The following is a 57,119-nucleotide window of genomic DNA, read 5'->3' on the forward strand; positions in this document are numbered from 1 at the left end:
ACTGCTTGGTTGTTTTTAGATGCAAACAATACAGATTCTTGACGGGCAATCGCTGCTGTAACTACATTTACGAGAACCTGTGACTTGCCAGTACCAGGGGGGCCTGTAACTACAGAAAAAATGTTTTCCATTGCGGAGGTAACGGCTTGATCTTGCGCCATAGTCGATGGAAGAACCGTAGGATGTGGTTTTGGGAAAGGGACGGCAGGTGCAGGAGCTAGCCCTAGCATTACTGCTGCCGGGCCTTTTTCAAGCAACTTTGGATTATTTAATAATTCCTCTAGGTCTTCCAGCAGCATGCGAGTGAATTGCATGGATCGGCTTGAAGCAAAGATAATCCCTGTGTTGTGAATCCCCTCGCTTCCGTCTTGCCCAGTTAGCTCTTGTGGGTTTAGGTTGGCTAATCCATCAACTTCGTTGTGTTGCAGAGTGGATATAATTGCATAGGCACGATCCTCCATAGATTGAGCCTCTTCAACTGCGGGCGTATCTTCAATAAGCTGAGCTAGAGCGTCCCTTTCTTGACGGTCAATACCTAAAAGGTTGAGTGAGTAGGGGTTTAGTTCAACAGTATTACTATCTGGTTGTATTCTCCAAGTTTTGCCAGTTTGTGAGAGTTGTACGGGTACTGTTAAAAGTGGGGAAGCAACCATATCTTTGATGTTTTTGTCCATATCAACCCCAATTACCAAAGGCCATCCTGCTATAATAGATTCGCCTAGGGCCATAGTTCTCTGCTGACACCATGAGCGACTGTGGTCATCCGTAGGTAGATTACGGGGGCCAAGTACTGGGCTTGATCCATTGTTAAGTTGAATATAACTCCGGTGGCTCAGCCGTAGGCTAACTGAACTGGCTGCTTCCGACTCTACACATTCCATGTAGAAACCTATGATTCGTGCAGCTGGATGATTTGGTGGCCCGGTTTCTTTTACATCCCATTCGTTTGCGTGCACTTCCAGTTTGCCGTTGTATTCACGCACTACCCCTTTCAACTTCAGATCCACACCTTCGGCAGGTGCTCGTCCTGAGTCCCACCAGACTACTGCTACCCTGTCTCCATCTTCAGTTAACAGAGTCGCTTTAACAAAAGGCTGGTTGCTTGAAATAGGGTGAATAACTTGACGATTCTTCACCCGGCCAGCTATGACCACTGTTTGACTCTTGATGAGATTCATATTGACCTGTGCTTACTCATCAAAGTTGAGTTCTTCTAGTGGGGGTGATTGCTTGATTATGGGTCAAAGTTCTGCTCGGCGCGTTATCGGCGGCTTCTTGCCGTGATCTCCACCCGGTGGTTGCTTGATTTTGGGCCGAAGTTCTGCTCGATGCTCGCGGGCCAGCCAACAGAAGCAGGCGAACAGCAGTGTCCAGAACAACAAGGCCCCAGCCATGCTACCAAATATCATGGCCAGCTCCTGCGCGTCTTCGGCCTCCGCCTCGCACCGCCGGGAGCGGCACTCGCCTCGCGAGTCGATCGCAAACGCCAATGCTGTGGCAGCCGCTATGGCGGACAGCACGGCGAAAACACGCCACATCCAACGCCAGAGGCGCTTCCACGGGTTGGATCTCCCGATAAGCTCGTAGCCATTAGGCACGGCGACGCAATTCATCTTTATACTGTGGTCGTGAAAGTTGCCGTTTCCATTCCCGATCCTGTGTTTGAGGCCGCTGAAGCATTGGCGGCCCGCCGCAAGTGCTCGCGGTCAAGTCTCTACGCGCAGGCACTGGAGAATCTTCTGGCAGCCGCAGACGATCATGATGACGATGTTACTGCCCGTCTTGATGCAGTGTACACCGATGTGCCTTCAAGGCTTGATGATATCTTGAGCAAAGCGCAAGCTCAGGTGTTGGATGAACCCTGGTGATCTGTAGCTCTTGATTTGGCTCAGGCACGATGACTGAACGTGTTGATACGCTTATCAAGGGCTGGTATGTGGTTACCATGAACCAGCACCGTGATGTTATTCGCCGGGGGGCGGTGGCGGTGCGGGGGAATCTGATAGTGGATGTGGGTAAGGCTTCCGATCTGGAGGCTCGGTACCGGGCGGACGAGACGGTGGGGGGTGATCGGTTCGTGATTACGCCGGGGCTGGTCAATACCCACATCCATATCACCGGCGAACCCCTGACCCGGGGTTATGTGCCCGATGACACGCCGTTCGAGGAGAATGTGTTCCAGTGGTTGTGCCCGCTGTACTCGGTTCACACCGCCGAGGAGGAGAAGCTGTCGGCCCAGTTGGCCGCGGTGGAGATGCTCAAGTCGGGCACCACCTGCTTCTTGGAGGCCGGCACTGTGCGGTTCGTCGACGAGGTGATGGACGGCTTGGACGAAGCCGGTATTCGGGGTCGCATCGGCAGGTGGGTTTGGGACCTGCCGCCCGAGCCCAGCGTTTACCGCCAGGACACCGATGAGGCCATTACCAACCTTCGGGACACCGTGGAGCGGTTCCGGGGTGCGGCAGGGGGGCGGTTGGGAGCGTGGTCGATGGTGGTGGGCCACACCACCTGCTCCGATCCTCTGTGGCAGGCGGCCCGGGCGGCGGCCGACGAGTTCGGGGTGGGGCTCAACTTCCACATGTCGCCCGCCCGGCTCGACCCCGATGGCTTCATCGCCGCCTTCGGCCAGCGGCCCATGGTTCATCTCGCCGAGTTGGGGGTGCTGGGCTCCGACACAGCCATCGCCCACTGCGTGCATGTGGACGATCAGGAGATCGGTCTTTTGGCCGGGGCCGGTTCGTCGGTGGTGCATTGCCCGACCACGGCGCTGAAGGTGAGCTATGGCGTTACCCAGATCGGGCGAATACCGGAGATGGTCACCGCGGGGGTGAACGTGAGCCTGGGTACCGACGGCAACAATGCCTCCAACTATTCCGATTTGATGCGGGCCACATATCTGGTGGCCGGGTTGTTCAAGGATGCCCGCATGGATCCCCAGATGTTCCCGGCCGAGAGGGCCTACGAGATGGCCACGCTGGGTGGGGCACGCACCATGTTGATGGACGACCGGATCGGCTCGCTCGAGCCCGGCAAGCTGGCCGATGTGGTGCTGCACGACACCGACCGCCCCGAATGGCGGCCGCTGCTGAACGTCATCAACCAGTTGGTGTGGTCGGCTGATGGGCGGGGGGTTCACACCGTGTTCGTGGACGGGCGCAAGGTGGTGGAGGCCGGTCGCATGACCACCGTGGACGAGAACCACCTCTATGCCCGGTGCCAGCAAGCCGGGGAAGCAGTGGTCGCCCGCTCCGGCCTCCCCGACAAAGCCAAGTTCCCCATCTGGTGATGCTGGCTGCGCCGGCTGCGCTGGCTGCGCCGGTGACTCAGGAGCTCAGCTCGCGCTTCAGAACCTTGCCGGCGGGGTTTCGGGGGAGGGGGTCGGGGCGGATCTCCCAGAGGGTGGGCACCTTGTAGGGGGCCAGCACCTCCGCACACCACTCGGACAATTCGTCGACCCCCACTGTGGTGCCGGCAACGGGCATCACCACGGCTTTGACCTCCTGGCCCATCTCGGGATGGTCAACCCCGAACACCGCCGACTCGCCAACCGATGGGTGGGCATCCAAGCGGTACTCGATCTCGATCGGGTAGATGTTCTCGGCGTTGCGCAAGATCATGTCCCGCGCCCTGGAGTTGATGTACAGGTAGCCATCCTCGTCGAAGCTGCCGATGTCGCCGGTGTTGAGCCACCGGTTCTCGTCAATGGCCTGCGCAGTGGCCTCGGGGTCGCCCCAGTAGCCCAGCATGGTGTAGGGGCTGCGTACCCATATCTCTCCCTCCGATCCGGTGGGCAATAACCGGCCGTCCAAGCCCCGGATCTCCACCTCGAAACCCACGGCAACCCGCCCGCAGGAGGTGGGCCGATCCAGATACTCCGCCCCGCCGATGCCGGCCACCACCGCCACGGTTTCGGAGGACCCGTAGCCCATACCCACCGCGGCGGCGGCGTTGGGGAAGGCCCGGCGCATGAGCTCCTGGGTGGACGGGCTGGCCGGGGCTCCCCCGAAGCCCACGTTGACAACGCTGGCGGTATCGAAATCACCGAAACGGGGATGATTGGCCAGCCGGGCCCCGATGTTGCCCAGAGCGGCAACCGACGTGATCCTTTCGTCCTGGATGAGTTGGAGCACCGCCTCGGGGTCGAAGCGTCCCCGGCGGTAAACGATCTTGCCTCCGGTGACCATGCTTATGAGCGTGGTGCCGTAAAGGCCCGAAACGTGGAACAGGGGTGAGGTGCCCAAAGTGACCGGTTGCGCCGGCGGAGCGGCGTCCGCACCCTGCCGGTTCGGGGAATCCGGCGGGCCGGGGGGATTGGGCGGACCGGCATCCGCACCCTGCGAGCTGGGGGGATCGGGCTGGCTGGGGGGATTGGCGCGCAGCTCTGACATGGCTCGCACCGCCCCGGTCATGAAGGTGGATTGAACGAAGCCGATCAGCCCGCGATGCGTGGCCACCGCTCCCTTGGGTCGGCCGGTGGTGCCGCTGGTGAACAGGATCACGCCCGGGTCGTCCTCGTCCAGCGGTACCGCGATCTCACCGAGGGTCGCTCCCCGGCCGGAAGCCAGAAAATCTTCCCACTCGTGTTCGATCACCACGAGCGGGGTCTTGGCATCGCCGGTTCCGGAACGCTCGAGGCGGGGGTGGTCGGCGATTATCAGTGCCGGCTTGCTCATGGCGGTGGCGTACTCCACCTCGCCGGCAGTCCACCAGCCGTTGTAGGCCGAGACGATAGCGCCGATGCTGGTGGCGGCGAAGAACGAAACCACCCACTCCGGGCAGTTGGCCGCGAAGATGGCCACCCGGTCGCCGTGGCCCATACCCCTGGCCTGCATCGCCGCTGCCGCCGCGCCCACCTGTGCAACAAAATCCCCGAACGTCAGGCGCTGGGTTTCCAGCACCAGAAACTCCCGGTCGGCGTTGGCGGCGGTGTTCGCAACCATCTCTCGCAGCGATCGCATTCTTGAGGTGAAAACAAGCGCGGGCTGGCCCATCACCTCCTCGGTGGCCATCTCGAACAGGCCCCCCGGTCGGGTCAGCTCCTCTATGACTTCGTTGCGAAGGCTTTGAACCCTAATCACTCGGTCGGGGTGGTGATGACTTCGTAACGGCCCCAATCGCTGATGCCGTTCTGGTTTAGGGCTCGGACTCGCACTGCGTAGATGGTGCCGCTACTGGGATCGGTGATTCTATAGGATTTTGTGTTGGTATTTCTTCTTATGTCTTCGCTCCAGGAGCCGGTGCAACTGTCATATGTACCGTTAGTTTTGGTTGTGGCCCTGTTGCAGTATTGGAGGATGTAACCAGTTACTTTGGTATCACCACCGCCCTGGAATGCGGGCTCTTTCCACCAGGCAAAGATATCATCGCCATCTAGTCTCAGTTTCAGCTTGAGGGGTTCGCTGGGTCTGAGGACGAAGGTAGTTGTTCTACTGGTCTCGCCGCTTTTGCCCATGGCATTTTCAGCCTCAATGTAGAATGTGTAGGTTTGCCCGGTTTCTAGGTCGTCCTCGTTCAGGGTGATAGTGGGTTCCGTGACCACACTAACGAGAGTCCGGCTGCCGCCCACGACGGATCGGTGCACCCAGTAACTCGTGATGGGGGAACCGTTGTCATTGGCTTCCCAACTGACGGTTAGGGTTCCCTTATCATTTTCGTAGCCCGCGACAAATCTGATATCGGTAACGGTGGGGCGGGTTGCCGGGGTGGCTTCTCCCAACTCAACCGGAACGCTGTTGCCCACCCTGTTGGTGGCCTTGACCTGTACCGAGTACGCAACAGCGTTGTTGAGGCCGCTGATGGTCATCGAGGTGCTGGATGTGGTCCTGTAGTCAGCATAGTCGGTGCTTCGGCAGCTTCCGGTTGTCTGGGTGGTGGCGCTTTTGCATTGCACGGTGTATCTGAGGATGGGGGCCCCACCGGTGCCGAAGGCGGGCCATCTCACCGTGATGGAACGGTCACCGCTGGTAAGAGTCCAGCCCGAACCGGGAGCGATGGGAACAGTGGCAGCATTGGTAGTGGCGAATGCGATATCGCTCCAGCTACCACCACCAGCGGCGTTGACGGCCTGGACCCGAACCCCGTACAAGGTACCGGCATTGAGACCGGTGATCTTGTGGCTGGTGGTATCTTTATCGGTCGTGGTGCTGCTACCGCTGGTGGTAACGGTGACCCACGAGCCGCTGCATGATTTCACGTTGTTGTTGGTTCTTGCCGTGCAGCGCTGGACGTTGTAGCCGGTGATGGCCGATTCTCCGGTGTGAGCGGGAGCAGACCAGTTGGCGGTGATCTGGCCGGCTCCTGGAGTTAGGGACGGTTTGGCGGGTTTGCCAGGTCCGGAGGGCAGGAGGGTACTTACTACATGGCTCCATCCGCTGGTGCCTTTGGCGTTGGTGGCCCTGACCCGCACCTCGTAAGTGGTGCCGCGCCTGAGGTTGAGCAGGTCCTTAGTGCGGGCCGAGCCCACATGGGCAAGACTCCAGGAACCGCCGCGGGGCCGGTATTCCAGAGTGTAACTGGTGATGCGGGAACCGTTGCGTTTGGCTCCGGACCATTTGGCAACAAGGGTGGAACCAACGCTGGGGCTCTCGGTGAGGGTGAGCGTGGTTGGGGCGCTGGGCAGAGCTGCCGGGGTGATGTTTTCTATAGTGCTCCAACCGCCGTGGCCCTTGCTGTTGTGGGCCTTGACCCGCACCGAGTACTTCTGGCCGTTGTTGAGGTTGCTGATGGTGATAGAAGTGCCGGAGGTGGTCGTGTGGTCAGTCCAGGGATTATTTCGGCAGTTTCCGGTTGTCTGTGTGCCGCCGGGGCTTCGGCAGCCCACGGTGTAGCGGGTGATGGGGGCTCCTCCGGTGTTGGGGGTGTTCCATTGCATCCTGATAAAGCCGTTACCGGTGGTAGCGGTAAAGTCCGTGGGAGAGGCGGGAGCAGTTATGACAGCGGTTCTGTCAGTGACGACATTGCTCCAGTCGCTGCTCCCGGCGGCGTTGACGGCCTGAACCCGCACGCTGTAGTCAGTCTCACCGCTAAGGCCGGCCATCCTGTAAGTGTTGGTTTGTCCATCGACGGGCGAGATTTCGATGGAACGCCACGAACTGCTGCATGACCACGCGCCACCGCTGCTCCTTCTGGCGGTGCATATCTGGGCGTTGTAACCGGTTGGGGCCGATGTCCCGACGCTGGTGGATGGGGTGAAACTGATGGTGAGCTTGGCTGATGCCGTATTGGTAATTCGTAATTGGGAGGGTTTGCTGGGTGGGGTGGGGGTGGTGGCAGAAGTGGACCTGCTCCAAGCGCTGCTGCCGACGGCGTTGGAAGCCTGGATCCTCACGTTGTAGGTGGAGCTGGTTCTCAAACCGGTTAGGGTTGTGGATGTGGCCGGCGGGTTACCGGAGACAGTCCTGGTGCTCCAGGATGTGCAGCCACCGGTGCAGTAATCAACGGTGTAGGAGGTAACGGGCAGGCCCCCGGAGGCGGGCGCAGACCACGAAACCGCTATACTGCGCCCGCTGGTTACGGCCCGGAGGTTGGTGGGGCTGCTGGGCCTGTCCGATACGGCGGTGTTGACGGTGCTCCAGGGGCTGTTACCCACGCTGTTGGTGGCTCTTACCCGTATCTCATAGGTCTTTCCGTTGTTCAGGGTGGTGATTGTGGTGGATGTTCCGGTAACGATGGTATGGGGAGCCCAGGAATTGTTGTTGCAGTTGCCGGTGGTGGTCCCCCGGTCGGCCAGCCGGCACTGAACGGTGTAGGCGGTGATGGGGGCACCGTTGTCGGCGGGAGCGGTCCACCGTAGTTGGATTTGACGGCTGCTGATGGTGGGGGTCAAACCCGAGGGAGCGTTGGGGGCCTTGGCTATGGTCCTGCCGAGGGTGGTGGCGCTCCAGTTGCCGTCACCGTAGGTATTGGAAGCTCGAATCCTCACTCCGTAGGGGGCACCGTTGGCGAGCTCGGTGATGGTATGGCTCGTGGTGGCCGTGGTGCCGGAGTCAACCCATGGGCCTGCACAGGCACTACCGGATACGGTGCAGTATTGGATGGTGTAGGCGGTGATGGGGGCACCGTTGTCGGGGGCGGCGGTCCAGGTGATGGTGATTTGCTGGTTGCCGGAGGAGATGACGATGTTGGTGGGGGCACCCGGCGCGGCGGATGCGGTGGCGATGGCTGTGGCCCAGGGGCCGTTGCCTTGGCTGTTGGTGGCTCTGAGGCAAACCCGGTAGGGGATGCCGTTGGTCAGGCTGGTGATGGTGAGAGCGTTTTCCGTGGTGGTTTGTTGGGTCCAGGTGTTGTCGAGGGTGGTGGGGCAGGCGGTGGTGTTGGGTTTGCGGGCCACGGTGTAGGCGGTGATGGGGGCACCGTTGTCGGGGGCGGCGGCCCAGGTGATGGTGGCTTGCTGGTTGCCGGGGGTGGTGACGATGTTGGTGGGGGCACCGGGAGCGGCCGATGGGGTGGCGATGGCTGTGGCCCAGGGGCCGTTGCCTTGGCTGTTGGTGGCTCTGAGGCAGAGGCGTTGGATGGTGCCGTTGGTGAGGCCGGTGATGGTGAGGGTGGTTGCGGTGGTGGTTTGTTGGGTCCAGGTGTTGTCGAGGGTGGTGGGGCAGGCGGTGGTGTTGGGTTTGCGGGCCACGGTGTAGGCGGTGATGGGGGCGCCGTTGCTGGCGGCGATGGCCCAGGTGATGGTGATTTGCTGGTTGCCGGGGGTGGTGACGATGTTGGTGGGGGCACCGGGCGCGGCGGCCGGGGGCGGCGGCGGTGCGGAGCAGACATCGTTGTTCAGATCGCGGGGTTTGTCGGCGAACCTCCTACCCTCCAGGTCGGCGCAGGCCGATACCAGGTTGCTCTTGAGGTCCTCGGCGTACTTTCTGGCCAGATTCTCCATGGCCAACTGGCGGGCTACCGCCTCCCGCCGGGTGTAGGGCAGCGAGCAGATGTCGGCCACCCCGTCGCGGTTGCTGTCCAGGGGGAACATCTGCGGCCCGCCCTGGCGCAAACTGAAGTTCGCACAGAACTCGGGACCGTTGACCACCGGCCCGGAGAAGAACCGCTGCGAGTTCGCCGGTGGCCTCGGGAGCGGGGCTATAACCCCGGTGGCACAAGCATCGGCGGCCAGGGCTTGCGGGGTGTCGTCGCCGAATCCCCGACCTTGCAATGACGCGCACGCCGAGGCCAGCGCGGCGGCGAACTCCCGCGCCGGCAGGTTCTCGATCAGCTTTCTCATGGCGAACTGGCGGGCTATCGCCTCTCGCTGGGTGTAGGGCAGCGAGCAGATGTCGGCCACCCCATCACCGGTGCTGTCGAAGGGGAACATCCGGGGCCCGCCCAGGCTGTAGTTGATGCAGAACTCCGTGCTCAAGCCATCGGAACCGTTCGACTGGGCGGCACCTCCGGGGGCGGTGGCCACCAGCAGCCCGGTTGCCCCCAGAGCCACGGCCAGAAGCAAGCCCGTGATGCGGCGAACCCCCATGATGCAACGGAAGTTGTGGAAAGTGGAGCCGTCCGCGAAACGCATGCCCACAACTATACCCGCAGCCAACCTTTAGTGGGTGTCGCCCCTCTGCCCACCCTTCAACCAAGCAGCAACACCGCCGGGAAGCAACACCGCCAAGCAGCAACACCGCCGGATACCGGCCTATCCTGGCTGGGCTATGGATCCCGAACTCGCCGACGAGCTGGTTGGTGCGATCAGAACCTGGGTGGACAGGGAGGTGATCCCTCAAGCCTCCGCCTACGAGCACGCCGACGAGTTCCCCGAGGCAATGTTCGCCCAGATGTGCCGGTTCGGCCTGTTCGGGGCCACCATCGACCCGGCCCATGGCGGGCTGGGCCTGGACATAACCACCTACGCTCGCATCATCGAGGAGCTGTCCCGGGGGTGGATGTCGCTGGCCGGCATCCTCAACACCCACAAGATCGCCGCCACCATGATCGGTCGTTACGGCACCGATGAGCAGCGGGCGGGCTTTCTGCCCCGCATGTGTGATGGGTCGATGCGGTCGGCGTTCTCGCTGTCGGAGCCCGACGCCGGCAGCGATACCCGCAACATCCGCTGCCGGGCGGTGCCCGACGGCGACGAGTGGGTTATCAACGGCACCAAGATGTGGGTCACCAACGGCATGCGGGCCCAGATGGTCATGCTCATGGCCCGCACTCCCGACGACCGCATCACCTGCTTCATCGTGGAGAAGGAGCCGGGGCCGGGTGGCGACGGGCTCAGCGTGGCCCGCTCCATCCCCAAGCTGGGCTACAGGGGGGTGGAGACGGTGGAGATGACCTACACCGACTTCCGGGTGCCCGATGCCAACGTGCTCGGGGGGCCCGAGGGCGTGGGTCACGGTTTGCGCTATGCCTTGTCGGCGCTGGAGTTGGGTCGGATCAACATAGCCGCCCGGTCGGTGGGAGTGGCCCAGGCGGCGTTGGATGCGGCCATGAAGTATGCCCGGGAGCGGGAGACTTTCGGGCGGCCCATTTACGACCACCAGGCCATCGGGTTCAAGCTGGCCGAGATGGCCACCAAGCTCCACGCCGCCCGGTTGATGACCTACGATGCCGCCCGCCGCTACGACTCCGGCGAGCGCATGGATATGGAGGCAGGCATGGCCAAACTTTTCGCCTCCGAGGTTGCCTTCGAGATCGCCTCCGACGCGCTGCGCATCCATGGGGGCAACGGCTACACCCAGGAGTACCCGGTGGAGCGTTACTTCAGGGACACGCCCCTAATGATTATCGGAGAGGGAACCAGCGAGATCCAAAAGATGGTGATCGCTCGCCACCTCCGTGAGCGCTATTCCTGATGGGGGTCTTGTCCTGATGCAGGATGTGGGGTTGCGGTGAGCGAGCAGTTGTTGGACGGGGAGCAATCGGGGGTCGAGCAGTTGTTGGACGGGGAGCAATCGGGGGGTGAGCAGTTGGCGACCGGGGAGCAATCGGGGAGCAAGTGGCCGAAGCGTTTGTTTTGGCTGGTTGCGGTGGGGTTGCTGGTGGGGTGGGGTCTCACTTGGGGTTTGGATTCTCCGTTGCGACCGGTGCTGGCCCAGCGGGAGGGCATTCGCAATGCGGTTGCCCACGTCAGCGGCACGGCCTGCGGCACGTTCATCGAGGGAACCGGGTTCATGGTTGAGCCCGGTCTGGTGATCACCAACGCCCATGTGGTGGCCGGCATCGACCGCATTGAGGTGGGTGCGCCCGGCCGTGGCCCGGTGATCGCCACGCTGGCGGGGTTCGACCCCGGCCGGGACATCGCCGCGCTGTCGGTGCCGGATCTGGGGGCATCCCCGGTTGCGCTGTCCTCGAAGGGCGCGGTGGCCACCGAGATCGGTGATGTCGCCACGGTTGACTCCGATGGCAAGTTGGTGTTCGTGCCCTTCGAGGTGACCGCCCGGAGGCTGGATGTGGGCCGCGACTTCTACGGGCAGCAGACACAAGGCCGCGACGTGCTGGAGATCAGCTCGACATTGGCGGCGGGCGACTCCGGGGCGGCTCTGGTCAACATCTCGGGCGAGGTGGTGGGTATGGCGTTCGGCATCCATCGGGGCCGGCAGAACCCGGGGTACGCCCTGGATGGTGGCGAGATCGCCGATTTCTTGGCGGAGACCGATCGAACCCCCATCCCCACCCCGCCCTGCCGCACGCTGTAGCCGCCCGGTTCGGGGTGGGTAGGCCCGGAGTGGGATCCCCCGTTCAATGCCGCACGCTGTAGCCGCCCGGTTCGGGCGCTGGTATTGGTTCAGGCGCTAGTCTCGGTTGATGCCCATGGACTTGGACGAGCTTTTGTCCCCTTCGCACACCGCCGTGGTCACCATGGAGTGCCAGCGGGGGGTGATTGGCGACATGGCGGCGATGAACGATTTGCGGGATGTGATGCTGGATCGGGGGGCCCTGGATGCCGGGGCCCGGCTGTGCTCCGGAGCCCGGCGGGTGGGGGTGCCGGTGGTGCATTGCCTGGCCCATTTCCGGGCTGACCGGGCGGGCAGCGCCGCCAACTGCCGGATGCTGGCGGCGACGGCCAGGATGAGCGAGCAGGCGGGGGGGTTGCTGATGGGCTCGGAATCGGCCCAGGTTGTCCCCGAGTTCGACCCCCAACCCTCCGACATAGAGATAGCCCGCTGGCACGGCATGTCCCCGTTCATGGGCACCTCGCTCGACCAGACCCTGCGCAACCTGGGGGTGACCACGGTTATCGCCGTCGGGGTGTCGTTGAACGTGGGGGTCATGGGGCTGGTGATCAATGCGGTGGACCTGGGCTATCAGGTGGTGCTGGCCGGAGACGCGGTGGCCGGCATCCCCGCCGACTACGGAGACGCGGTTATGGACAACACCATGGCGTTTCTCACTACCATGCTCACCGTGGACGACATTGTGGCTCGATGGGCATGACGATTTTGAACATCCGTTTGAACTTGAACATCCGTTTGAACATCCGTCCCAAGGGTCAAACGATTAGGAGGCTCAACCATGGCTGACACTTCACCCGTTCCCGACTACGCCGGGCTGATGCGGCTCGACGGCAAGGGTTTCATTGTGCTCGGTGCCGGTCAGGGCATGGGACGGCAGTCCTCGCACGCCCTGGCCCAGATGGGGGCCAAGGTTTTTTGTGTGGACCTCGAGCCCGAGCGGGCCGAGCAGGTGGCCGAGGAGGTGGGGGGCATCGCCTGGACTGCCGACATCACCAAGCGGGCCGATGTGCAGGCATTGGTTGACGAGGCCGGCCGGGCGATGGGATCCATCGACGGGATCGTGGACATCGTGGGCATTTCGGGGTGGAGCGGGGTGCTGGAGATCGACGATGCCGAGTGGGACTGGCAGTTCGACATGGTGTTGCGCCACGCCTACCTCATCTCCCAGATCGCCGGGCGGGCCATGAAGGAGACCGGCGGGGGCACGATGGTGTTCATAGCCTCGGTGAGCGGCCTTACCGCCGCCCCCAATCACGCCCACTACGGGGCGGCCAAGGCCGGGCTGATGTCGTGGATGCAATCGGTGGCCATCGAGTTGGCCCCCTACGGTATTCGGGCCAACTGTGTGGCCCCGGGCACGATTCTGACCCCTCGCATGGAAGCCCTGTTCGACGAGGAACGGGCCGCGGCCAATGCGGCCACCGTGCCGCTGGGTCACATGGGGGTACCCTCGGACATTGCCGGGGCGGTGCTGTTCCTTTCGGCTCCCATCTCCGGTTTCGTGTCGGGCCGGACCCTGGTGGTGGACGGGGGAGTGGATGCCAACTTCCCCTACCATCCCATGTAGCTACACTTGATGCCCATGGGGGAGATGGCCAGTAACCCGCAGAGTGGGGTGCCGCAGGGTGGGGCACCCCAGAGTGGGAAACCGCGGAGCCGGATAGTTGTCGGGGTTGAGGGATCGGGCGGGGCCCGGGCTGCGCTCCGCTGGGCCATCAAGGAGGCTCGTTATCGTAATGCCTGCATTGATGTGGTGACGGCCTATTCCACTACTTATGTTCCGGCCTCGCCGGATTTCAACTATGTGCCGTTGGATCCCATCGATCTGGAGGTTGAGGTCAAGCGGATGCAGGACAGCGTTGTCGATGAGGTTTTGGCCGAGGTGGATGCCGAGGGGGTGGAGATCAAACGCCGGGTGGTGCGGGGTCGGGCGGCCGACACCCTGGTTGCCGAATCATCCAATGCGGCCATGCTGGTGGTGGGCTCCCGGGGTCGAGGCGGATTCAGGGGCCTGCTCCTCGGATCGGTCAGCCAGCAAATCACCCATCAGGGAAGCTGCCCGGTGGTGATCGTCCGCCCCGATTTGCCCACCTAGGGAAGCTGCCCGGTGGTGATCGTCCGCCCCGATTTGCCCACCTAAGCATCGTTTTTCCCGGCCCGCGGCGGTCCACCACCGATTTGATGCTGTCCAGTGCCCGTTGCTTGAACTCCTGTACCGACACCACGTTGCCGGCCAGGAGACTACTTCTTCTGCTTCAGCAGTTTCACAATTTTATTCGATCCCTTTATTTCCGTTGCTTAAAAATTGTGGATCTGGTATTGTCTCGGGTATGCCTTCTCAAAGCGCTGCCGCCCGTGACTGGATACTGGGATTGCCCCCAGGCAGATGGTTCACTCTTGACGACATCCCAGTCAAACCCGAGATCGCTCGTCCCGTGCTGTCCAGGCTCAAGAATGATGAGAGGCATGGCATCTGGAGAGTGGCACCCAGACTTTACTGGAGAGGCTTCCCGGAAGAGCACGAATACTACAAATGTGGGCCTAACATCAACGTAGGAGCGCTGATACATGGAGGGCCGGGAGCGGGACTGAAAGAGTGGAGTGCTTTGAACGCTCTGGGGTGGACGCTGCAATGCTCACCCATGTACAGGGTCGTTGTGGTAGGCCGAACACCTTCGCCCATCCACAAATCTGTGGTCTATTCGTCAAACAGTAATGAGCGGCGTGCCAACCTGACATGGGCCGAAGTCACCGTGCTGGAAGCTCTTGATTATTTCATCTACACCGAGGAGCCTTGGGATGAATGCGTGGAACGGCTGGTATGCGGCGAGTCGGCTGCCAGGCTGCCTGGATGGGGCAACCAGATTCTTGTGCGAGGGGAAGCGTTGCAATGGGCACTGGAAACCGAGAAAAAACAAACCGCTGAAAAAAGCTGGAAGGTTGATGACCTCGCTTACGCTTTAGAGAATTCCGAATCAAAAAAGGTTGCCTAATGCCTAGATGCGGTTCGAGGAACACCTACGACGGTCAACCATGTCGAAACCCAAAAGAGAGCTGCCCGCACAACCACGGAACAGGCAAACCGCGAGCGCTGCCTCCCCCCACATCTCAGGTTGACCTGGAGAAGCGAGAACAAGCAGAAGCTTCAAAGTTAAGCAATTGGGGAGTAGTTGCTGAGGCATCGGGGTTGGCTGCCTCTCCTGCAGAGTTTGAAGCGCTTATGGACAAAGTTCGCTCAGAGATCAGTATAGAGGAGGTCAACTTAGCCCGTGATTATTGGCTGACTTCTTGTCTCTACAGCCTGTTTCGCACAGCCGGTAGGGATGCCATTATCTACAGTGGGCAAGGGAAGACTCGGAAAGAGTCGGCAGTTGTGGCCTTCGCTGGAGGCACATCGTTGGTTTCCGCCTGGGACATAACTAGGAGGTATTCCGAGGACTTGGATTTGATGGCGCTAATGTTTTACCCACAAGCCTCGCAAAGTTCTCGCACCAAAGCGTTGAGCATTGTCACAAAATATGTGGCTACTGGTGTGACCAACCCTGAGGACAGCACCGTGATACATATGGGCGATGTCGGTCACAGGATTACCTATTTCGGGCTGGGCAATAATCCGAAATTCTTGAAAATGGAAACATCGGTTGAGGACTGCGCTCCGACGCTTTACGATACCAGTGAGATTATCTCAATAATGGGCCGGTTTGCTTCGGCGGAGCAGTTGAAGTCGTACCCAGAACTTGGCGGTTTTGAGTTGCCTACCATCACACCAGAGTACACGGCAGCCAACAAGTTCGATGCTTTGCACCGGCGCGCCGAAACCAACAACCTAAGAGGCATCATCGGTCGGGGACGCGACCTTTACGATTTGGCGATGATAGCCCTTTCGGATCGTGCCTATAAGGTTCGCGAGGCTATCCCCGAACTGGCAGAGCAAGCATCCCGAACAACGGGGAACCGCATCACAGTTCCCCGCCCACGCCAAGGCTACAGCGCCAGTATCTTGTTCCGCACCGGCTCTGAATCTCAAGAAGCCTTACGGCATGGTTATGCCGCTGCGACGCGCCTGGTTTGGGAAGCTCCTCCACCGTTCGAGGAAGCCTTGGAGTTGGCTGCCAGCCTGGACTTCCCGTACTGACCGGAAGTAGGAGTCCAATCACCAGACAGCAACTCGTCTAGTTGAGTTCGGCTTATCTTGGCTTTGCGGGCAAACTTCTTTGGGGTGATTGACACACGAGTAGAAATGGTGCTGCCCAAACACAGTGCGGTCAGAATCGCTGCCGAACCCCCTCCGTCTTGCCGTTTAGGGCCTGCGCTGAACTATCGTCGGGGCACGGTTCGGTGGGTGGGTTGGCGAATTCAGGGGCCTGCTCCTCGGATCGGTCAGCCAGCAAATCACCCATCAGGGAAGCTGCCCGGTGGTTATAGTTCGCCCCGATTTGCCGACCTAGGGTAGGTGTAACCCTTATGGAGGGTTGTTGACAGTACTTTCAGATGTAAGCCCCTTTATTTTTGACTGCAATGCCCTGAATGGCCTTGCGGTTTCCCGCACCTGGTTTTAGCCTGAGGATTTCTTATTTTCCATATTTACTATTATGCAGACATGAGTGACAGTTTCTCTGTGGCACGTTTCTCCAGGTCAGCAGTAGTTTGGCTAGTCACGTATATAAGTCCCATCTTCTTTGACAATAGCTTCCTTCAATGCATTCAACACTTTTTCGTCTTTTTTTCTATCAGTATGAAGTTTACTGATGTACACGATTTTAGGATCAGCTATCCAGATTTCATGTTTTGTGTCTTTGGCCAGCCGTGCATTTTTGGCTAACATTTTGAAACCACTGATGATGCCTGCGGTTGGCATCACATCAATCAGGCCACTTTCAGTATGAAATCTCCAATAATCTTTGCTGTCTAGCATCTCTGCTGTTAGGCGTTCTGGTTCGGGTTTTGGTATTTTGCGAATCGTTCTACGAACTTCTAGACTATTTAGGGCGGCAGCTAGCTTTTTATAATTTTCCTTATCCTTCATTACTATGAAATCAATATCCTCGGTTCGATATTGAATTTCAGGATAGGCACAGTCAATTGCCCAACCGCCGATTACAATGAAATCAACTTCATATTCTGCTAGTCGTTCAGCAATGTTTATCAGCTTGAAGTGGATGTGATCCTTCTCGTCATTCATCCAATATCCGCCTCACTGGATATGGTTTTTATGAGACAATGTTTGCTTTTTCTTTTTGCTGCATTTTCCAGAGGTAATGAAGTTCATCGTCATGATATTCATACGGCTCTAAGCGGTAATGAAGTGCGATACCATTTCTGGCGAGCATTTTTTCAAACTGGACGGAAGTAGGAGTCCAATCACCAGACAGCAACTCGTCTAGTTGAGTTTGGCTTATCTTGGCTTTGCGGGCAAACTTCTTTGGGGTGATTGACACACGAGTAGAAATGGTGCTGCCCAAACACAGTGCGGTCAGAATCGCTGCCGAACCCCCTCCGTCTTGCCGTTTAGGGCCTGCGCTGAACTGTCGTCGGGTGACCCCTGGTTGCGGAGGTGAGCGTTGGATGATTGTTTCACCGTCTACTCTGAGGTCTACTTCTCGGTAGTGTTGAATTTTTGTGGCGATCACTCCGGGGGCATGTCGGATGTGACATTTTTCATCCGCAGGGTAAGGATGTATCCGCATTTCTAAGCCAATTGCGTTGAGCGTCAATTCAAGTTCATCAAGGGTGGGGTGCACTGTGCCGTCGAGCACACCTTCGATCCATTTGACTGTCCGTTCCGAGGCTTGAGCGGCTTCCGCTGGGGTGACTTGTTCGATCCATAGGCCGTCGCGCAGCATTCTCGCGGCTTCGGTGAGGCACGGTTCGGTGGGTGGGTTGGCGAATTCAGGGTCGGGGTCGATCATGTTTGTGGCCCAGCGGAAATGCTCTGCTGGAGTCATTTCGATGAAATTGAATTTGCCCACGTGTTTAGCGTACCAGAGTGGTGCGACAGTTGCGGGCAGCGTGGGGAGAACAGCAGGTCAGAGCACACACAACCAATTACGCGGCAACCCTCTGCTGATGCTTGTTCTGCTCAACCCCGCCCACATATGTCTCATCAGCACACAGCATCAGCCACCTCCTATGCCGCCCCCGATTTGCCTACTTAGGTATCGTTTTTTTGGCTGCGGCGGGGCGGTCCACTACTGATTTGATGCTTTGCAGGGCTCGTTGCTTGAACTCTTGTACCGATGCCACGTTGCCGGCCAGGGCTTGGTATTCCGACATGGTGCCTATGGCGTTGCGGGTACCCATGGCCTCCATGCCTCGGTGCACGCTGCGCTTGTTGATTTGCTGAAGGTCGGATGGTACCCGGGCCACCCTTTGGGCCATGTCCAGCACCTTCTGCTCGAGCTCGGCTTCGGGGTAGGCCCGGTTGGCGAACCCCATGGCTGCGGCCTCGGTGCCGGAGTAGGAGTCGCCGGTGAGCATCATCTCCATGGCGTTGCGGAACCCCACCAGCCAGGGGTGGTAGTTGAAGTCGGGCGGGCTCAGCACCCGCACCACCGGGTGGCCGATCTCGGCGTTGTCGGCCACATAGACCAGATCGCAGGCGGCGGCCAGCTCTGAGCCGCCTGCCAGGGCGTAGCCGTGGATCTGGGCGATGACAGGTTTGGCCAGTTCCCAGATGGAGAGCCAGCTACCGGTCACATGGCGGGACCACTGACCGTCCCCGCCTGCGGTGTAGTGGGGGGGATCGTCCATCAGGGGTTCGGACAGGTCGTAACCCGACGAGAAACACGGTCCTGCTCCCTTGATTATCGATACCCGTACATCGTCGTCCCGGTCGGCCTCCTGAAGGGCGGCCAGCAGCTCTTTTCGCATGGGAGTGCTGATGGCGTTGCGCTTCTCGGGCCGGTTCAGGGTGATGCGCCTGACATAGGGGGCCGGATCATCCAAAAGGATCAGTTTGAACGACATGGGTTGACCTTACAACGACCGGTGCCCCGGACCCGAAGGCCCGGGGCACCGAGTGTTCCGATCAGGAAACGGTGTTACTGGGTGCGCAGCCGCCTGCTGAGACCCAGCACCATGGCACCGGCGAGCAGTACCGCAAGGGCAATGATGACCAGCAACGGAGTGTTGACCCCAGTGGCGGCCATTTCGCCTTCGCCCATGCCCTCGGTGTTGTCCATGCCCTCGGTGTCGTCATCGTCGCCGACTTCGTCGTCCATGCCCACGCCTTCGCCATGGTCATCTTTGTCGCCGTCCATGTCGCCCATGTCTTTGTCGTCGCCGCCGTCATCGTCGTGGGTGTCCTCCATGTCGCCGTCGCCGCCCATGTCGCCATCGCCGCCCATGTCGCCGTCGCCGCCCATGTCGCCGTCGCCGCCCATGTCGCCGTCGCCGCCCATGTCGCCATCGCCGCCCATGTCGCCATCGCCGCCCATGTCGCCATCGCCGCCCATGTCGCCATCGCCGCCCATGTCGCCATCGCCGCCCATGTCGCCATCGCCGCCCATGTCGCCATCGCCGCCCATGTCGCCATCGCCGCCCATGTCGCCATCGCCGCCCATGTCGCCATCGCCGCCCATGTCGCCATCGCCGCCCATGTCGCCGTCATCATCGGTGCCGTCATCATCGGTGCCGTCATCATCGGTGCCGTCATCATCGGTGCCGTCATCATCGGTGCCGTCATCATCGGTGCCGTCATCGTCGGTGCCGTCATCGTCGGTGCCGTCATCGTCGGTGCCGTCATCGTCGGTGCCGTCATCGTCGGTGCCGTCATCGTCGGTGCCGTCATCGTCGGTGCCGTCATCATCGGTGCCGTCATCGTCGGTGCCGTCGCCTTCATCTTCGTCCGGCATGCCTACGGTGATGGGAACTGCGAAAACCTGGGTTTGGGCGATGTCGCCAGCGCTGATGACTAGTCCTTCGGCTGGCACATTCAATGTCATCTGGACTGAGAAGCCACCGTTTAGCGGTTGTACCATCTGCACCGTTCCTATGTGTGCCATGCAGCTCGCTTGCGTAACATCGGTTACGTCACCGCTTGCGGGCATATCACACTGAATCACATTCACTGTAGGAAGGGTCCAGCCCGTGCCGGTCACCGTGAAGGTTTGCATGCCGGCTTCCTCGACCGACATCGGGTCAACAGTGAGCGTGTGCCCATCCTGAGCGGAGGCCGTACTCACCCCGGCCCAGGCGACCAGCGCCAGAATCATCCCGATGAACAGCGACTTGGACTTGATCATGATGTCACTCCTTGGGCCGCGTAGGTACCCAACCGACCCCTGTTGGTATTGGTGAGGAAACTATAGCGCGCACTCTGGGGCTTGTCGTCAAATCTGTAGCAAAACATTTTTGATCCCGGGCCGGAAAACGACCGGTGCCCCGGACCCGAGGGCCCGGGGCACCGAGTGTTCCGATCAGGAAGCGGTGTTACAGGGTGCGCAGGCGGCGGCTGAGGCCGAGCACCATCACACCGGCGAGCGCCATGCCCATGCCGATGACCACCAGCAGCGATGTGTTCAAGCCGGTGTTGGCCAGCTCATCGCCCATCCTGTCCTCGTTCATGTCGCCGGTGCCATCGGGCATGCCTACGGTGATGATTACTGCATCAGCCTTGCAACTTTGGCGATCTGCTACGCAAGCGGCTTCACCGGCGCTTATCACGATCCCTCCTTCTGGTACATTCACACTGACATCAACAGTGAAGGAACCACCCGGGAATGGGACATTGAGTGCTGCCATGCCTACGTACTTCGTGCAGTTTGGAGTAGTTATGTCTTCTACGTCACCGCTGGCTGGCACATCACAGGGAATCACATTAACGTCAGTCGCGACTTCCCAGCCCGTACCGGTCACCGTGAAGGTGTGTTCACCAGCGGCATCAACTGATGTGGGGGTCACGGTGATGGACGGCCCGCTCGGCTGGTCCCCATCCTGAGCGGAGGCCGTACTCACCCCGGCCCAGGCGACCAGCGCCAGAATCATCCCGATGAACAGCGACTTGGACTTGATCATGATGTCACTCCTTGGGCCGCGTAGGTACCCAGCCGACCCCTGTTGGTATTGACTGTAGCACGCACTTTGGGGCTTGTCGTCGATTCGGTAGCAAAACATTTTTGATCCCTGGCCAGGAAACGACCGGTGCCCCGGACCCGAGGGCCCGGGGCACCGAGTGTTCCGATCAGGAAGCGGTGTTACAGGGCGCGCAAGCGGCGGCTGAGGCCGAGCACCATCACACCGGCGAGCGCCATGCCCATGCCGATGACCACCAGCAGCGATGTGTTCAAGCCGGTGTTGGCCAGCTCATCGCCCATCATGCCAATGTTCACCGAAGCGCTGGCAGCTTCACCGTCTTGCACTAACTGGAAGAGCAAGAAGGTCACGCCGTCCTCGCCGACTTCAACGCCTTCCACCGTGGTGGTGAAGGTTCCATCAGCCCCTATGCTAACGGTGTCGCCGATACCTCCGCAGTACTGGGTTAGCTCAGCTATACCGAGGAGCAGGGATGCATCGCCGGTGCTGCACGTCGCCAGGTTCGCACTGGGGATAGTGAAACCCGAGGCGCTGAGCGTGAAGTCGTAGGTGCCGGGCTCCGCGACCATCGAGGGATCGACGGTCATCGTCTGCTCATGCCCATCGGCCACCGCAGAGCTGGCCCCCGCCCAAGCCACGATGGCCAAAACGGCTGCAATCAACAAGAACTTGGTCTTGGTCATTTCAATACTCCTTGGGCCGTTTCGCCGGTCGGCCAGCCCCTATTCGAGTGATAGCGCCGCCACTGTAGCCCTATTGCTCGTCGTTGTCACATATTTGTGGGTACAAAGATTGGTGGGGCGAACATCCTGAGTGGCGGGTGGCTAGGGTGCCCCCGTGGAGTCGATCGGTAATTTCCGATGGTTGATCCGGCCGCCGGGCAGGGCCTGCGGGATTTGCTGCTGGAGGACGAAGGAGCGTGAGCATGTTCGATCTATCCGGGCGGGTGGCGCTGGTTACCGGCGCGGGGCAAGGGGTTGGGGCGGGGATTGCCGCCCGGCTGGCGGAGCGGGGGGCGGCGGTGGCGGTCAATGATCGTCACGCCGAGCGGGCCGAGAGCACCGTTGCCGCCGTGCGGGCCGCCGGTGGTACCGCGCTGGCGGTGCCCTTCGACGTGGCCGACCGGGAGGCGGTGACCGAGGCAGTGGCGGCGACCACCTCCGGGTTGGGACCGGTGGACGTTCTGGTCAACAACGCCGGTATCCCCGAATCTATGATGCCGACCCAGTTCGTGGACATGGATCCCGAGCAGTGGTCGCCGTACCTGGACGTGAACCTGCACGGTGTTCTGAACTGCTGCCACGTGGTTGTTCCCAAAATGTGCGAGCGGGGGTTCGGGCGGGTCATCACCATTTCTTCCGGCGCCGGCGTGGTTGGCCTGAACATCGGGGTGTCGCTTTACGCCGCGGGCAAGGGCGGGGCGCTGGGGTTCATGCGCCACCTGGCTTTGGAAACGGCTCGCCGGGGGGTGACGGCCAACTCGCTGGCGCTCGGGCTCATGGGGATGCGTGAGCCCACCGAGGTGACCGATTCGATGGCTCGCCAGGTGCCGGTGGGCCGGTTGGGGCGGCCTGACGACGTTGGCTACATCTGCGTTTACCTGGCCTCCGACGAGGCCTCCTGGATGACCGGCCAGACCATCCATATAAACGGTGGCGCGGTTACGACTTGAGTTCTAGCCAGGTTTGAGCGCGGTTACGACTTGAGGTTCGGTTTGGCGCTTGAAGTTCGCCCGGGCCGAGCAGAATTTGAGCCCGGTTTTAGCTCAGGCTCAGGTTGGGACCGGCAGTGACTTGAGCTCGCCGATGCGGTGAACGGGGGCGAGGGTGTCCTGGAGGTAGTCCGGGCCCTCCAGGGTGTCGACGAACCAGCCGGTGGGGCACATGGTGAGGATCTCCACGAGGCTGAAACCGGTGCCGGCCATCTGGGACTCGAAAGCCCGGGTGATGTAGCGCTTGGTTCGGGCCACGTTGCCGGCGTTGTTGACCGCGCCCCGGGCTACGTAGGCCACCCCGTCCAGGGCGGCGACCAGGTTCGACAATAGGATGGGATGGCCGTGCCGGTGGGGGTCGCGCCCCTCGATTGAGGTCTTGGTGCGCTGGCCCGGGGTGGTGGTTGCTGTCATCTGCCCCCCGGTCTCGCCGAACACCCCGTTGTTCAACAGGAGGCAGGTGATGTTTTCGCCCCGGGCCGCGGCGTGCAGCACCTCTTGAAGTCCCTCGTTGACCATGTCGCCGTCGCCCTGGACGGTGATCACGAACCCTTCGGGCAGCATTCGTTTTATGCCGGTGGCCACCGATGGGGCTCGCCCGTGCAGGGCCTGCACCACCTCCACATCCAGGTTGTGGGCGAAGGCGGTGTAGCAGCCGATGCCGAAAACGGTGATGGTTCGTTCGGTCAGCCCGAGTTCGGCGACCGCCTCGACCGCGGCCCGCATGGCTATGGGCTCCCCGCAGCCGGGGCAGAGATGGTGGTTGGCCTGGGTGATGAGTTCGGGGGTGAAGTCGTCCACCAGCGTGGCGGGCTCGGCGGGGGGCTCGCCGGTGGAAATGAAAACTCGGCCTGTGTTCATGGTTTCCTCAGTACTCATGGCATTGCCTGCGGTGTTCATGGCATCGCCTCCAGTGTTCATGGCATCGCCTCCAGTGCTCATGGCATTGCCTTTAGGATGCGTTCGGAGATGTCGGGCACGTTTATGTCGGGTCCGATCCCGAAACCGGAGTGATCCCAACTCGGGCCCCCTATGAACTCCACCGGCACCGCTCCCATGGTGGCCAGGCGGATGTCGTCAACCATCTGACCCATGTTCTGCTCGTACACCGCCAATTTGGCCGAACCGGAGGTCGCTTCGAGGACCGCTTTCGACGGGAACGGCCACAGCGTGATGGGGCGGACGTAGCCCACCGGGTATCCGGCGTCGCGCAGCCGCAGGCAGGCGTAGCGCACGAACTTGCCCACCGAGCCGTAGGCGGCCACCACCAGCTCGGCATCATCGCAGTGCCCGCATTCGATGAGCGGTTCTACACCGGTGGCCATGGCCCGTATGTGGGCGGCAACGGCTGCGTAGTGGGCACCCAGGTCGAATCCCTCCTCGTCATCGGCCCCGCTGCCCAGGGGGGAGATTATCCTGGCCGCTCCCGAACCCCCGGAGGAGCCGTTCAGCGCCCAGCCACCGATCTCGGGGGCCTTGATGCCGGTTGCAGGCACGGCCACCGCCTGATGAGTGTGGGCCAGGTAGTAGTCGCCCAGCACCATCACCGGGGTACGCCACTGCCCGGCCAGAGCGAACGCCAGCCCGGTCAGCGCCACCGCCTCGGGTACGTCCATCGGCGCCAGCACGATGTGGCGGTAGTCGCCGTGGCCCCCGCCGCGGGTGGCCTGGTAGTAATCACCCTGGCCCCGGGCCATGTTGAACACCACCAGCGGCAGCCGGGCATTGGTGATCTCCGACAACGATTCCTGCATCAGCGACAACCCCTGGCCGGTGGATCCGGTGGCCGCCGGATGCCCGGTGGTGGCCGCCCCCCAGGCCATGCCCACCGCCTCCAGCTCGCTCTCGGCGTTCATGCACACGCCATCGACCTCGGGCAGCAGGCGGGCCATGTGCTCGAGCAACCCGGTGAACGGGGTCATGGGGTATCCAGCGAAGAACCGGCAGCCGGCACCCACCGCGGCCCGAGCCATGGCCTCCGATCCCTCCATCAGCACCCGCTCAGACATTTTGTTCCAGTTCCATTGGGTCCAGTTCTGTTTGTTCCAGTTCCATTGGGGTGGCGTACTTGTACACCTGGAACACGAAGTCGGGGCAGATCTGGGCGCAGGCCCGGCAACCGGTGCAGCCGGCCAGCAATCGGGGATAGCGGTAGCCCCTGTTGTTGACCTGGTGGTCGGTCATCACCAGCACCCGGGGCGGGCAGGCGTCGATGCACAGGTCGCAGCCCTTGCAGGCCTCGACATCGATGACCACCGTTCCCCGAACCGTGACCGTGTTCATGGTGCCGTTGTGCATAATGTCAATGTCGTCGTTCATGGGGTTATCGCTCATAATGTCGTCGTTCATGGGGCCATCTCCCAGCCGGTGGTCAGCGCGACTTCGTTGGCCTCGATCAGGCGGCTGCGGTAGGGAGGCACCGAGCGGCGCATACCTTCCATGAGGCCGTTGAGGCTCACCAGCCCGGATGCGTGTCCGTACACCCCGCACATGACCATTGCCGCCAGGAGCGGGTTGCCCAGATCGGTGGCCACCCCGGTTACCGGCACCTCGACCACCTGGTAACGATCCCGGTCCAGGTCGCCCTCGAACACCGATGAGTTGACCAGCACCAGGCCATGGTCGCGGATGCGCTCCCGCAACGGGGTCCAGTACTGGTGGTGCATCAAGATGGCCGACCAGGTGGCCGATAGCACCGGGGGTGCTTCTATGGGCCGGTCGCTGATCACCACCGTGCTATCGGTGTTACCGCCCCGCATCATCCCGCCGAAGCTGCCGAACACCAGCACCTCCCGGCCCTCAACCGTGGCCGCCTGGGCGATGACCCGGGCGGCCAGTTGCACCCCCTGACCCCCGATACCGGTGAGCATCAGCTCCCTTTCCGACTCCTGGAACTTCTCCCCGATACCGGTGAGCATCAGCTCCCTTTCCGACTCCTGGAACTTCACTGTCCGGTGAGGGTTTGGTCCACGTCTCGCACCTTCAGGAGCTGCTTTCCCTGGTTGGCCCCGCTGAACAGCCGCAGGAACGTGGCCGGGATGTTGTCGAAGCCTTGCTGGATGTCGGTTCTGAAGGCGATCTCCCCGCCGGCCACCCACTGGCCCAGATCCCGGGTGGCCTCCGGTACCCGATCCATGTGGTCGAACATGACGAACCCCTGGAGGGTCAGGCGCTTCTCGATGATCTCGAACATGTTGGCCGGCCCCGGCCGGCGCAAGCCCTGGTTGTAGGTGGAGATGGCCCCGCACACCGCGAGGCGCCCGCCCTGGTTCATGTGACCCATGATCGTTTCCAGCAGGTCGCCGCCCACGTTGTCGAAGTACACGTCAACCCCGTCGGGGCACAGTTCGGCCAGCCGGCCGGCCACGTTCTCGTTCTTGTAGTCGATGGCCGCATCCAGGCGAGCTTCCTCGAGCAGCCACCGGCACTTGTCGCCCCCACCGGCTATGCCCACCGACCGGCATCCCTTGATGCGGGCGATCTGGGCGGCCACCGACCCGGTGGCTCCGGCCGCGCCCGAAGTGAGCACGGTATCGCCGGGCTGGGGGCGACCGATGTCGAGCAGGCCGATGTAGGCGGTCAGGCCGGTACCTCCCATCGGGCCCAGCATCACCGGGATGGGTGTATCCGGGGGCACCAGCCGGGCCTGCTCCCCCACCACCTGGTAGTCCTGCCAGCTCATCATCCCGCTGACCAGGTCGCCCTCGTTCAGCGCCGGGGTGTTGGACACCACCACCTGCGACACCCCGGGGCCCAGCATGGGGGTGCCCAGCGGCACGGGGGGCATGTAGGTGATGAAGTCCTCCATCCAGGTGCGCATGGCCGGCTCGAAGCTGAGGTAGCACAACCGGCCCAGGGCCTGGCCGTCACCGGGTTCGGGGATCGTGGTTTCCCGGTACTCGAAGTTGTCCACGCTGGCCGGCCCGTCGGGTCGTACCGCGTAGATCCACTGGCGGTTCATCCCGCCAAGCTAGCCGGGTGGGCTCTATTTTTCTTGTCCAGTTAATATATTCAAGGTTTTGAGGCACCTATTCAGAGCGTCCACTTTTTGCCTCAACGCACGAGTCTGTGCCGATTCACCATAACGGTGTTCATACCTCTTGATACCGGAAGGCAAAATTTGCATTATCGCGTTATGGTATCTTTCAATATCTTCAACTACTTCTATTGCCGATAACCCCATTTGAGTCCAAGAGGCAATGTATGTGCCAGCTTGCCGCCAATTTGCGACATTTTCCCATTCTCTTTCGGTCAATAAGTCCAGCAATGTATTTGAATCTGTGTAAGACAGTAACCGCATCAATTCTGCTGCTGAATGAGTTCTGGGTACGCTATGTTCTTCTAAAGCTACCAGCAACTTCAGAGACTTTTCAACACATTCTGCTGTCAGTGCAGCCACATTCCGTAGCCGTATTATTCGCTCACCATCCAACTGAACTTGGCGAATATCTTCATCCTCTTCCAACATCGCTTCCAGCTCACTTTCGGTGATTGGCATGGAGTTGCGTAGGTTGCTGATAGTTGTTTTGCAGTCATCCAACCATTTCTCTATTTCTTCTTTATTGTTCATCGGTAATCCTATTGTTGATTTATGAATACATTTGTAGGGAGTGGTCTGTTGGGCTAGAACAATACAGTCATTAAATATGCTGTGTTCAAAACTCAAGGTGACCTCCGTTGACCTCAGCTTCCACTCCGGCCAGTCCGTTACCCACACATCTACGCCTCGACCGGCCATCTCCCTGGCGATCGAACTAAGATCGATTTGAAGCTTGCAGCGCTGGGAGTAGTCCATGTCAGGGTAGATGGCTACCAGGTCGATGTCGCTGTCAGGAGTGGCCTCGCCCCGTGCGACTGATCCGAACACAGCCACCTCGGCCACACCATGCTCGGCTACGAACACATCCGCTATCTGCCGGGCAACGTCCAGGGCGGAAGTGGCTTTTGTAGCTACCACAAGCGTGCTCCCCGTCACGTCTCGTATCCTATCGAACTCGACCACCGCGCTGTGTCGTGGGTAGGTTCAGGCGGTTGTGGTGTCCAGCGCTGTGTCGTGGGTAGGTTTAGGCGGTTGTGGTGTCCAGCACAGTGTCGTGGAAGAAGTCGGGGCGGGCCTCGGTGAAGAAGCGGTGGGCGTTGGTGAGGGTGAAGGCCCGGAATTGGTTCTCGTCCAGCCAGCCGTGTTCAACCTGCTCCCACACCTCGGGCAGCACTCCGGCCATGTCGGGGACATCCCAGTGGCCCACATCGGAGGAGAAGATGGCGTTCAGGGTGGCACCCCCGGGCAGGGCTCCGTCGAAGGCCAGGCGGACGAGGGGGTCGTCGGCCTCGCAGCCGAACCAGTAGGAGCGGTGGATCTGCTCGAGTATGCCCTCGGGTCCGGTGATGCCGGCCGCCTCGAAATCGTGGAAGACATCCTTGGTGAAGGTGAACTGCTGCATCTTCCGGCCGAAACCGGCGGGCAGGTTGATGGGATCGCCGGCTTCGGCCAGCAGGGATTCGAAGCGGTCGGGCTCGAAGCGGGCCGGGTCGTAGGCCTTGAGGCCCTCGGGGCCACGCTTCTCCCAGTGGCCGACCAGGTCGCACAGCATCTGGGCCCCCCAGGTGACACCGCCTTCGAGGAAGCCGAGCCGCAGATCGGGAAAGCGGTGGGTGACCCCGCCGAAGAAGATGGATTTGGCGGTGGCCTCGCCGGCGGCGGCGAAGTTGCCCATGTGGTTGTAGGAGAAGTTGCTGATCGACCGGCGGCCGTGCCAGCCCATCGACCCGGAGTGGAAGCTGGCCGGGGTTTGCAGCTCCACCAGTCGTTGCCACAGGGGGTCGTAGTCGTAGGCCGAGTCCAGGCCCAGGGAGTCGATCCAGGTGGCCATCTCCCCGCCGGCCGGTAGTTGCCGGGGAACGAAGCCGCCGATCATCACCGCCTTGAAGCCCAGCTCGGTGACTGCGAAGTCGAGTTGTTCGAGGGCTTCGGCGGGGGTGTGGGTGGGGATGGCGGCCACCGGGGTGAGGCGGTCCTGAAGGCCCCGGTAGCTGTCGGCCAGGTAGCGGTTGAGCGCTCGGCAAAGCTGGTTGCGCACATCGTCGTCCGGGTAGCTGGGGAAGTTGAGCCCTATGCTGGGGTAGCACACCGCGAAGTCCATCCCCAGCTCTTGGATGCGGTCGTGGAACATCGCCGGCGACACCGCGGTGGCGAAGTCCCGGGTGTTGGCCAGCGGGAGCGCCCACCACGGCCCCCGGAAGGAGCGCCGGGCCAACCGCTCCTCGGGCGCCAAGGTGGCCCAGTTGGGTTCGCCGGAGAATGAGCAGTTGCCCATCTGGGCGTAGAGGCCGCCGGCGAGCCCCTCGTCGAGGCAGTACTCGTGCAGGGCCGGGTAGTGCTCGAACACGTGCCCGTCGGCATCGATGATCGGATGGCCGAGGTCGGCCCGAATGTCGGCGGCGGATCGCGAGCTGCTCATGGTGGGTACGTTATACAACCTCCGCGAATGTTACGGCTAGGGCTTGGGTTGGCAAGGGGGGGATTCCGGGAGAGCGTCGGGGGTGAGCGAGACGATGACTATCGATGTCCGGTGGTTGATCGGGAGCACGTCTTGGACCAGTGACTGTTGGGGTGGATTCTTGATCTCGGTAACCCGTGTTCCGTCGTATAGCTGCCACCGGATCAGGTCGATGGTGGCTTCTATGTCGTTCATGACCTCGCTTACCGGCTTGTTCCGCCATCGCCCGCAGGCGGGGTCGGATTCTGTTGCGCCGAAGACCTCATCACCGGTTGCTTCGCGGCCGATCTCGATGAGGACCTCGCTGCCTACGGCAACGGTGAACAAAACGACGTTCGGCCCGTCATAGCGGACATCCTCGTTTCCGGAAGCCGTTGACACCGCAGTGATGCGTCCGATCAGCCCGTCGGGCACTGGCACCTCGGTGACGGTCGCCGTCACGCCCGCAGCCCTCAACTTTCGGATGGGTAGTGAGGGGTCGGCGATGGGGGAGAGCACCTCGACCCTGACGTTCTGCCCGACGACAGTGACCGCAATCGCCTCCGCGGGGCTCTGGCGGGTGAAGAAAACCGCGCTGAGAAGGCCAATCGCCAACAGAGCAACCAGCGCTATTGCGAAGGATGGGTTGCGTCGTTTCGGCATCCCGGTAGCGGCGGCTCGCTGGAGGTGCGCCCCCAGCCGGTCCAGGAAGGGAGCGTTGAAGTCGTCGGAGGTCACTTGAGCACCTCGCTCAGGCGCTGTAGGCCCCTGAAGACCCGTACCCGTGCGGCACCGGGGCTGCAACCCAACTCGGCGGCGATCTCGGCGTACCCGAGCTGGTCTACCACTCGCAGAACGACGGCCGAACGGAGTTTGTGCGGGAGGGTGTTGAGAGCTTCAACCGCTTCGGCACCGTTGATGAGGTTTTCTGCTTCTCGCAGCTCGGTTGCCGTCGTCTCGTCGATGGGCTCGCGCGGGATGCCGAGGCGACGCCTTGCTCGTTCGCCGGCTTTGTGGCGTCGCCAGAACATGGCAAGTTGGTTCCGGGCGATTCCGTAGAGCCATTGTGCCGGTGTGCCCCGTTGAGGGTTGTACCGGTGTGCGTTCTCAAGCGCAGCGGCAAAGGTTTCTGCGCAGAGATCGGCGGCGACATCAGGATCGGCAGTGCGACGGTAGAAGTAGCGGAGCAAGGCCTCAGCTTGTTGCTCGTAGAAGGCACCGATGCTCAGGTCTTCAAGGTTGGGTGAGGGGTTGTAGTCGCCTGAGAATGATTTGAAGTATGAATCATACGTGTCAGCGAACACCTCGTCGGATTTACTCCCAGAAGCACAACTCACGGCCACAAGGCACACGGCTAACAGCCCGATAAGCCCTGCGAGCAGATCCCACCGGGGCCGTTTCGCAGGGCTGATGTTAAATGTCGTATGGATTTTCATGATGTCTCCACCTTTGGGTGGTGTTCTCATTTTCTCCACAAGTGACATATGCCGCAGGTGGACTCGGCTGACTGGTTGTTGCCCGCCAACCATTTGCCCTGTTCTTTGCCCGACCGCGACAGTTGTTACATAATCACTTCTGAGTAGGGCCGTGATTTGGACAACGCGTACAAGGCCGTGCCGCCGGACGAGCAGGAGATGGTGGCCAACCAGGGTGCTTGTCGTGGTCTCGATCTCGGTTGTTGTCGCAGGCGGGCGTACACTGGGTTGGCATGCGGGGCATCATCAGCTTCGGGGGCTATGTGCCGTACTGGCGTCTGGATCGGTCGACCATTGCGGCGGTTATGGGTCGGGGTGGTGGGCTGGGTACCCGAGCGGTGGCCTCCTACGACGAGGACACCACCACCATGGGGGTGGAGGCAGCCCGGCTGGCTCTGCGCTCCAGCGATGTCGAGCCCCGGGCGCTGTGGTTTGCCACCGCCGATCCGGCGTACCTGGAAAAGACCAACGCCACCACCATTCACGCCGCCCTGCGCCTGGACCCGTCGGTGGGTGCGTTGGATTTCGGGGGGGCGGTGCGCTCGGGAATCGGGGCGCTGCGCACCGCTCTGGAGTCGGGGGGACCGACGTTGGTGGTGGCGGCCGACATCCGGGGCGGGCTGCCCACCAGCGCCGACGAGGCCAACGGCGGTGACGGGGCCGCTGCATTCGTGGTGGGTGACGATTCCGATGGGCCGGTGGTGGCCGAACTGCTGGGAGCGGCATCGGCCACCGAGGAGTTCGTGGATCGCTGGCGCCAGCCGGGTTCGGTGACCACCGGCCAGTGGGAGGAGCGGTTCGGGGAGACCCGCTACGGACCGCTGGCCGCCCGGGCCTGGAAGGAGGCGCTGAGCGCGGCCGGGATCGGGGCCGGCGACGTGGATGTGGCCGTTGTCACCGGGGTGCACGGGCGGGCGGTCGGGCGGGTGACCGGTGGGCTGGGGGCGGCCCGGGTGGCCGACGATCTCACCGCGGTGGTGGGCAATGCCGGCACGGCCCATCCCGGTTTGGTGCTGGCCGGCGAGCTCGAGCAGGCCCAGCCGGGCCGGACCATCGCGGTGGTGGTGCTGGCCGACGGGGTGGAGGTGCTGATCCTGCGGGCCACCGGGGCCCTGGCCGACCGTACCTTTGCCCTGCCGGTGGCCGACCAGGTTGCCGCTGGGGAGGAGGTCGGCTACGCCACGTTCCTCAAGTGGAGGGAGATGATCCGGGTGCAGCCCCCCAACCGGCCCGAGCCGACCCGACCGTCGTCGGCCGCTGCGGCCAGGGCTCAGAGCTGGAAGTACGGGTTCGTGGGTAGCCGCGGTACCGAGAGCGGGACGCTGCACCTGCCGCCGGCCCGGGTGTCCATCCGGCCCGAGGACGAGTTGGACGCCATGGACCCGGCACCCATGGCCGACATCGGGGCCACGGTGGTGACCTTCACCATCGACCGGCTGGTCTACTCGGTGAGCCCGCCGGTGGTGTTCGCGGTGGTGGACTTCGACGGGGGTGGCCGCCTGCCGGTGGAGCTGACCGATGTGGATCCCGAGGCGGTGCGCATCGGTCAGCGGGTGGAGATGACCTTTAGGCGGTTGTACCGGGCCGACGGCATCAACAACTATTTCTGGAAGGCTCGACCGGCGAGGTCGGAGCGGTAGGAGGGGATTCATGGCCAGTCATGGCATCAAGGACCGGGTGGCGATCATCGGCATGAGCTGCACACCGTTTCGGGAGCACTGGGACAGGGGAACCGACGACCTTTTGATAGATGCCGCCACCGCAGCGTTTGCCTCCGCCGGGGTGGACAAGGGCGATGTTGATGCCTTCTGGTTGGGCACGGCCTCGAGTGGGATGAGCGGCCTCACGCTGAGCCGGCCGTTGAAGCTGGAGGGCAAGCCCGTCACCCGGGTGGAGAACTTTTGCGCCACCGGTTCCGAGGCGCTGCGCCAGGCGTGCTACGCGGTGGCTAGCGGGGCCTACGACATGGCCATGGCCATCGGGGTGGAGAAGATCAAGGACTCCGGCTACCAGGGGCTGAACGCTGCGCCCGTGCCCCACGACGGCACCGGGCGCAACCTGACCGCGGCGGCCATGTACAGCCTGGTGCTGCCCGCCTACGCCGCTCGCTACGGGGTGGATGAGGACGAGCTGCGGCTGGTGGTGGCCCGCATAGCCGAGAAGAACCACCGCAACGGGGTGCTCAACCCGCTGGCCCAGTTCCGCCGGGAGATGCCGGCCGAGAAGATCTGCCGAATGGCCGCGGTGGCCGGAAGGTTGTCGGTGTTCGACTGCGCCGGGGTGGCCGACGGTGCAGCCGCGGCCATCGTGGTGCGAGCCGCCGATGCCCACCGGTACAGCGAGGACCCGCTGTACATCAAGGCCCTGTCGTTCGTGTCGGGCACCGGTGGGGGGCTCATCGACCCCGACTACGACTACACCACGTTCCCGGAGTGCGAGATGGCCGGGGCGGACGCCTACCGCCAGGCCGGTGTCACCGATCCCCGGTCGGTGCTGGCCATGGCCGAGGTCCATGACTGCTTCACCCCCACCGAGATGGTGCTGATGGAGGATCTGGGGTTCTGCGAGCGGGGTACGGCCTGGAAGGAGGTGCTGGCCGGCACCTTCGAGCGCGACGGCGACATGCCGGTCAACCCCGACGGTGGGCTCAAGGCCTTCGGGCACCCGGTGGGGGCCTCCGGGTTGCGGATGCACTACGAGTGCTGGCTCCAGCTCCGGGGCCGGGCGGGGCCGGATCGCCAGATCGACCTGTCGTCCCGCAACCTCGGCCTCGTCCACAACCTGGGCGGTTACCCCGGAGAGATGGTCTCCTTCGTCTCCGTCCTCGGCCCCGAACCGGGATAGCGCCCCGGTTCAGCGGGGCCAGACCCGGGATAGCGCCTCGGTTCAGCGGGGCCAGACCCGGGGTAGCGCCTCGGTTCAGCGGGGCCAGACCCGGGGGCAGCGGGGGTGATCGACGGGGTCGCCCTCGGTGATCTCGGTGTGGTGGGGCTTCAGGGGGGTTCCGGGCTTGAAGCGGTAGACGGTGCCGTCGCCGCAGTAGCGCACCGAGATGGCCCGGCGCCATTGATCGGTGATGTTGGCGTGGGCCCCGTGCAGGGTCATGGCGTGATGCATGGCCACATCTCCGGGTGCCATGTCGAAGCTGAGCAGGTTCTCGGGGTCGTCCCGGTCGTAGGGGGGAACCTCCTCGCCGCGGGTGCCGGGCATGGGGAGCTGGCTCACGAACCAGTTGGGTCGGAAGTCCCGCTGCCACAGGTGCGAACCTCGCACGTAGACGGTGGCTCCGGTTTTCCTGGAGATGGGGTCGAGGGGGCACCAGATGGTGCATACCTTGTTGCCCTCCAGTTGGAAGTAGGCCATGTCCTGGTGGATGGCGGTGGGTTCCTGGGTGTGGGGCTCCTTCACCAGCACGCTGTCCTCGTAGAACCAGAGTTCCCGGCTCCGCAACAACTCCGCAGCCAGTTGGGGCAGCGGTGATCGGGTGGCGAAGCGTTCGAAATCGGGGTCGTCCCACCAGTGGTCGGTACCGCTGCGGAACTGGCCCCGGGCAGCGCCGGCCTTGGCCGCGGCGGGGTCGTTGAGCATTGTGCCCCCGCTGGACGGCACCACTGCGGAGCCCAACTCGGTCATGTTGGTCATGTTCTGGTGCCCCAGCACCCGCTTGACGGGCTCGGCCATGGAGTCCAGGACCTCGTGTGACAGCACCCCCCGTATCACCACCACGCCGTCGCGCCAGAAGGTCTTGATCTGCTGATCGGTAACCAGGGCAATACTCATGGTCGGAAAGCTAGCAAGGTATAGGGCCGGGGGTGGTCAGGCGATGATCTTGCGGTCGTGGAGGCGGGCGATCTCGGGGGCTGACAGGCCGAGCACATCGGCCATGACCTCGTCGGTGTGCTGGCCCAGCCGGGGGGCAGGGCCGGGATCGACCATATTGTCGGCGGGGAAGCGGAGCGGGGCACCGGGGGTGAGATAGCGCCCCGACCCGGGGTGGTCCACCTCGGCGAACAGCGGGTTGGCGGCGGAGCATCGGGGGTCGCCGGCCACCAGCTCCAGCATCGACTGGTAGCGTCCCCAGCACACCCCGTGGGCATCCAGGGCCTCGGCCGCCTCGGCCAGGGTGCGGTTTGCGCACCACCGAGCCACCATCGGGTTGATGCGATCACGGACCCGGTAGCGGTCGCCGTCGGTGCTGGTGAGGCTCAGGCCGGTCTCTGACTCCACCGCGGCCACCTCCCCGGCGATCCCGCAGGCGGCCACCAACCCCGTCCACTGCCGGGCACTGACCGCCACGATCTGGATGCGCTCGCCGTCGGCCAACTCGAAATCCCGGCCGAAGGCTCCGTACAGGTCGTTGCCGATCCGGGGTCGCTGGGTACCCAAAAGCTGTGCCTCGGCCACATGGCCGAGCATTGAAACCGCGGCCAGGGCCACATCGGACAGGGCCAGATTCACCAGACGACCCTGGCCGGTGCGGAACCGGTGGCGCTCGGCAGCCAGCACCCCGACGGCGGCGGTCTGGCCGCAGATGATGTCCCAGGCGGGCAGCACATGGTTGACCGTGCCGCCGGTACCGGTGAGCCACGGGTAGCCCATCGCGCAGTTGACGGTGTAGTCCACCGCGGTGGAGCCGTCGTGGTTGCCGGTTATGGCCACCATGATTAGGTCGTCACGGTGGCGGCGGAGGCTGTCGTAGGACAACCATCCGGTGGCCGGGAAGTTGGTCATCAAGATTCCGGCATCGGGCCCGGGAGCGGTGGCCAGCGCGGCGACCAGCTCTTTGCCCTCGGCCGAACCGATGTTCACCTGCACCGACCGCTTGCCCTTGTTGAGCCCCTCCCAGTACAGCGACCGCCCCTCGGGGGTGAGCGGCCACCGGTGGTTGTCGATCCCCCCGCCGATGGCATCGAACCGGATGACATCGGCCCCGAGCTGCGCCAGGGTCATGCCCCCCGATGGGCAGGCCACGAACGCCGACCCCTCCACCACCCGCATTCCCTCAAGAACACCGCTCATGGTTCGACTTTATTGATCGTCGGTAAGGCCGAGGCTGTCGATGAGGAAGGCCTTTTGGAGCAGCAGCAGGTTCTCGGCCACCTGCTCCTGGGGGGTCATGTGGGTGATGCCGGGCAGGGGAAGCACTCGGTGGGGGCGGCCGGCTTCGAACAGGGCTTGCGACAGTCTGAGGGTGTGGGCGGCGAAGACGTTGTCGTCGGCCAGGCCGCAGATCAACAGCAGGGGCCGGACCAGATTCCCGGCCATCGGGATGAGGCTGGTGCGGCTGTATGCCTCGGGGTGGTGGTCGGGGTGGCCCAGGTAGCGCTCGGTGTAGTGGGTGTCGTAGAGCCGCCAGTCGGTGACCGGGGCCCCGGCGATGGCGGAGTGGAACCGGTCGGGTCGAGCCAGCACGGCCAGCGCCGCCAGGTAGCCACCGAAGGACCAACCCCGGATGGCCACCCGGTCGAGGTCCAGCCGGGGATGCTGCTCGGCCAGCGCGTCGAGGGCATCGATCTGATCCTCGAGCACGGGGTGGGCCAGATCGCCGGCCACCGCCCGCTCCCACTGGGGGCCGCGAGCGGGGGTGCCCCGGCCGTCGGTGATGACCACGGCGAATCCCTGATCGGCGAACCATTGCGAAACCAGGTACGGCGATCCGGCCCTGAGCACCCGCTGGGCGTGGGGACCGCCGTAGGGATCGAGCAGCACCGGCAGCGGCTCATCGCCGGTTCCGGGGTCACCCGAGGGGTACAGCACAGCGGTCCGCAGTTCCCTGTGACCGACTACTGCCAACCGGGGTGACGGGAATCGGGTGGGCGTAGCGGCTCGGGAGGTGATCGGGATGCGCCGGGTGGGGGTTACGGCTTCGACCTCGCCAGGCCGGTCGGTTCCGGCTGCTCGGACGTTGGCTGTGGTGTGGCCTCCGGTTGCTCGGGCGTTGGCTGTGGTGTGGCCCCCGGCTGCTCGGACGATCACCGTGGTGTCGCCCCCGGCTTCGGCACTGTGGACACCGGGGTCGGTGGTGAGCCGTTGCAGCTCGCCGCCGCTGCTGAGCTGCCACACGTGGGCCTCGGTGGGATCGTCGGAAGCGATGAACACCACCCGGCGCTCGTCGGCGGCAACCACCCGCCGGACCTGTAGCGTTTCGGGGGTTGCCCCGGTTCCGTCCACCACCAACCGCCGGGCCGTACCCCGATCCTGCACGGTTACCAGGTGCTCACCCATCCACGCCGGGGTGCCGGGCACCAGCTCCACCCACGGCGATGCGGATTGACGGGCCAACTCGACGGTGGCTCCGGTGCTGGGATCCACCTCGAGGACGAGCACCGTGCACTGGTCACGGCTTTGCACCGCTATCACGGGATTCGACCGGGGGGCCCAGCCGGCTCGAGCCAGGTATTCGTAGGTGCCCCGATCCCAGGACACTTCCACCCGGCTGCCGTCCAGGCCGAGAATGGCCAGGGATACATCGGCGTTGATGGTTCCCGCGGCCGGGTATGCCATGGGGGTGGGCGGAGCGGCCGGGTCGGCGGGTGAGGCTATGTACCAGGTGGGTACCGGGGCGGTGTCCACTCGGGCGGCCATCAGGTGCCGGCTGCCGGGGGACCACCAGAATCCCCGGGTGCGCCCCATCTCCTCGGCGGCGATGAACTCGGGGGATCCCCAGCTCACCGTCCCTCCCGGCTCGTTTATTACCGGCCGGTCCGGGCCGGTGGCTGAGGCCTCCACCACCCGCAGGCCGGTGCCGGACACGTAAGCCACCTGCTGCCCATCGGGGGAGGGCCGGGGATCGAACGCCCCCGGTCGAGTCGGCAGAGCCCTTACGGTGTCCTGGGTGGGGTCGTCGCCGATCTCGGCCAAAAACACCTGGTCGCCCAGGGTGAAGGCGATCCTGCTCAGGTGAGGATCCCCGGCATGGGCCACGATCCCCCCACCGCTCTCGCGCACCCTTTCCCGCCGGGCCCGCTCGGCCGGGGGCAGGTTCTCGTTTCCGGCGTCGGCCTCCAGCGCGATGGGGTCGGCCACCAGCCGTTCCGTGCCGGTGACGGTGTCGAGCACCCAGAGCCGGTTCACCGGATCGGTGCCCGATTCGCTGCGCAAAAAGGCCACCCGGCGGCCGTCACCGGACACCGAGAAGCTGCGGGGAGCCCCCAGGGTGAAGCCCCGGGTGCGGGCGTGGAGGCGAGGGAACGAGTCGGTCATGGGGGCTTGGTCATGGGAGGGGGATGGGTTGGTCATGGGGGCTTGGTCATGGGAGGGGAACAAGTCGGTCATGGGGGCTTGGTCATGGGAGATTGAACGAATCCAGGTCGGCGGCTGCGGTCGCGGCCCGGGTCAACAGCGCCAGCGAGGTGGGTTCGGGCATCATCACCCCCACCGCCACGGTCACCAGCATGGCCTCCACCGCGTAGGCAATGTGGTGCCGATAGGCCAGCCATGCCGGGTCGAAAGCGGGCCCGCTGGGTCCGAGCCGATCCAGGTAGCCGGCCAGCAGCTCCCGCTCCGCTTTTCTGCGGGTCTCGGGGGTGAGGGAGGTGGCCAGCAGGTAGGCAACATCTCGGGCCCACGGTCCGGCTCGGCAGAGCTGCCAGTCCACCAGGCCGGGGCGGCCGTCGGCGGTGGTGAACTGGTTGCCGGGGTGGCAGTCGTTGTGGATCAGCGTGGCCGCCCCGGCCGCCATGACGGCGTGGGCGGTACGACGATTGCGGGAGTAATGGGAGATGGGCTGGTGCAGCGTCGGGGGCACGGCCGGTCCGGCCCGGCGCAGTCCCAGGCGGCACAGCGAGGGGCTGAGCAGCGTTCCCAGCATCAGTTCTCGCCGGGGGTTGCGGGACAGCCACGGGTGGGAGTCCGTGCGGTCCCACCAACGGCGGTGCATGCCGGCCAGTGCATCCAGCAGCCCGGCCGCCTCGTCGGCGGTTATTGCTTCGGTAGCCGATCTCGGGGTCGCGCCGGCGGCGAGCAGGTCGTCCAGCACCACGATGAAGCCCCACCGGCGGTGCCGGGCTGCGTGGCACAGGGGGGTGGGCACCGGCACGTGTTGGCGCAGTTCGGTGTAGAACCCCACCTCGGCCCGACTCAGCCGGGGCACGGCCACCATTGCTCGGGCCACCGGGCGGCGCGACGGTCGCTTGACGAACACCGGGAGGCAGTCGCCATCGGTCATTTGCAGCCGGGCCCGGGTCCGCCGGGTGGTGCCGGATCGGTCGTCGATAACCTCTATCCCGCGCACCGGTCGATCCAGCAGCCTGCCCATGGGCCCGGGGCGCAGCCCACAGGTCCCGATGGAGTCGCCGATCCCGCGCACCGGTCGATCCAGCAGCCTGCCCATGAGCCCCTTCAGGTCTTCCTCCAGATGGTGCCTTTGGGGGTGTCCTCCAGCACGATCCCCTCGGCGGCGAGCTGGTCGCGGATGCGGTCGGCGGTGGCGAAGTCCTTGGCGGCCCGGGCCCGGTCCCGCTCGGCCACCAGTTCCTGCGTCGCGGAAGCGAGGGGGGTGTCCTCGCTTTGGTCGTGGCCGGTTGGGGCCAGGCCCAAAGCGGTGGTCAGGTGGCTCACCGTGGAGTGGGCGGTCGCTGCTTGGTCGGTGTCACCGGTGTCCAGCGCGGCGTTGGCCTTGCGAACCGCCTCGAACACCACCGCCAGCGCCGCAGGGGTGGCGAAGTCATCGTCCATGGCGGCGGTGAAGCGAGCCACCGCATCGGCATCGGGGGGCGGGGACCGATCCAGACCGGACGCAGCGGCGCGCCGGTACCAGGCACCGAGCCGATCCAGCGCTCCGGCCGCCCCCTCCAGGGCTTCGTCGCTCAATTCCATGACCGTGCGGTAGTGGGTCTGGAGCATGAGCAGCCGCAGCACCTGGGGGTCGCAGGCATCCAGCAAGTCGGACAGGGTGGTGAAGTTGCCCAGCGACTTGGCCATCTTCTCGCCGTTCACGTTGAGCATGGCCCCGTGAATCCAGTGGCGGGCGAAGCCCAGGCCCGCCCCCTCGGCCTCGGCCACCTCGTTCTGGTGGTGGGGAAAGGCCAGGTCGTCGCCCCCGCCGTGGATGTCGAAGGTTGCGCCCAGCAAATCCACCGCCATGGCCACGCATTCGATGTGCCAGCCGGGGCGGCCCGGCCCCCACGGGGAGTCCCACGCCGGCTCGCCCGGCTTGGCCGCCTTCCAGAGGGCGAAGTCCAGGGGGTCTTTCTTGTCGTCGTCCACCTCCACCCGGGCTCCCGCTCCTTGCCGCAACTCCTCGGGCGTGCGCCCGATCAGATCGCCGTAGCGACCATGGGCGGCCACCGAGAAGTACACCCCCTTGCCCTCTATGGCGTAGGCCGCACCTTTACGGTGAAGGTCACCGACCAGGTCGATCATCTGCTGCACGTATCCGGTGGCGTGGGGCTGGTGGTCGGGTGGCAGGATGCCGAACCGGTCCATCTGGTTCACGTAAGCCTGCTTGTAGCGGTTGGCCAGCTCGGGCTCGGTGGTGGCGGTCTCGGCCGCTCGGGCGATGATCTTGTCGTCTATGTCGGTGATGTTGGATACGAACACCACCTCGTATCCCCGCCATTGGAGGTAGCGGCGGATCATGTCGAAGGTGAACGCGGTGCGGGCGTGGCCGGCGTGGGGCACGTCGTAAACGGTGGGCCCGCACACGTACATCGACACCCGCCCGGCGACCAGCGGCTCGAACGGCACCACCGCCCTGCGCCTGGTGTCGTAGAAGGAGAGCACGAAACCAGGTTAGTTACCTACGGATTAGTTACCTACGGTTGAAACTCGACACGTGGGAACGAAGGGTGCGCCATAGGGGGTTACAGTCGTTGGTTGATGCAGCATGAGGCCGTGGATCCGGCGGTGATGCGCCGGGCCTGGCTGGTGCTGGTGGTGGTGAGCCTGGCCAGTTTTCAAACGGCCATGTCGCTGTCGATCATCTTCGTGGTGTATGCCGACCTGAGGGAGTCCTTTCCCGGTGCCGGCGAGGCCGAGCTGTCGTGGGTCATCAACTCCTTCAGCATCGTCGGGGCGGCCACCCTGGTGATAGGCGGGGTTCTGGGGGAGCGGTGGGGGCGGCGGCGGACCCTGCTGGTGGGCATCTGGGTGTTCACGCTGGCCTCCGCCGGGGCCGCGCTCGCCCCAAGTACCGGCGTGCTCATCGTCGCCCGGGCCCTCCAGGGCATCGGCACCTCGCTGAGCCTGCCCATGGGGGCGGCCATCGTGATCGATGCCTTCCCGGTTTCCCGCCGGGGAACCGGTGTGGGAGCGTGGTCGGCCAACGGTGCGGTGGCGGCGGCCATGGGCCCCTCGGTGGGAGCGCTGCTGGTTCACGTGGGTGACTGGCGCTGGGCGTTCTGGCTGAACGTGCCGTTCGGGGTGATAGCTCTGGTTTGCATCGCCAGGGTTATCGAGGAGCACCGCAGTCCCCGGTCCCCGGAGTGGCCCGACCGGCTGGGAGCGCTCATGCTGCTTGCCGGCGTGGGTGCGATGGTGTTCGCCTTGGTGCAGAGCCGGGAGTGGTCGTGGGCCGACCCGGGGGTGCTGGTTGCGCTCATCGGGGGGCCGCTGGTGCTCGGGCTGCTGGTTCGCCGGTCGCGCAACCATCGCATGCCGGTGATAGATCCTGGCCTGTTCCGCTACCGGAGCTTCCGGTTGGGCAACTACGGGATGCTGGTGTTCTCGATCGCCTTCTTCGGGCACCAGTTGGTGGGGGTCAACTACCTGACCACCGTCTGGGGGTTGCCGATCTTCGAAGCCGGGTTGCTGCTCACCCCGGTGTTCGTTTTCACCGGTCTGCTGTCGGCTCTGTCGGGCCGGTGGGCCGACCGCTGGGGCCCGGCCGGATTCGTGGTCGCCGGAAGCCTCATGTGGACGGGGGGCATGGTGTGGCAGTGGGTCACGTTGGGGGGTCGGGAGGATCTCACGGGGTGGGTGCTCAGTGTCACCCTGGCGGGGGTGGGGTCGGGCCTGGTGTGGGGGTCGCTGTTCGCGGTGATGGTTGCCGACCTGCCCAGCGGCCTGCTGGCGTCGGGGTCCAGCGTTGCCCAGACCATGATGCGGGTGGGCAACGCCTTCGGGGTGGCCATAGCGGTGACCATCATCGGTGCCACTCTGGCGGCGGGCCGGATCGGCAACCTCGGTACCAGCTACATCATGCTGGCTGCCGGGGGCGTGGTGACCGCCGGCCTGGGCATGCGCTGCGCTCGGGCCTCCGATCCGGGCGGTGCAATATAGTCACCAGCGCGGGCAGGCATCGTGAAAGTCCGCTCCGAACCTCCGATCCGGGCGGTGCAATATAGTCACCAGCGCGGGCAGGCATCGTGAAAGTCCGCTCCGAACCTCCGATCCGGGCGGTGCAATATAGTCACGGGGATGAGCGGCGCTGTTCATACACTTTGTTCACAAACTTGATGAGGGCGATCCGGGGCGGTGACTGAGGAGCGGCTGGAGGCGCGGGTTCTGGCCATCTGGCAGACCCGGCGAGCCCGGTGGGTCTACCGGGCCCTGCGCGTGGTGGTCAAAGCGGTGGTTCGCTCCTACCTCCGGGTCGAAATGGTGGGAGCGGAGCGCCTGGCGGTCGAGGGGCCGTTCATCATCGCCCCGGTTCACCGTTCCAACCTGGACGGCCCGCTGGTGAACTCCCGGTGTCCCCGGATCGTGCGGTCGCTGGCCAAGCGGGAGATGTTTCCGGGCCGGGTCGGAACATGGATAAGCGCCATGCTGGGAGCGTTTCCCGTGAACCGGGGGGCGGGGGATCGCCGATCGCTGCAAGCGGCTGCCAATTTGATCGGCCGGGGGGAGCCGCTGCTGGTGTTCCCCGAGGGTTCCCGCCAGTCGGGGCATCGGGTCGGTGAGATCTTCGGTGGTACCGCTTTTCTGGCTGCCCGGTCGGGGGTTCCGATCCTGCCGGTGGGCATTGCCGGGACCGAGGAGGCCATGCCTCCGGGGGCCAGGTTTCCCCGCCGGGTGCCCATCTCGATCGTGATTGCCGAACCGCTGCCGCCCCCCGAGTTGGAGGGCGGGCGATTGCCGTCTTTGCAGCGCAACGAGTTCACCGCCCGCTTGCGGGAGGCCATGCAGGTGGCCATGGATGAAGCCGTCGAGCGGGCCTCATCCATGGCCGGTTAGGAACCCGGCTGCTATTCGCCAGGCTGATAACCGGGAGTGGATTGGTTATTCGCCAGGCTGCTATCCGGGAGTGGATTGGTTATTCGCCAGGCTGCTATCCGGGAGTGGATTGGTTATTCGCCAGGCTGCTATCCGGGAGTGGATTGGTTATCGGAGGGCGCATCAATCAGGTTGTTGAAAGCTTCAGGCGAAATGTCGCAGTCGGACAACGCATCCGCCAGCGCTGACATGGCAGGGGTCTCAAGTATTGAGGTTATGTCCATGTTTTCTTCGGACATGCCATCCATCATGTTTTCCATTATGGAGAACATTTCCTCCAGTATGTCATCTATTTGGGAAGACGTTCCCAAGTCGATGTTCAACATGCAAAGGGCAGCTTCGTAGTCCAAAGATGATGTGATGGCAAGGCCGACAGCTAGCAGCATATTCAGAACTTCCTCACCACATTGCTCAAGCAGCTTTTCTTCAAGGTACTGTTCTGCCTCACCGTCGGTGTCGCTGAACAAGGTGCTTAGGGTAAACATCTCCAGAGTTGTGGTGTCAGCCACCATCATCTCGGCACACTCGCTGACTACCCGGGCGACATCGGGGGGCAGTGTGACCGTCCCAGGGTCCATGTCCGCATTTTCCAATAGCCAGCCTATGTCCAGCACTTTCCTGATTCCCATCTCGGCACAACGCTGCGTGTTCTCAACGAACAGCGACATTTCTGCTTCGGTCAGCAAATCATCCGGTAGCTTGTCGTCCAACCGTGTCGTGTCAGCGGCATCGGCCACTATTTCCAACCGATCCCCCTCAATGGTTTCCAGAAATGCGTTGGCGTAGCATTCGCCTACCTCTCGGCCACCATCGTCTCCGACCAGCCAAACCATCAACTTGGTGATGTAGTCAGCAGTGTTGGCGCTGCCGGCTCTTTGTGGTTGCTCGGAGTGCTCCCCGAAATCGCTGTCATCCACGGGCATCGGCACCGCCTGGGCATTATCGTCATCGAATGACGACCCATCCTCCGGCCCGGGGGTTGCGCCCGTCTCGCCGGCGGTGGATTGACTGTCAACGCTAGTGGTCTCGGGTTCGGGTTGTTCGCCGTTGTCGGGTTCGGCATCGGGTTCGGGTTGTTCGCCGTTGCCGGGTTCGGGTTGTTCGCCGTTGCCGGGTTCGGTGTCGGGTTGTTCGCCGTTGCCGGGTTCGGTGTCGGGCACCTGCTCCACCGCCGGTGGGGAAACGGGTTCGTCGTCGTTGCCGCAGCCTGCGGCGATCAGCGCGGCTATTGCCAGGGCGGCACCCCAGCGCGACCAGCGGGTTTTGGCAAAAGTGGTTGTCATTTTCAGCTCTCCTTAATGGTTTTCATTACGTGACAGGAAGGGAAAAGTGGATCCCTTCCCGCCAGCGCTGATGAACACAACCAGCAGGCTAGCGACGGTTACCCCATTTGTCAGCGCGCCCCCCCTCCGACGATCACCCCATTTGTCAGCGCGCCCCCCTCCTACGGTTACCCCATTTGTCAGCGCGCCCCCCTCCTACGGTTACCCCATTTGTCAGCGCGCCCCTTGAGGCTGGGCAGATGAGGTATCCTGGGGAATTGGTGCGGTTGACCGGCGAGGATTCCGGAAGTTGATCGGGCCCCGGTTCTTGATCCCGGTCTGGGTGATTGCCGGGCTGCTTGTCGCGATAGCAGGGTGTGTCGGGGGTACACGGGTGAACCTGGAGACCAGTTCCGAGGTAACGCCCCCAGGCCCGGGCCCGACCTCGACCCCCTCGTCCGTACCGGTAGGGGAACCCACGCCGACACTCCCACCGGCCCCTCGAACCCCGGGAGTGCCTGCGCCGGCCACCCCCGATCTTGCGGTCGAGAAGTTCCTGGGTTCCCTGCCCCAGGATCTGGGCACCGTATTGGCCGGGGAGTTCGAGGATTTGGCGGAGATCTCCGCCCGGTGGAACCCGAACGGGCAGATCTCGGTGGCGGTGGTTCTGCCCGACGGGTCGCTCTACGGGATGAACGAGGAGGTGTCGCGCATCTCGGCCAGCGCAGTGAAACCGCTGTGGACGGCAGCGGCCCTCCAGGGGGCCGGTGTGGAGGCGGTGAGGCCGCTGGCCTTCGATGTGCTGGTCATGTCCGACAACTCGGCCGGCGGGAGGATGATCGACCTGGCCGGGGGAGTGGATGCCGTGAACGCCTGGACCTGGGAAGTGGCCGAGCTGGATGATACTCGGCTGGAGGCTTGGCGGTTCGAGGATCCCGGTCGGGTGGCCGACGACTTCCGGCCGGACAACCCGATGGGCAACCGCACCACGGTGGCCGACCTGGCTCGCTTCTACGCCCGCCTGTACCGGGCAGAGCTGCTGGGCCCGGACGAGTCGTCCGCTCTCATGGGGTGGCTACGGGACACCTCTCACACCCTGATTTCGCCGGGAGACCTCGACGGTGCCCTGCTGGATCGCCTGCCCCCGGAGGTGGCCGCCTCGGCTTTGCACAAGGCGGGATGGCTCAAACCCAACTGCTGCCGGGCGGACTACCGGCAGATGATCGATGCCGGGTTGGTGGTGCTGCCCGGCGGGGGATGGTTCGCCCTGGCCATCGTGACCAGCCGGGGTTATTACTACGACCTGTCGATCCAATGGGTGTCGCTGGCCGGCTGCCGGATCTACGCCGTGCTGGCCGGTGACCATGAGCTCGCCTGCGACCGGGACCAGGACGGCATCCACGATCCCGAGATCTGGAATTAGCGGGAAATCAGAATCACGGCCCGGGTTGCTGGGCTCGAGCCCGAACCGGGGGAGGGGCCAGGTGAATCGGGCGCTCCGAACCTGCATGGGGAACCGGGCCGTGAGAGCATGCAGGTATGCAGGACTTCAACGGCAAGGTGGTGGTGATAACCGGAGCGGGCAGCGGGATCGGGGCTGCTCTGGCCGCCGGGTTCGGTGCCGAGGGCGCAAGAGTCGTGGTGGCCGACATCGATCTCGCGGGAGCCTCGACCGTTGCCGGGCCCCTGGGCAAGGATGCGGTGGCGGTGCCGGTGGACGTTGCCGATCGGGCATCGGTGGAGGCGTTGGCCGATGCCGCTTGGGCAGCCTTCGGGCAGGTGGATCTGCTGTTCAACAACGCCGGGGTCTTCCAGGCCGGCCTCATGTGGGAGCGCACCCAAAACGATTGGGACTGGGTGCTCGGGGTCAACGTGTACGGCATCATCAACGGGGTGGCCGCTTTCGTTCCCCGGATGATCGACCAGGACACCGAGGGTCACATCGTCAACACCGCGTCGGTGGCCGCCTTCGTGGCCGGTGGGTTCTCCAGCCCCTATGTGGTATCCAAATGCGCCGCTTTTTCGCTCACCGAGTGCCTGGCGCTGGATCTGGCCGCGGTGGGGGCCAAGATCGGGGCTTCGGTGCTCACCCCCAGTGCCATTGATACCGCCATCGCCCACACCGCCCGGGTGCGGGGCGAGCGTTATGGTACCGACGACCGCGAGGACAACGCCTTCGTGGTGGAATCGCTGTCCAGGATGACCTCGGACGGAATCCCGCCATCCGAGGTGGTTGCCCCGGTCATGTCCGGGATAAGGGCAGGTGACTTTCTCATCCCCACCAAGCCCAGCTACACCAACCAGCTCGAGGTTCGCTATCAGGCCCTGCTGGAGCGCAGGATCCCTCCCACTGCCGAGGTTGACTGATCCATTGCGGTTGTGCAGTAACGCGCTCCGGGTTCTGGCGTGCTCCTCTCGGTTTTGGTGGTTGGGGCGGACTGTCCCGCGGTTGTGCAGTAACGCGCTCCGGGTTCTGGCGGTCAGCCTCTTTTTGGCGGTGGTGGGGGCTGGATGTGGCCAAAGCGGCTCGCCGGCAGCGGATTCCGCGGTTTTTGTCCCATCGCCGCCCGGTTCCCCCTCGCCGGGGTCCGGCTCGGCAACACCATCCCCAACCAGCCCCGGGAGCTCAGCCAGTACCCAGAGCTCAACCAGCCCCGGGAGCTCAGCCAGTACCCAGAGCTCAACCAGCCCCGGGAGCTCACCAACGCCCACCCCGTTGGTGGTCAAGCAGTGGGGGTTGGATTGGGACGACCTTCAAGGCCTCCAGTTCGAGATGGATGGACAGACCATCAGGTTGGAGCAAGGCAAGGCCACGATTACCCACGGGGGGGCCTCGGCCGACCTGTACACCCTTCAGAACCGGGTGGCCCAGGGCGATCTGGACGGTGACGGCTTCGATGACATGGTCGCCCATATCGTCATGGCACCGGCGGGGTCGGGCACCTTTCACCTGCTGGTTCCGGTGATCGATGATGCCAGGGGCGGGGTGGCGCGCCAGCCGGTGATGGTGGGTGATCGAATCGTTATGGACAGCTTCGAGGTGAAAGGGGGCAGGGTTGTGGTTGCGCTGTTCGACCGTGAACCCGATGAGCCCTTCACCATCATCTCGCGGCACCAAACCCTGGGGATCGACTTCTCCGAACCGGAGCCGGTCGTGTCGGTGATCGATTCCCAGCCGCTCGAGAGCCTCCCGCTCCCCGACCCCGACCTGCCCGATATCGAGATCCGGTTCGACCCGGAGGAGATCGGAACCATTGTGGCTGGGTCGATCGGGTTCCGCCACCGCCAGACCTATGCCGCCCATATCGGGGCCGGGCAGTTGTTCACCGCCACTTTGGATGCCCCCACCGGTGTCTGGCTGGACGTGAGGCTTGGGGACCATGTGGTGGCCTCGGCCTCGGATCGGCTTCGGCGGGTTCAAGCCGAGTTGCCGGCCACCGGCCCATGGCGGGTGAGCGTGGTTTCTGCCCATGCCGGTACCACCGACTACAAGCTGTCCATCGAGGCCCTGCCGCTGGGATCGGGCTCCGGCGAGGGGCCGGTGCCGGTGGTGCCTGGGGATGATCCGGCTCCGCCGATGACAGAGCCGGTGCCGGTGGTGCCTGGGGATGATCCAACCTCGCCGGTGACAGAGCCACCACTGCCCCCGGGGGATGATGCGCCGGTTGTGCACCTCACCTTCGACGACGGCCCCCACCCCGTCTACACGCCCCAGGTTCTGGATGTGCTGGCCCGCTACGGCGTTCCGGCCACGTTCTTCGTTCTGGGTTCGCTGGCCGAGAAGTACCCCGGCATCATCCAGCGCATACTCGATGAGGGCCATACCATCGGCAATCACACCTGGAACCACGAGTCCCTGGCCGGTCTGCCCCATGAGCAGTTCGACTCTACGGTGGGCAGAACCCAGGCTCTGCTCGGTAATCGCGCTACCTCTTGCTTGAGGCCCCCCTACGGTCTGATGGATGCGTTCACCCGGGATTGGGCCAGTGGGCACGGCTTGACCGTTGCCTTGTGGAACGTCGATCCCGAGGATTGGCGTAGCCCCCCGGCCCTGGCCATCGCCCAGCACATCGTGGATCACGCCCGGGACAAAGCGATCATCCTGCTCCACGACGGCGGCGACGACCGCTCGCAGACGGTTCTCGGCCTCGACGTGGCCCTCAGCGACCTATCCAGCCGGGGCTTTCGCTTCGAACCCCTCTGCCGCTGACCCGGTTTGTCGTTCCGCCCCGGGTGGGAGCCGTTACCCGCCGCCCGCCACCGCGATGAGTGCTCATCCGATCCGGGCCGGGCCGATGGTGGCTCACTAGTGTGGGGCTCATGGGCAAGAGAGCGGCGGCAATCGTGGGGCTCACCGAATGGGCCCCCAAGCGGGTGTGGGACGAGCCCATGTTCACCATGGAGGCGTGTGCCCGGCTGGCGGCCGAGGTACTGGCCGATGCCGAGGTGGACAAGGGCGAGGTGGATGGGCTGGCCATCAACGGCTTGAGGGAGTCGCCCCTGTTCGCCCCCTCGGCGCTGGCCGAGTACCTGGGGGTGCGCAGCAACTTCAACGAGGTGGTGGATCTGGGTGGGGCCAGCCCGGCGGGAATGGTGTGGCGGGCGGCGGCTGCCATCGAGGTGGGGGTATGCGAGACGGTGCTGGTTTTCACCCCGTCGGTGCCGGCCCCGCCCCAACCCGGTGCCAACGGCGGTCCGGTCAAAATGCAGATGGGGGCCTACCTGGGTGGCGATGCCTGGGGCTCACCTCAGGGCCAGTTCGAGATTCCCGCGGGGCTGGTGGCCGCCACCCCGAGCTTCGCCATGGCGGCCCGCCGCTACATGGCTGCCCACGGGGTTGGCGAGCAGACCCTGGCCAAGGTGGCGGTGGACTCCCGCTACAACGCCCAGGCCAATCCTTTGGCGGTGTTCCATGGCCGCCCCATCACCATTGAAGATGTGATGAGTTCCCGGTACGTGGCCGACCCGCTCAAGCTGCTGGAGATCGTCATGCCGTGCTACGGGGGTTCGGCGGTGCTGGTGACCACCGCCGAGCGGGCCGCCCGGAGCCCGCACCGGCCGGTGTACGTGAGCGGCTACGGCGAGCACCTCACCCACAAGAGCATCACCTACGCCCCCGACATCATCGACACGCCCATCCGGTTGGCCGCCGATCGGGCCTTCGCCATGGCCGGGGTATCGCGTGAGGCGGTGGACATGGCCTCCATCTACGACTGCTACACCATCACCGTGCTGTTGACCATCGAGGATGCCGGGTTCTGCCCCAAGGGCCGGGGCGGGCGGTTCATCGACGAGCACAGCCTGCGCTATGACGGCGACTGGCCCCTGAACACCCACGGGGGCCAGTTGGGTATGGGTCAGGCCGGGCTGGGCGGCGGCATGTGCCACATCACCGAGGCCGTGCGTCAGGTGCAGGGTCGGGCCGGTCCCCGCCAGGTACCCGATTGCAACATCGCCTACGCCAACGGCACCGGGGGAATGCTGGCCGAACAGGTGGCTCTGATCCTGGAGGGGGCCTGATGGTGCGTTTCTCCAGCGGAGGCCGCCCCCTGCCCACCCCCACCCCTATCACCGCCCCCCACTTCGACGGCCTGCGCCGGCGGAAGCTGGTGCTCCAGCGCTGCCCTCGCGATGGGTGGTTCTTCTACCCCCGGGGCCGGTGCCCCGACTGCCTGGGCGACGACTGGGAATGGGGCGAGCTGAGCGGCCGGGGCACCGTTTACTCCTACACCGTCGATCGGGCCGGTCACGACCCTGCCCTGGCCGGTCGCATCCCGTTCGCCATCGCCCTGGTGGATCTGGACGAGGGACCCAGGCTGGTGGGGAACATGGTGGGTTGCGACATTGCCGACATCACGGTGGGCATGGCGGTGGAGGCCGCCTACGAGGATGTGGACGATGCCACCCTGCTGGCCTTTCGCCCCGCGGCTAGCGGCCGGTGAAGGCTCGCCAGGTGGGTTCCTCGTAGGGGAGGGTGCCGATGCCGTCGTGGTGTTCGGGCCAGTCGGCGGGCGGCAGGCTCAGCGGGTTCACCCCAACCTCGGCACCGTAGAACAGCTTGTGGATGCGGCGCACGAAGTACCAGTGGCCGTCCCGGCGCTCGTAGGTGTCGTCGTAGCGGATGGCCTGGTGGATCCACCGGTCGCCGTCGGCGATCTCACCCTTGCAGTAGACGTGGCCGGTGGCGTGGTTATCGTCGATCAGGTCGATCTGGTGGGTGCCGATGTTGAGGATTGAAGGCCCGATGGTTGCCAGCGACTGCTCGAAGTCGGCCCGCAGCGCGTCACGCCCGTAGGTGTCGCGCCCCACCCGGACATCGTCGATGAACAGCTCGACCAGAGCATCCAGGTCCCGCCGGTCCACCGCCACCGCATACCGGGCCGCAAGCTGGCGTATCTCCTCATGGGCCAGCAGCCGTTCGATGTCGTTCATACACTGATCCTGCCACGTACCGGTAGGGGTTGAGAGCGCGGTGGTTAGGATTGTTTGATGGCTCTGGTTTCGCCGCCGCTGGTTGCTCCGGGGATGCACGAAGCCAGGCGTGCGGGCGAGAAGTTGGCCGATATGGGGGCGGCCAAGGTGCTCGTGTTCGGGTCGGTGGCAAGCGGCGATGCGGTGGTTGGTAGCGATATCGACCTGGTTGCCATCTTCGACGATCTGGGCGATTACAGCAACTTCGCCGTCTGGTGCACCAGAGACCAACTCATGGTCGTTGCCATCTTCGACGATCTGGGCGATTACAGCAACCGGAATGAATTGCGGGTCGCCCTCACTGTCGGCGCTCAGCAGGTGACCGGTGTGGCTATCGACCTCTGGGTGACCGATCATCCCGAGTGGACGCACAGATCAACAGCCGTAACCTCATCCTTCGAGGCGGCTGTGGCGGAAAGCGCCGTCGTGCTTGTTGATCGGCCTCCGAGGTGTTCAATCGATTGGGAGAAGGAGATCGGTATGCCAGCCGATGATCGGGGTGAAGCTCTACAGAGGCTGCGGGACACCCACAACTCCTTGGGCCGCAGTCTCAACGGTCTCTACGAGAGCGCTCAGGAGCGTATGGAGGCCGCCGGTGAGGATACCCGTCGCTGGGCTATGGCCCGATACGAAAGGGTGGCATTCGTCTGCACCGACTCCCAGAAGGCTATTGAGTGTGCCTACAAAACCGTTGCCTGCCTACTGGGATTGAAGCCCGAGCGTATCCACTCCCTCAGCGCCCTGGCCAAGAACTTTCCCGAGGAATACCTGGATGTGGCACAACCAGCTCTCGACCCTCGCAACCGGGTGACACCCAGCGCAATGACCTTGTGGCACACGGCCGGCCCTTACAGCAACCAAAGACCGGCGTTGGACCTCGCGCAGATCGAGGAAACCGCTGTGGAGCTAGCCGGTATCGCAGCCGCCACTGCCACTGCTCTAGCGGCCCACTTCGAGGGTGTTCCCGATGCCAGCGTCCTCGTTTCCGATATTTTTCATACCGTGAACCAGATAAATACCGGACTTGCAGCAGGCGACGTCGGCCCTTAAGACGCAGGCTGAGATAACGCTGGGGCTTCCAATTGACCGGTAAACATCAGGTTAGCTCATTGATATAGCTGGAAAAGACACGGTCCAGTTCGACAATGGCCTCGATGGCCCAGTCTTGGTACTCGCCCCATTTATCCCGATCTTCAGGTTTGGCAGGGTTGAGATAAACGGACACGCTAGCGTATTTTGTGTCTTGCTGCTGTGGCTCCCAATGGAGTTGGAGCTTGGTTGATGAGTCAATATCCTGGCGCTTCGCTTCCAACAAAGGATAGGCCGCTTCACCATCATCCATATACAACATGGCTCTCAGTTGGCAGTCGTCGTTGCTGTGACTCTCGTGTCTTTTGTACCAATGAAACCACAGTCTGTAGCGTATTATTCCATGTCTAGTATTGATGCTTTTCAAGTCCATATAGTTCTTATCAGAAGGCTTACGGACGTAGCTCAAATCCGGGTGACATTCAACAAAAGCAGGCAAGAAGTTGCTCCACCAGTCATGGTAGAGGGCACGGGCTCCGGATCGGGATGAGGAGCGTGCCTCACGGGAGAAGTCGTCCGGCTCGACAACAACCTTGAGTTCTACCGCTGGATTCGAGTTGCCAATTCGCACCGCGCGCACCTCAACACCAAAAAAACCGTTGTCTTTATCGGAGATAGAGTTAAGCCATGCCAGTGCGGATCGGTGCTCCGGCCGGAAATGACTAGCAACGAGGACGGCCCAGTCAGCCTGAAGTCCGGCAGCGTAGGTGATCAGCTTACCCAAGTGGTCGTGGTCAGTAGCCTTGAGAAGGTTCTCTACAACGACCTTCTCGCCAGTGTTGGTGTCACGAAGGACAAGATCAGCAGAAAAAGGCCCCACGGGAACTTCGGAACCTTCGAGTTCTAGGTTCATGTGCAGCTCCTTGGCGAGGTGTTCGGGGTTATCAGCAAGCCAAGGCGTGAAATCCGCGGCCTCGTTGGCCCATACCTCGCGTAACGGAACCTCCTCCAGAGTGGCAATGGAGCTTGTTGTCTGTTCGTTCATAGGTAATTCTCCAACTATGATCGACCGCTGAAAGTGGCCAGTATAGCACAAAGTTTGTGGGGTGTTAAGTCGAGTTTACTTATATTATATCGCTAAATGTAAGATTATCATCAAGTATGACTTGAATAGTAAGAGGAATAGTTAGCAAAATTGCTGCTAATATTAACAATCGTAACTTACCTAACTGGGTTGGGGTTGCTTTCCATCTGCCAATAATCATACCGGTAAGAAATATAAAATTCAAAGGCCAGAGAAAACTAAATGATATAGAAATTAATGATAACAATGGTAGGCTTATTTTTGTATAAAAATTGTATGTTTCTTTGCTCTGGCTACTATTTACTTTTGTATTTGTTTGCTTACCATAAGATTCTAACAATATGTTAATTAAAATAGCTATTGGAATGCCAAATATATAAAGAGCCAAAAAGGCAAAACTAGCAGTCCCATCATCTGTATACCCATACCAGACACTGGCGACAAACATTGATAAAGAGCAATACGCCCCAAGAGCTGTTAGCAAAGGCAACTTTGCCTTGATAGATGATAAAATAATTACCTGTGGAGTAGCAAAGTAACCTACATATACAATGATTGTTTCAAAAGATCTTTGGGGCCAGATTCCTATCCATTCTATGACCGGGTCTGCGGCAATTGCACCAGCAAATGTGAATGCAAAAAGGGTGCATAGCCTGACTGGAAGTGGAACTGTTTTTTTGAGCATAGATTAGGTGCCATCTATTGTAGCTAGCTGATTTCGTGGATGGGCTGAAAAACCTTTTCAAAAAGTGACAACTTTTATGTCCTCTTTTTAAAAGTGAAGGCCCGTGCAAGGGCCAGCAAGAGCAGGCTGTAATGGGGGTTTGCCGGCTCCCGAATTAGCTGTTCTCGACCGGGCGGGTTTCGGTCCAGTCGATGTGCAGCTCTCTTGCGGCGAAGCGCCAGCCCTCGTCGAGGCGGGCGAAGTGGTCCTGGTAGCGGATGTACATGATGTAGTCGTGGGCCGCGCTGGCATCGTCGGGAACGGTGAGGTGATGGGCGATGCAGTAGGTCTCACCGGTGGCGGTGTCGCCGTTAACCTCGACCTGCTGCTGGCCCAGGAAGTGGAAGGTGGGGTGGTAGGGCATCCGCGAGATCGCCCTGGTTATCTGCTCCCGGCCCTTGCGCTCGCCGATCAACTCGCCTCCCCGGGCCAGGTTGACTATTCGCAGCACCCCATCGGGGGCGAAGCAGGCCGCTACCCCTTCGGGGTCGCCCCGGTCTACGCAACGGGCGTATTCCGCGACCAGGTCGGCCAGGGCTTCTCGGTCAGACATGCTCATACCACCTTACCGGGATCTACCGGGACATTACCGGAGGGCGAGCTCAGGCAGTGGAGGGGCAGTGGGCTTCGGGTGGGCTTCGACATTCGACCTTACCGGGAGGCGAGCCCAGGCAGTAGGCTACGGCGATGGCTGTTATAAACGCTGTTGATGTGGATGTGCGCCGGGTGGCGGGCGCGCTGGGGGCAGAGGTACGGGGGGTGTCGCTGGCCGGCGTGTCCGATGCCGAGTTCGCCCTCGTCCAGGAGTTGCTGGATGAGCATCTGGTGCTGTTCTTTCCCGGCCAGCACCTCAGCCCCGATGAGCACCGGAGCTTCGCCATTCGCTTCGGTGAGCCGGAGATTCACCCCTACATCCCCAAGCTGGATGATGACCATCCCGAGATCGTGGTGCTGCGGGGCGAGTCGGGGTATGTGGCCGACGTGTGGCACACCGACTGCACCTTCGAGCAGTCTCCGCCCATCTGCTCGGTGCTCAACGCCATGGTCATGCCGCCCGCCGGCGGTGACACCATGTGGTCCAACATGTATATGGCCTACGACACCCTGGCCGGGCCCATGAAGGAGATGATCAACGGGCTCACCGCCATCCACTCTGCGGCCAACTACGGCCAGCCCGACCACCAGGCCGAGCACCCGATCGTGCGCCGCCACCCCCGCACCGGTCGGCCGTCGCTGTACGTGAACAAGCAGTTCACCCGGCGCATCCCCCAGCTCAGTCGGGACGAGTCGGAGGCGCTCCTGGATCTCTTGACCGCCCACGCCTCCAAGACCGACTTCACCTGCCGCTATAGCTGGACCGAGGGGACCATCGGCATCTGGGACAATCGCTGCACCCAGCACTTCGCGGTGAACGACTTCGACGGGGCCCGGGCCATCAGCCGGGTCACCATTTTGGGTGACCACCCCGAACCGGCTTTCGACACCGGGCGCTGGGACTCCTACCAGTACAAGCGGGTGTCGGCCGCAGCCTACGGTTTGGATCGCGCCTGACCACCCGCTGCCTGCTGCTGGAACCATGGGGCATCGGCAGGATTATCCGCGGTGAGTGAGGGGGTCAATCATGGAATGTGAGCAGGGGGTCTTCGGCGGTGAGTGAGGGGGTCAATCATGTGGTGTTCGCGTGAGTGAGGGGGTCAACCATGTGGTATTCGCGTGAGTGAGAGGGTCAACCATGTGGGGCTGGCGGTGGCCGATTTGGAGGCCGAGGCCGGGTTCTGGACCGGGGCGATGGGCTTCGAGCAGATCAGCACCCTGGATGCCGACGACGAACCCACCGGCCGGTTGTTGGGGTTGGAACAACCGGGGTTGAGGGCGGTGTACCTGCGGCGGGGCCAGTTCATGCTCGAGCTGCTGGATTTCAGGGGCGCGGGGCTGGTGGAACGCCCGGTTCGGGTGGTCAACGAGGTGGGCTTAACCCACATCTCGATGAACGTGGCCGATATTGATGCAGCCCTCGAGCGGGTTACAACCCACGGCGGCGAGGTGCTGCACGACACCCGCCTGGGAGACGTGGCGGTGATGATCCGCACCCCCTCGGGGCAGTTGGTGGAACTGCTGGTGGGCTTTCAGACCCCAACCACCGAGCGGGGAGGATGATCCGGTGATGGGCAATCCCAGAACCTGCTGGTCGCAGAACCTGCTGGGAGGCGGAGGATGATCCGGTGATGGACAATCCCAGGACCTACTGGGAGGCGATCGTGGCCCGGGCTGGGGCCACTCCCGACGGTCCCCTCACCATCGAGCCCGATGGCACGGTGATGACCTTCTCCGGGTTCCGGGATGCCGCTGAGCGGGTGGCGGCCGGGCTGGCCACCATGGGAGTAGCCGCCGACACCCGGGTGTCGTGGCAGTTGCCCAACGGTCGGGCTGCGCTCGTGCTGTCGGCAGCCCTGGCCCGGCTGGGTGCGGTCCAGAACCCGATCATCCCCATCTACCGGGAGCGGGAGGTGGGCTTCGTTACCCGCCAGACCGGGGCCCGGCTGCTGGTGGTGCCGTCGTGGTGGCGGGGGTTCGACTACCGGGCCATGGCCGAGTCGGTGGCGGCCACCACCGATAACTGCGAGGTGCTGGTGTGCGACGGCGAACTGCCCGAGGGCGACCCCGCGGCGCTGGCTCCGTTCGAGGCTTCCCCCGGTGCTGACGGGCGGCTCCCGGTGCGGTGGATCTACTACACATCGGGTACCACCGCCGATCCCAAGGGGGCCATGCACGGGGACGACTCGGTGATTGCCGCTGCCCGCCACGTGTGGGAGAGCCTCGAGCTTGGGGCTGACGATGTGTGGCCCCTGGCCTTTCCGTTCACCCACATAGGAGGCATCAGCCTGCTCATCGCCACCCTGGTGTGCGGCACCCCCATGCTGATGGTGGAGAGCTTCAACCCCGAGACCGACATTCACTTCTTCGGGGAGCACGGTCTCACCCTGGCCGGATCGGGTACGCCGTTCTTCATTGCCTACCTCACCGAGCAGCGCAAAACCCCCGACCGACCCATATTCCCCCGAATGCGGGCGGCCATCGGTGGGGGTGCCCCCAAGCCGGCGGGCCTGCACATGGAGGTCAAGAATGAGATGGGCGGCGCGGGCATCATCTCCAGCTACGGGTTGACCGAGTGCCCGATCGTCACCTACGCCCGTCTCGACGACCCCGACGACAAGCTGGATGCCACCGAGGGGCGGATAATGGAGGACACCGACTGGAAACTGGTCGACGGTGAGCTACTGCTGAAGGGTCCGACGCTGTGCCGGGGTTATCTCGACGAGGCGCTGAACGAGACCGCCTTCGACAACGACGGGTTCTTCTTCACCGGTGATCTGGCCCGGGTGGACGGCGAGGGGTTCGTTACCATCGTCGGGCGCAAGAAGGACGTGATCATCCGTAAGGGGGAGAACATCTCGGCCAAGGAGGTGGAGGACGTTCTGTTTTCCCACCCCGGGGTGGCCGATGTGGCCGTTATCGGCCTTGCCGATCCGGTGTCGGGGGAGCGGTGCTGCGCAGTGGTGGTCCCCCGGTCCGGGGAGCCGTTCGGGTTCGCGGGGATGGTCGAGCACTGCAAGGAGGCCGGGCTGATGAACCAGAAGATTCCCGAGCAGTTGGAGATCGTGGGCGAATTGCCCCGCAACCCGGCGGGCAAGGTGCTCAAGCAGCAACTCCGGGAAACCTACGGGCAGTGACTGGTGTGGCCCCTGATCGACACCGACTACGGGAGTGACCTAAGTGATTTCTAAACATACTCATGTATTTTTCCAGCCGACATTCCCAGCCGACATTCATAGTGGGGAGTGACCGGTATGGCATCTGATCGACCCAACATCCTTTTGATCGTGTCCGATGAGGAGCGGCGCAACTCATGGTTGGACGGTGTGGTGGACATGCCCGCCCACGACCGGTTGCGGCGCGACGGCCTGGACTTCGCCCGCTACTACACCCACTCCTCGCCGTGCTCGCCGTCCCGGGCCAGCCTGTACACCGGCA

53 protein-coding genes (2 of these 53 only partly in view) are annotated in these 57,119 nt (G+C 63.2%); 25 read left to right on the forward strand and 28 right to left on the reverse strand.

All coding sequences use genetic code 11. The features are described 5' to 3' along the window. Positions 1–1,178, reverse strand: partial view of an AAA domain-containing protein gene (locus ACOGXC_RS02440; RefSeq protein ID WP_419919138.1) — the 5' end (the start) only. Its footprint begins 2,047 nt before the window's first position; only the first 1,178 of its 3,225 coding nucleotides appear in the window; its start codon is at positions 1,176–1,178; its stop codon lies off the left edge, out of view. Between the two features lie 48 nt (positions 1,179–1,226). Here ACOGXC_RS02440 and ACOGXC_RS02445 point away from each other — a divergent pair, with 48 nt between their 5' ends. Both ACOGXC_RS02445 and ACOGXC_RS02450 read left to right on the forward strand, forming a co-directional pair. After that, positions 1,227–1,868 carry a hypothetical protein gene (locus tag ACOGXC_RS02445; protein ID WP_419919139.1) on the forward strand — a complete coding sequence of 214 codons (642 nt, stop codon included), beginning with the start codon at positions 1,227–1,229 and terminating at the stop codon, positions 1,866–1,868. Positions 1,869–1,897: 29 nt separating this feature from the next. After that, positions 1,898–3,286 (forward strand): amidohydrolase family protein, encoded by a 1,389-nt coding sequence (locus ACOGXC_RS02450; protein WP_419919140.1) that lies wholly within the window; start codon positions 1,898–1,900, stop codon positions 3,284–3,286. A gap of 37 nt (positions 3,287–3,323) precedes the next feature. On the opposite strand, the gene ACOGXC_RS02455 is transcribed toward ACOGXC_RS02450, so the two are convergent. Together ACOGXC_RS02455 and ACOGXC_RS02460 are read right to left on the reverse strand one after the other, a co-directional pair. Next, positions 3,324–5,078, reverse strand: coding sequence for an AMP-binding protein (locus ACOGXC_RS02455; protein ID WP_419919141.1), 1,755 nt, complete (start codon positions 5,076–5,078; stop codon positions 3,324–3,326). Next, positions 5,075–9,505: a fibronectin type III domain-containing protein gene (locus ACOGXC_RS02460; RefSeq protein WP_419919142.1), complete on the reverse strand. Its 4,431-nt coding sequence runs from the start codon at positions 9,503–9,505 to the stop codon at positions 5,075–5,077. The genes ACOGXC_RS02455 and ACOGXC_RS02460 overlap by 4 nt, the downstream gene beginning before the upstream one ends. A 136-nt stretch (positions 9,506–9,641) precedes the next feature. Here ACOGXC_RS02460 and ACOGXC_RS02465 point away from each other — a divergent pair, with 136 nt between their 5' ends. The 8 genes from ACOGXC_RS02465 to ACOGXC_RS02500 all read left to right on the forward strand — a co-directional run bounded on the left by ACOGXC_RS02465 (position 9,642) and on the right by ACOGXC_RS02500 (position 16,117). Further along, positions 9,642–10,787, forward strand: a complete 1,146-nt coding sequence (locus ACOGXC_RS02465; RefSeq protein ID WP_419919143.1) for an acyl-CoA dehydrogenase family protein — start codon at positions 9,642–9,644, stop codon at positions 10,785–10,787. 36 nt (positions 10,788–10,823) lie between these two features. Further along, positions 10,824–11,630, forward strand: coding sequence for a trypsin-like peptidase domain-containing protein (locus ACOGXC_RS02470; protein ID WP_419919144.1), 807 nt, complete (start codon positions 10,824–10,826; stop codon positions 11,628–11,630). Between the two features lie 109 nt (positions 11,631–11,739). Then, a complete protein-coding gene (locus ACOGXC_RS02475; protein ID WP_419919145.1) occupies positions 11,740–12,369 on the forward strand; it encodes a cysteine hydrolase in 630 nt (209 codons plus the stop codon). Positions 12,370–12,447: 78 nt separating this feature from the next. Beyond that, the gene (locus ACOGXC_RS02480; protein WP_419919146.1) at positions 12,448–13,236 is read left to right on the forward strand and encodes an SDR family NAD(P)-dependent oxidoreductase; all 789 of its coding nucleotides are present in this window, start codon (positions 12,448–12,450) and stop codon (positions 13,234–13,236) included. Between the two features lie 9 nt (positions 13,237–13,245). After that, positions 13,246–13,764 carry a universal stress protein gene (locus ACOGXC_RS02485; RefSeq protein ID WP_419919147.1) on the forward strand — a complete coding sequence of 173 codons (519 nt, stop codon included), beginning with the start codon at positions 13,246–13,248 and terminating at the stop codon, positions 13,762–13,764. A 547-nt stretch (positions 13,765–14,311) separates the two neighbouring features. Then, on the forward strand, positions 14,312–14,662 hold the full coding sequence (locus tag ACOGXC_RS02490; RefSeq protein WP_419919148.1) for a hypothetical protein: 351 nt from the start codon (positions 14,312–14,314) through the stop codon (positions 14,660–14,662). Between the two features lie 227 nt (positions 14,663–14,889). Continuing rightward, entirely contained in the window at positions 14,890–15,804 is a 915-nt protein-coding gene (locus ACOGXC_RS02495; RefSeq protein WP_419919995.1) for a nucleotidyl transferase AbiEii/AbiGii toxin family protein, read from the forward strand. Positions 15,805–15,988: 184 nt separating this feature from the next. Continuing rightward, on the forward strand, positions 15,989–16,117 hold the full coding sequence (locus ACOGXC_RS02500) for a universal stress protein (RefSeq protein WP_419919996.1): 129 nt from the start codon (positions 15,989–15,991) through the stop codon (positions 16,115–16,117). Between the two features lie 203 nt (positions 16,118–16,320). On the opposite strand, the gene ACOGXC_RS02505 is transcribed toward ACOGXC_RS02500, so the two are convergent. The 6 genes from ACOGXC_RS02505 to ACOGXC_RS02530 all read right to left on the reverse strand — a co-directional run bounded on the left by ACOGXC_RS02505 (position 16,321) and on the right by ACOGXC_RS02530 (position 21,385). Next, positions 16,321–16,851 (reverse strand): nucleotidyltransferase domain-containing protein, encoded by a 531-nt coding sequence (locus tag ACOGXC_RS02505; protein ID WP_419919149.1) that lies wholly within the window; start codon positions 16,849–16,851, stop codon positions 16,321–16,323. A gap of 28 nt (positions 16,852–16,879) precedes the next feature. Then, positions 16,880–17,638, reverse strand: coding sequence for a hypothetical protein (locus ACOGXC_RS02510; protein WP_419919150.1), 759 nt, complete (start codon positions 17,636–17,638; stop codon positions 16,880–16,882). A gap of 178 nt (positions 17,639–17,816) precedes the next feature. Then, entirely contained in the window at positions 17,817–18,635 is an 819-nt protein-coding gene (locus ACOGXC_RS02515) for an enoyl-CoA hydratase/isomerase family protein (RefSeq protein ID WP_419919151.1), read from the reverse strand. A 74-nt stretch (positions 18,636–18,709) separates the two neighbouring features. Further along, positions 18,710–19,912, reverse strand: coding sequence for a hypothetical protein (locus ACOGXC_RS02520; RefSeq protein WP_419919152.1), 1,203 nt, complete (start codon positions 19,910–19,912; stop codon positions 18,710–18,712). A gap of 187 nt (positions 19,913–20,099) precedes the next feature. Continuing rightward, positions 20,100–20,684 (reverse strand): hypothetical protein, encoded by a 585-nt coding sequence (locus ACOGXC_RS02525; protein WP_419919153.1) that lies wholly within the window; start codon positions 20,682–20,684, stop codon positions 20,100–20,102. Between the two features lie 179 nt (positions 20,685–20,863). Beyond that, on the reverse strand, positions 20,864–21,385 hold the full coding sequence (locus ACOGXC_RS02530; RefSeq protein ID WP_419919154.1) for a hypothetical protein: 522 nt from the start codon (positions 21,383–21,385) through the stop codon (positions 20,864–20,866). Positions 21,386–21,627: 242 nt separating this feature from the next. Between ACOGXC_RS02530 and ACOGXC_RS02535 the strand changes: the two genes are divergently transcribed. After that, the gene (locus tag ACOGXC_RS02535; protein ID WP_419919997.1) at positions 21,628–22,374 is read left to right on the forward strand and encodes an SDR family NAD(P)-dependent oxidoreductase; all 747 of its coding nucleotides are present in this window, start codon (positions 21,628–21,630) and stop codon (positions 22,372–22,374) included. Positions 22,375–22,473: 99 nt separating this feature from the next. Here the strand turns inward: ACOGXC_RS02535 and ACOGXC_RS02540 are convergent, their stop codons facing one another. The 9 genes from ACOGXC_RS02540 to ACOGXC_RS02580 form a co-directional block, all read right to left on the reverse strand. Then, positions 22,474–23,355 carry a thiamine pyrophosphate-dependent enzyme gene (locus ACOGXC_RS02540; protein WP_419919155.1) on the reverse strand — a complete coding sequence of 294 codons (882 nt, stop codon included), beginning with the start codon at positions 23,353–23,355 and terminating at the stop codon, positions 22,474–22,476. Continuing rightward, complete coding sequence (locus ACOGXC_RS02545; protein WP_419919156.1) at positions 23,352–24,422, reverse strand: hypothetical protein; 1,071 nt, start codon at positions 24,420–24,422, stop codon at positions 23,352–23,354. The genes ACOGXC_RS02540 and ACOGXC_RS02545 overlap by 4 nt, the downstream gene beginning before the upstream one ends. After that, positions 24,415–24,762: a 4Fe-4S dicluster domain-containing protein gene (locus ACOGXC_RS02550; RefSeq protein ID WP_419919157.1), complete on the reverse strand. Its 348-nt coding sequence runs from the start codon at positions 24,760–24,762 to the stop codon at positions 24,415–24,417. Before ACOGXC_RS02550 ends, ACOGXC_RS02545 begins: the two co-directional genes overlap by 8 nt. Then, positions 24,759–25,361 (reverse strand): 2-oxoacid:acceptor oxidoreductase family protein, encoded by a 603-nt coding sequence (locus ACOGXC_RS02555; RefSeq protein ID WP_419919158.1) that lies wholly within the window; start codon positions 25,359–25,361, stop codon positions 24,759–24,761. The genes ACOGXC_RS02550 and ACOGXC_RS02555 overlap by 4 nt, the downstream gene beginning before the upstream one ends. Then, positions 25,358–26,374 carry an NADP-dependent oxidoreductase gene (locus tag ACOGXC_RS02560; RefSeq protein ID WP_419919159.1) on the reverse strand — a complete coding sequence of 339 codons (1,017 nt, stop codon included), beginning with the start codon at positions 26,372–26,374 and terminating at the stop codon, positions 25,358–25,360. The genes ACOGXC_RS02555 and ACOGXC_RS02560 overlap by 4 nt, the downstream gene beginning before the upstream one ends. A 24-nt stretch (positions 26,375–26,398) precedes the next feature. Then, a complete protein-coding gene (locus ACOGXC_RS02565) occupies positions 26,399–27,388 on the reverse strand; it encodes a nucleotidyltransferase family protein (RefSeq protein ID WP_419919160.1) in 990 nt (329 codons plus the stop codon). Positions 27,389–27,476: 88 nt separating this feature from the next. Then, positions 27,477–28,871, reverse strand: a complete 1,395-nt coding sequence (locus ACOGXC_RS02570; protein WP_419919161.1) for an amidohydrolase family protein — start codon at positions 28,869–28,871, stop codon at positions 27,477–27,479. A gap of 36 nt (positions 28,872–28,907) precedes the next feature. Then, positions 28,908–29,627, reverse strand: coding sequence for a hypothetical protein (locus ACOGXC_RS02575; RefSeq protein ID WP_419919162.1), 720 nt, complete (start codon positions 29,625–29,627; stop codon positions 28,908–28,910). Beyond that, positions 29,624–30,193: an RNA polymerase sigma factor gene (locus ACOGXC_RS02580; RefSeq protein ID WP_419919163.1), complete on the reverse strand. Its 570-nt coding sequence runs from the start codon at positions 30,191–30,193 to the stop codon at positions 29,624–29,626. The genes ACOGXC_RS02575 and ACOGXC_RS02580 overlap by 4 nt, the downstream gene beginning before the upstream one ends. A 404-nt stretch (positions 30,194–30,597) precedes the next feature. On the opposite strand from ACOGXC_RS02580, the gene ACOGXC_RS02585 reads away from it, so the two are divergent. Together ACOGXC_RS02585 and ACOGXC_RS02590 are read left to right on the forward strand one after the other, a co-directional pair. Beyond that, positions 30,598–32,004, forward strand: coding sequence for an OB-fold domain-containing protein (locus ACOGXC_RS02585; protein ID WP_419919164.1), 1,407 nt, complete (start codon positions 30,598–30,600; stop codon positions 32,002–32,004). Positions 32,005–32,014: 10 nt separating this feature from the next. After that, a complete protein-coding gene (locus ACOGXC_RS02590) occupies positions 32,015–33,208 on the forward strand; it encodes an acetyl-CoA acetyltransferase (RefSeq protein ID WP_419919165.1) in 1,194 nt (397 codons plus the stop codon). Between the two features lie 75 nt (positions 33,209–33,283). Here the strand turns inward: ACOGXC_RS02590 and ACOGXC_RS02595 are convergent, their stop codons facing one another. Genes ACOGXC_RS02595 through cysS form a run of 5 tightly spaced genes read right to left on the reverse strand, consistent with a single transcriptional unit; the run spans position 33,284 to position 40,087 of the window. Then, positions 33,284–34,144, reverse strand: a complete 861-nt coding sequence (locus ACOGXC_RS02595) for a phytanoyl-CoA dioxygenase family protein (RefSeq protein WP_419919166.1) — start codon at positions 34,142–34,144, stop codon at positions 33,284–33,286. 36 nt (positions 34,145–34,180) lie between these two features. Next, on the reverse strand, positions 34,181–35,383 hold the full coding sequence (locus tag ACOGXC_RS02600; protein WP_419919167.1) for a CoA transferase: 1,203 nt from the start codon (positions 35,381–35,383) through the stop codon (positions 34,181–34,183). Between the two features lie 9 nt (positions 35,384–35,392). Then, complete coding sequence (locus ACOGXC_RS02605; protein ID WP_419919168.1) at positions 35,393–37,639, reverse strand: prolyl oligopeptidase family serine peptidase; 2,247 nt, start codon at positions 37,637–37,639, stop codon at positions 35,393–35,395. A gap of 10 nt (positions 37,640–37,649) precedes the next feature. Further along, positions 37,650–38,696 carry a phosphotransferase gene (locus tag ACOGXC_RS02610; RefSeq protein WP_419919169.1) on the reverse strand — a complete coding sequence of 349 codons (1,047 nt, stop codon included), beginning with the start codon at positions 38,694–38,696 and terminating at the stop codon, positions 37,650–37,652. Positions 38,697–38,704: 8 nt separating this feature from the next. Beyond that, entirely contained in the window at positions 38,705–40,087 is a 1,383-nt protein-coding gene (cysS, locus tag ACOGXC_RS02615) for a cysteine--tRNA ligase (protein ID WP_419919170.1), read from the reverse strand. 96 nt (positions 40,088–40,183) lie between these two features. Between cysS and ACOGXC_RS02620 the strand changes: the two genes are divergently transcribed. Together ACOGXC_RS02620 and ACOGXC_RS02625 are read left to right on the forward strand one after the other, a co-directional pair. After that, positions 40,184–41,584, forward strand: coding sequence for an MFS transporter (locus ACOGXC_RS02620; protein WP_419919171.1), 1,401 nt, complete (start codon positions 40,184–40,186; stop codon positions 41,582–41,584). 195 nt (positions 41,585–41,779) lie between these two features. Continuing rightward, positions 41,780–42,478: a lysophospholipid acyltransferase family protein gene (locus ACOGXC_RS02625; RefSeq protein WP_419919172.1), complete on the forward strand. Its 699-nt coding sequence runs from the start codon at positions 41,780–41,782 to the stop codon at positions 42,476–42,478. Positions 42,479–42,606: 128 nt separating this feature from the next. On the opposite strand, the gene ACOGXC_RS02630 is transcribed toward ACOGXC_RS02625, so the two are convergent. Continuing rightward, positions 42,607–43,686, reverse strand: coding sequence for a hypothetical protein (locus ACOGXC_RS02630; protein WP_419919173.1), 1,080 nt, complete (start codon positions 43,684–43,686; stop codon positions 42,607–42,609). 607 nt (positions 43,687–44,293) lie between these two features. Here ACOGXC_RS02630 and ACOGXC_RS02635 point away from each other — a divergent pair. The 5 genes from ACOGXC_RS02635 (at position 44,294) to ACOGXC_RS02655 (ending at position 49,721) form a co-directional block, all read left to right on the forward strand. Then, a complete protein-coding gene (locus ACOGXC_RS02635; protein WP_419919174.1) occupies positions 44,294–45,202 on the forward strand; it encodes a serine hydrolase in 909 nt (302 codons plus the stop codon). A gap of 116 nt (positions 45,203–45,318) precedes the next feature. Further along, a complete protein-coding gene (locus tag ACOGXC_RS02640; RefSeq protein WP_419919175.1) occupies positions 45,319–46,146 on the forward strand; it encodes an SDR family NAD(P)-dependent oxidoreductase in 828 nt (275 codons plus the stop codon). A 370-nt stretch (positions 46,147–46,516) separates the two neighbouring features. Next, positions 46,517–47,989 carry a polysaccharide deacetylase family protein gene (locus tag ACOGXC_RS02645; protein WP_419919176.1) on the forward strand — a complete coding sequence of 491 codons (1,473 nt, stop codon included), beginning with the start codon at positions 46,517–46,519 and terminating at the stop codon, positions 47,987–47,989. Positions 47,990–48,099: 110 nt separating this feature from the next. Beyond that, positions 48,100–49,299 (forward strand): thiolase family protein, encoded by a 1,200-nt coding sequence (locus ACOGXC_RS02650; protein ID WP_419919177.1) that lies wholly within the window; start codon positions 48,100–48,102, stop codon positions 49,297–49,299. Then, entirely contained in the window at positions 49,299–49,721 is a 423-nt protein-coding gene (locus ACOGXC_RS02655; protein ID WP_419919178.1) for a Zn-ribbon domain-containing OB-fold protein, read from the forward strand. Before ACOGXC_RS02650 ends, ACOGXC_RS02655 begins: the two co-directional genes overlap by 1 nt. Here the strand turns inward: ACOGXC_RS02655 and ACOGXC_RS02660 are convergent. Continuing rightward, positions 49,708–50,211 (reverse strand): nuclear transport factor 2 family protein, encoded by a 504-nt coding sequence (locus ACOGXC_RS02660; protein ID WP_419919179.1) that lies wholly within the window; start codon positions 50,209–50,211, stop codon positions 49,708–49,710. The genes ACOGXC_RS02655 and ACOGXC_RS02660 overlap by 14 nt on opposite strands. 57 nt (positions 50,212–50,268) lie before the next feature. Here ACOGXC_RS02660 and ACOGXC_RS02665 point away from each other — a divergent pair, with 57 nt between their 5' ends. Beyond that, complete coding sequence (locus ACOGXC_RS02665) at positions 50,269–51,300, forward strand: nucleotidyltransferase domain-containing protein (protein WP_419919180.1); 1,032 nt, start codon at positions 50,269–50,271, stop codon at positions 51,298–51,300. Positions 51,301–51,346: 46 nt separating this feature from the next. Here the strand turns inward: ACOGXC_RS02665 and ACOGXC_RS02670 are convergent, their stop codons facing one another. The 3 genes from ACOGXC_RS02670 to ACOGXC_RS02680 form a co-directional block, all read right to left on the reverse strand. Further along, positions 51,347–52,324, reverse strand: a complete 978-nt coding sequence (locus ACOGXC_RS02670) for a DUF4268 domain-containing protein (RefSeq protein WP_419919181.1) — start codon at positions 52,322–52,324, stop codon at positions 51,347–51,349. Positions 52,325–52,403: 79 nt separating this feature from the next. Then, the gene (locus tag ACOGXC_RS02675) at positions 52,404–53,048 is read right to left on the reverse strand and encodes a hypothetical protein (RefSeq protein ID WP_419919182.1); all 645 of its coding nucleotides are present in this window, start codon (positions 53,046–53,048) and stop codon (positions 52,404–52,406) included. A gap of 154 nt (positions 53,049–53,202) precedes the next feature. Beyond that, on the reverse strand, positions 53,203–53,640 hold the full coding sequence (locus ACOGXC_RS02680; RefSeq protein WP_419919183.1) for a nuclear transport factor 2 family protein: 438 nt from the start codon (positions 53,638–53,640) through the stop codon (positions 53,203–53,205). Positions 53,641–53,774: 134 nt separating this feature from the next. On the opposite strand from ACOGXC_RS02680, the gene ACOGXC_RS02685 reads away from it, so the two are divergent. The 4 genes from ACOGXC_RS02685 to ACOGXC_RS02700 all read left to right on the forward strand — a co-directional run. Further along, complete coding sequence (locus tag ACOGXC_RS02685) at positions 53,775–54,638, forward strand: TauD/TfdA dioxygenase family protein (RefSeq protein WP_419919184.1); 864 nt, start codon at positions 53,775–53,777, stop codon at positions 54,636–54,638. A 162-nt stretch (positions 54,639–54,800) separates the two neighbouring features. Beyond that, positions 54,801–55,244: a VOC family protein gene (locus ACOGXC_RS02690; RefSeq protein WP_419919185.1), complete on the forward strand. Its 444-nt coding sequence runs from the start codon at positions 54,801–54,803 to the stop codon at positions 55,242–55,244. A 68-nt stretch (positions 55,245–55,312) separates the two neighbouring features. Next, on the forward strand, positions 55,313–56,818 hold the full coding sequence (locus ACOGXC_RS02695; RefSeq protein ID WP_419919186.1) for an AMP-binding protein: 1,506 nt from the start codon (positions 55,313–55,315) through the stop codon (positions 56,816–56,818). Positions 56,819–56,935: 117 nt separating this feature from the next. After that, positions 56,936–57,119, forward strand: partial view of a sulfatase-like hydrolase/transferase gene (locus tag ACOGXC_RS02700; RefSeq protein ID WP_419919187.1) — the start only. 1,310 nt of this gene lie beyond the right edge of the window; the window shows 184 of its 1,494 coding nt (coding positions 1–184); the start codon lies at positions 56,936–56,938; the stop codon falls past the right edge of the window.

The organism is Candidatus Poriferisocius sp., from assembly GCF_965202595.1.
In the GTDB taxonomy this organism is placed as follows: domain Bacteria; phylum Actinomycetota; class Acidimicrobiia; order Acidimicrobiales; family Bin134; genus Poriferisocius.

Excerpts from the sequence above, each read along its gene's own strand:
- ACOGXC_RS02650 (WP_419919177.1), top strand. The coding sequence starts at position 48,100 with ATGGGCAAGAGAGCGGCGGCAATCGTGGGGCTCACCGAATGGGCCCCC.
- ACOGXC_RS02465 (WP_419919143.1), top strand. The coding sequence starts at position 9,642 with ATGGATCCCGAACTCGCCGACGAGCTGGTTGGTGCGATCAGAACCTGG.
- ACOGXC_RS02495 (WP_419919995.1), top strand. The coding sequence starts at position 14,890 with ATGGACAAAGTTCGCTCAGAGATCAGTATAGAGGAGGTCAACTTAGCC.
- ACOGXC_RS02525 (WP_419919153.1), bottom strand. The coding sequence starts at position 20,684 with ATGATCAAGTCCAAGTCGCTGTTCATCGGGATGATTCTGGCGCTGGTC.
- ACOGXC_RS02695 (WP_419919186.1), top strand. The coding sequence starts at position 55,313 with ATGGACAATCCCAGGACCTACTGGGAGGCGATCGTGGCCCGGGCTGGG.
- ACOGXC_RS02550 (WP_419919157.1), bottom strand. The coding sequence starts at position 24,762 with ATGAACGACGACATTATGAGCGATAACCCCATGAACGACGACATTGAC.
- ACOGXC_RS02560 (WP_419919159.1), bottom strand. The coding sequence starts at position 26,374 with ATGAACCGCCAGTGGATCTACGCGGTACGACCCGACGGGCCGGCCAGC.
- ACOGXC_RS02600 (WP_419919167.1), bottom strand. The coding sequence starts at position 35,383 with ATGAGCGGTGTTCTTGAGGGAATGCGGGTGGTGGAGGGGTCGGCGTTC.
- ACOGXC_RS02680 (WP_419919183.1), bottom strand. The coding sequence starts at position 53,640 with ATGTCTGACCGAGAAGCCCTGGCCGACCTGGTCGCGGAATACGCCCGT.
- ACOGXC_RS02545 (WP_419919156.1), bottom strand. The coding sequence starts at position 24,422 with ATGTCTGAGCGGGTGCTGATGGAGGGATCGGAGGCCATGGCTCGGGCC.
- ACOGXC_RS02675 (WP_419919182.1), bottom strand. The coding sequence starts at position 53,048 with ATGCTCAAAAAAACAGTTCCACTTCCAGTCAGGCTATGCACCCTTTTT.
- ACOGXC_RS02665 (WP_419919180.1), top strand. The coding sequence starts at position 50,269 with ATGGCTCTGGTTTCGCCGCCGCTGGTTGCTCCGGGGATGCACGAAGCC.
- ACOGXC_RS02515 (WP_419919151.1), bottom strand. The coding sequence starts at position 18,635 with ATGTCGTTCAAACTGATCCTTTTGGATGATCCGGCCCCCTATGTCAGG.
- ACOGXC_RS02655 (WP_419919178.1), top strand. The coding sequence starts at position 49,299 with ATGGTGCGTTTCTCCAGCGGAGGCCGCCCCCTGCCCACCCCCACCCCT.
- ACOGXC_RS02685 (WP_419919184.1), top strand. The coding sequence starts at position 53,775 with ATGGCTGTTATAAACGCTGTTGATGTGGATGTGCGCCGGGTGGCGGGC.
- ACOGXC_RS02460 (WP_419919142.1), bottom strand. The coding sequence starts at position 9,505 with ATGCGTTTCGCGGACGGCTCCACTTTCCACAACTTCCGTTGCATCATG.
- ACOGXC_RS02610 (WP_419919169.1), bottom strand. The coding sequence starts at position 38,696 with ATGGGCAGGCTGCTGGATCGACCGGTGCGCGGGATCGGCGACTCCATC.
- ACOGXC_RS02485 (WP_419919147.1), top strand. The coding sequence starts at position 13,246 with ATGCCCATGGGGGAGATGGCCAGTAACCCGCAGAGTGGGGTGCCGCAG.
- ACOGXC_RS02570 (WP_419919161.1), bottom strand. The coding sequence starts at position 28,871 with ATGAGCAGCTCGCGATCCGCCGCCGACATTCGGGCCGACCTCGGCCAT.
- ACOGXC_RS02520 (WP_419919152.1), bottom strand. The coding sequence starts at position 19,912 with ATGATCAAGTCCAAGTCGCTGTTCATCGGGATGATTCTGGCGCTGGTC.
- ACOGXC_RS02605 (WP_419919168.1), bottom strand. The coding sequence starts at position 37,639 with ATGACCGACTTGTTCCCCTCCCATGACCAAGCCCCCATGACCAACCCA.
- ACOGXC_RS02670 (WP_419919181.1), bottom strand. The coding sequence starts at position 52,324 with ATGAACGAACAGACAACAAGCTCCATTGCCACTCTGGAGGAGGTTCCG.
- ACOGXC_RS02475 (WP_419919145.1), top strand. The coding sequence starts at position 11,740 with ATGCCCATGGACTTGGACGAGCTTTTGTCCCCTTCGCACACCGCCGTG.
- ACOGXC_RS02480 (WP_419919146.1), top strand. The coding sequence starts at position 12,448 with ATGGCTGACACTTCACCCGTTCCCGACTACGCCGGGCTGATGCGGCTC.
- ACOGXC_RS02640 (WP_419919175.1), top strand. The coding sequence starts at position 45,319 with ATGCAGGACTTCAACGGCAAGGTGGTGGTGATAACCGGAGCGGGCAGC.
- ACOGXC_RS02595 (WP_419919166.1), bottom strand. The coding sequence starts at position 34,144 with ATGAGTATTGCCCTGGTTACCGATCAGCAGATCAAGACCTTCTGGCGC.
- ACOGXC_RS02590 (WP_419919165.1), top strand. The coding sequence starts at position 32,015 with ATGGCCAGTCATGGCATCAAGGACCGGGTGGCGATCATCGGCATGAGC.
- ACOGXC_RS02660 (WP_419919179.1), bottom strand. The coding sequence starts at position 50,211 with ATGAACGACATCGAACGGCTGCTGGCCCATGAGGAGATACGCCAGCTT.
- ACOGXC_RS02620 (WP_419919171.1), top strand. The coding sequence starts at position 40,184 with ATGCAGCATGAGGCCGTGGATCCGGCGGTGATGCGCCGGGCCTGGCTG.
- ACOGXC_RS02585 (WP_419919164.1), top strand. The coding sequence starts at position 30,598 with ATGCGGGGCATCATCAGCTTCGGGGGCTATGTGCCGTACTGGCGTCTG.
- ACOGXC_RS02540 (WP_419919155.1), bottom strand. The coding sequence starts at position 23,355 with ATGAGCACTGGAGGCGATGCCATGAACACTGGAGGCGATGCCATGAAC.
- ACOGXC_RS02450 (WP_419919140.1), top strand. The coding sequence starts at position 1,898 with ATGACTGAACGTGTTGATACGCTTATCAAGGGCTGGTATGTGGTTACC.
- ACOGXC_RS02490 (WP_419919148.1), top strand. The coding sequence starts at position 14,312 with ATGTACAGGGTCGTTGTGGTAGGCCGAACACCTTCGCCCATCCACAAA.
- ACOGXC_RS02505 (WP_419919149.1), bottom strand. The coding sequence starts at position 16,851 with ATGAATGACGAGAAGGATCACATCCACTTCAAGCTGATAAACATTGCT.
- ACOGXC_RS02530 (WP_419919154.1), bottom strand. The coding sequence starts at position 21,385 with ATGACCAAGACCAAGTTCTTGTTGATTGCAGCCGTTTTGGCCATCGTG.
- ACOGXC_RS02535 (WP_419919997.1), top strand. The coding sequence starts at position 21,628 with ATGTTCGATCTATCCGGGCGGGTGGCGCTGGTTACCGGCGCGGGGCAA.